This window comes from Vibrio sp. SCSIO 43140 (assembly GCF_023716585.1).
GTDB classification, from domain to species: domain Bacteria; phylum Pseudomonadota; class Gammaproteobacteria; order Enterobacterales; family Vibrionaceae; genus Vibrio; species Vibrio maritimus_B.
In genome coordinates this window covers 1,150,045-1,207,715 of sequence record NZ_CP071850.1, presented here as the reverse complement: position 1 = coordinate 1,207,715, position 57,671 = coordinate 1,150,045, and the positions used below count along the sequence as shown (strand labels likewise).

Here is a 57,671-nt window from a genome sequence, read left to right as displayed (position 1 = left end):
TTATTCTTTTGGTGGCGCGGGTGCCAGTACTTCGCGGTTACCATTGTGACCAGGGGCACTCACAATACCTTGTGCTTCTAGCTGTTCGACAATGCGAGCTGCGCGGTTATATCCAATTTTGAATCGACGCTGAACTCCAGAAACCGAGCCACGGCGAGACTGCACTACATGTTCGACAACTTGATCGAACAATGGGTCCATTTCTTCATCGCCTTCCATCTTTTCACCTGGTAGCAATGTCTCTGGAGACTGCTCACCATTGGTAATTTCTTCAATATAGTTTGGCTTGCCGCGCGCTTTCCAGTTATTCACAACAGCATGCACGTCATCATCAGACGCAAACGCACCGTGTACACGAATGGTATGACTCGAGCCTGGAGGGAGATACAACATATCACCCATACCCAGTAGTGACTCAGCACCGCCTTGGTCAAGAATGGTGCGCGAGTCTGTCTTGGTCGAAACGGTGAACGCCACACGCGTTGGGATGTTCGCTTTAATCAGACCTGTGATTACATCAACCGATGGACGTTGAGTTGCTAGGATCAAGTGAATACCCGCAGCACGTGCTTTTTGCGCCAAGCGAGCAATCAGCTCTTCGACCTTCTTACCAACTACCATCATCAAGTCGGCAAACTCATCAACCACCACAACAATGTATGGCAGTTTCTCTAGTAGCGGCGGTTCTGGATCCATACTGTCGCCCTCTTGCCATAGAGGATCGTGAATAGGATGTCCCGCTTCTGCAGCCATCTTCAGCTTGTCGTTGAATCCTTTGATATTACGAACGCCAAGTGCTGACATTAGCTTGTAACGACGCTCCATCTCACCCACACACCAACGAAGTGCGTTCGAGGCATCTTTCATGTCAGTAACGACTTCCGACAACAGATGAGGAATACCTTCGTAGATGGACAGCTCCAACATTTTCGGGTCGATCATGATAAAGCGCACGTCATCGGGTGTTGCTTTGTAAAGCATACTCAAGATCATGACGTTAACGCCAACCGACTTACCAGAGCCTGTTGTACCAGCAACCAGTACGTGCGGCATTTTCGATAGATCCGCGACCACCGCTTCACCGGCAATATCCTGACCTAGCACAACCGTTGTTGGTGATTTTGAATCGATGAACGCTTGGCTGCCAACCACATCAGAGAAGAATACCGTCTGACGGGTCATATTTGGCAGCTCTAGACCCACATATGGCTTACCTGGGATAACTTCTACGACACGAACTGCCATTGCAGAGAGTGAACGAGCGAGGTCCATAGATAGACCCGAGATTCGACTCACCTTAACACCTGGTGCAAGGTCAAGTTCGAAACGAGTAATGACAGGGCCAGGGAAAATGTCCACCACTTCCGCTTTGATCTTGTAGTCCGCTAACTTGGATTCAACCAATCGTGCGATGTTTTCCAGTGCTTCACGGTCGATAAAGTTCTCACGTTTCTCTGGGTGATAAAGCAGCTCTAAGGTTGGCATTGGCTCAGCAGGTTTTGGCAGGTTCGCCTCTTGCTGTATCAAGAACGGATTCATCTTCGCCACTTGTGCTTTTTGAGCGTCCGCAACCATGTTTTGGAACGCTTCAACATCCTGATCGACAGATGCTGGCGTTTCAACCACTTCTTTGTCAGCATCGACTTCCAACGCTGCGAAATCTACGGTCGGTTCAATATGAGTGGTTTCAGGTTCAACCTCTAATTCGCTATTGTCTATCCAAGGAGGAGTTATGTCCTCTACCTCTTCAAACACCTCAACTTTCTGCTGTGGTCGCTCTGGCGTGTTTTCTGCAGCAAAAGTGGCTGGTTCTACGCTGTTAATCGGCTCTGACTCAGCGCTAAATGTTGGCTCAGAAAAAGTGGGTTCGATAACTGGCTCTTCGCTCGCAGTCATCGAGGCCGTACCTGTGGTAACTGGCACTTCGGGTTCATTTTCCTGATTTGCATAGTCATCGCTAAAGCGAGCCGCATTTTCAAGCTCTTCAATCGTCGCACCAAGCTGACGGGTGCGTTCAATTTGAGGCTCTTCAGGTTGCACTGATTTTTGTGGCTGTATAGAAGTTGGAGCGACAGGCTCGACTTCCGTCTGTATTGGTGCCTGATGTGGCGCTTCTTCAACATATTGAAGCTCTGAATACGGCGCTTCCTCTTCAGGTCGCGCAAACAAAGGATCGTACGCATCATTATTTTCAAATGAATGGCCTTCAACTGAGTGTTCTGCGACTGAAGCGCCTGGCACTGACTCAGGCACATGAATGTTGTACTGCTTCTTAGCTCTAGGCTGTGTTTCTTCTACTACACTGTCTGCGCTAAAGCGTGGCAGTTCGTCTGCATCATCCGCTTCTTGATCCACTAGAACAGGTTCGTAGACCTCTTCTTTAGTGCCTCGAACCTTATTGACGATCGCAGCACTCAATGACAGAACACTATCACCGATCCACTCAACGATACGTAACCACGAAATACCGGTGAGCAAAGTAAATCCTGCTCCCCAAAGAAATAACAAGACTAAAGTCGTGCCAAGGACATTGAGCGTGGGTAAAGACAAGCTCGTTAACACGTCACCAATCACACCGCCTGACGAGAAATACCAAATATCATCAAAGTTGATATCGGCGAGACCGCAACTGGTAAGAATAAGAACCGTTAGCCCAAGCAGACGCGTGCCCCAGATCATCAAATCTATCTGATCATCTTCATCGCGATTGCGAAAGAACACCCAAGCGCTAAAGGCAGTAATAAAAGGAATTGGGTATGCCAAAGAGCCAAAAACAAAAAATAGGGTATCCGCTAGCCAGGCTCCAACAAAGCCACCAGCGTTTTGGATGTCACCGCCCCAGGATGTTTGTGACCAAGATGGGTCCGCTGGGCTAAAGGTGAATAAGGCGACAGCCAAAAGAATAGAGGTAAGGACAGCTAAGATGAAACAACACTCTCTTAGCCGTTGAAATCCATTTAGGCGATTTGCCTGAGGCTCTTCGCTCGTCTTTATAATTGTTTCGACTCTTTTTTTGTTCTGTTTGAACATAACCAACATCTATTTATTGAAAACAGTCCGAGCGGCATAAGCCGCTCGGTGTATTCATTGATTTAACCACAATGAGGATTAAAACCCAATCTGACTGGAGAATAAAGCATGCTTTATCATAACTTTAGTCAACTTCTTGTCAGACTTGGAAGCACCGTCTCTAGCGCGTTTTAATCACAAGCTGGTTAGTTTGCTTCACTTCTTCCATTACCACGTAGGTACGGGTGTCATTCACACCAGGAAGACGAAGCAAAGTATCCCCTAAGAGTTTACGATACGCACTCATATCCGACACCCTTGTTTTCAAAAGATAGTCGAAATCACCTGATACAAGGTGACATTCTTGAATGTCGTCTAGCTTTTGTACCGCTGTATTGAACTGTTCAAATACATCTGGCGCTCCACGGTTCAATGTAATCTCTACGAATACAAGTAGCGAAGCATCTAAGTACTGCGGATTTAAGAGTGCGGTGTAGCCCGTAATATAACCCTGTCTCTCCAAACGACGCACACGCTCTAGACACGGTGTAGGCGATAGTCCTACGCGTTTCGAGAGTTCGACGTTTGAAATACGACCATCTTTTTGCAACTCATTGAGGATGTTGCGATCAATACGGTCTAGTTCCTTGGACGGCTTCTTATAGTTGTCTGCCATTTTTTATTCCACCTTGTTACTTCCTTGCAAAAAAATATACTACAACTCTGTAATATACAGTATCAAATTTTGTTCATTAGCTTCTATACTAGATATTAATTCGACAATAACACCCTACAAACAGTTAATACAACCACATTATAATGAGGAGTCAGGATGATAATTGGCGTACCTAAAGAGATCAAAAACCATGAGTACCGTGTTGGTATGGTCCCGGCAAGCGTTAGAGAGTTAATCTCACACGGCCATGAAGTTTACGTTGAAACTAACGCTGGCACAGGTATCGGTTTTTCAGACGATGATTACATCGCTGTAGGCGCATCCATTCTTCCTACCGCTGCAGACGTCTTCGCGAAAGCAGAGATGATTGTAAAGGTCAAAGAACCCCAAGCTGTCGAGCGTGCTATGCTACGTGAAGGACAAATTTTATTCACGTATCTCCATCTAGCACCAGATTTTCCACAAACTGAAGAGCTAATCAAAAGCAAAGCTGTCTGCATTGCCTATGAGACTGTAACAGATAATATGGGTCGTTTGCCACTACTAGCACCAATGTCAGAGGTCGCTGGGCGAATGTCTATACAGGCTGGTGCACAAACACTCGAAAAGTCCAATGGTGGACGCGGTCTACTACTAGGTGGTGTACCTGGTGTTGAACCGGCGAAAGTTGTCGTCGTTGGTGGCGGTGTAGTTGGCTCTAACGCTGCTCGCATGGCTGTTGGTATGCGTGCAGACGTCACAATCCTCGACCGCAATATTGATACATTACGCGTTTTGGACGAAGAATTCCAGGGTCGCGCAAAAGTCGTTTATTCTACAGAAGATGCACTTGAGAAGCATGTTCTAGAAGCAGATCTTGTTATTGGTGCTGTTTTAGTCCCAGGTGCTGCTGCACCTAAACTAGTGACGAAAGAGCATATTGCTAAGATGAAGCCAGGTGCTGCAGTGGTTGACGTTGCCATCGACCAAGGCGGTTGCTTCGAAACGTCTCACGCGACAACGCACGCAGAACCAACCTACATTGTTGATGATGTGGTTCACTACTGTGTTGCCAACATGCCAGGTGCGGTTGCTCGCACTTCAACATTTGCACTAAACAACGCGACGCTACCTTATATTATCAAGCTAGCGAACAAAGGCTACCAACAAGCTCTGACTGAAGATAAAGGCTTCTTGGATGGTCTGAACGTTATCCACGGTAAGGTGACGTGTAAAGAAGTGGCTGAAAGCTTCGATCTTGAATACGTTGAACCCGCGACAGCTATCGCTATGTTTAACTAGTTAAATCGAACATCCATATTAAAAAACGGGCTTTAGGCCCGTTTTTTGTTAGCTGTTATTTCAGGCTGCTACTTCTGGTTATTGCTTCTAGCCGCATGGATCAGTATGTTCCTTGGGGTGGTTTCCACCTCGCAAAACGTTGATAGAGTAACCTGATAGCCTTTTGACTCTAGATAGAGTGCTTTATCCATAGCGAGCCAAACCTCGAGCGGTCTTCTGAAGACACCTTGCACCAGACTCAATGCCTCCATAGCCCAAAACCTCTCTTCCCCAATCTTTTCAAATCTCTCAAAATCCACCTCAGGAATAGTAAAAGACTTCTTCTCGCCCGCCCACAAACAAAAGGCTTTGAATCCTGACGCTAACTGCGATTTTTTGATACTTGGGACAGGCAGATACTCAACTGAGAGTCCGAGCTCTTTACACAGAGCGTCAAACCCTAATCGGTAACTCATCTCTTGCTCTCGATGACGTTTGACACGCTCGCCACCCGTCACCGTTTCCTGAAGTGGGATTCTTAACTCATGTTTGCTGAGTGCGAGCCCTGCCCGTTTACCTTCATCGGACAATGGAGAGTAATGCTCCCCTCTCACTAAGTGATAGCAACACGGTGATAATGTCACTGCCGGGAGATGCTGCTCAACGGCATGCTCGATTAAGGTAACGTGTAAGTCCCCACATGCGTGAAGCGCAACAGCATGCTGTTTATCATTAAATACTTCGGCGGCGGCTTCATCAAAGGCGTCACCTTGTACAAATTCCATGGGCAAGCCAAGCTTATCGGCGTCGAGCTGTCCGGATTCACACAATGAGTGCTGAAATTCGAAACTGGTGACATGCTGATTGGATTGAGACGAAAGTAGCCTGCCTAAAAAGCCCTTTCCCGAGCACCATTCAAGCCACTCACTGCCCTGATGACCATGAAGACACGCTTTGGTCATCTGTTGTATTTGGGTGAGCTTGCGACCCGGTATACCCGCATCAAGTCCTCGCGGTAACTCTAAATCATCGCCTGACTCTAACGGCATCAAAGTAATGGATTGGTGAGTGGCCTCTAAACCCGGGAAAAAGCACTCAAGTTCTTTAAGGCAAAGCTCAAGCGAAGATTTGTATTCAAGTGTTTGCTTTGAAGAAAGCTGTTGTATCCACTGCTCCAATTCTGGATTAAGCGCGGACCACGAGATCTCACCGGAGGTGACTTGAAGGAAGGGATCGTGGCGCCAGTACCCCTGATACTGACATAAGAATGATGTGAGATGCGCAAACTGCTGACGCATACCTTCCCCCTAATTGATGGTGCGTGTAATGACTCGCCCCGATTCTAGAAGGAAGTATGCGATAACGAAAGCAATTTGTACTAACGTACTGGCAGGTCAATGTCCTTGAACATTTCTTCTATTTCTACATTCGATTTCAAAGAAATCGCTTGTTCGACGACTGGCCTGGTTAAATGCGGTGCGAAACGTTCCATGAAGTCATACATGTAAGAGCGCAAGAAGGTTCCCTTTCTGAAACCAATACTGGTTGTACTCGCACCAAAGATGTGGCTTGCATCAATCGCAACAAGGTCCGTATCTTGAGCATCATCCATTGCCATACTAGCAATGACACCCACACCAATGCCCATACGAACGTAGGTTTTGATGACATCCGCATCTGTCGCAGTGAAAACCACTTTTGGCGTCAGCCCAACCTTATTAAAGGCAGTATCCAATTCTGAACGACCTGTAAAGCCGAACACGTAGGTAACCAAAGAATACGCGGCTAGGTCTTCTATAGTAACCTCTGCCTTGCGTGCCAGTGGGTGATCTTTTGGCACGACAATAGAGCGGTTCCAGTGATAACAAGGCAGCATGATGGCATCTTGGTACAAATGCAGTGCCTCGGTTGCAATCGCAAAGTTCGCCGTCCCCTTGGCAATCGCTTCAGACATCTGCGACGGTGTGCCTTGGTGCATGTGCAGCGACACTTTTGGATAACGAGCAGTAAAGCCTTTGATGACCTCTGGCAAGGCATAACGCGCTTGCGTATGCGTTGTCGAGATATTTAGCGTGCCCATCTCAGGATGAGTATGCTCGCCTGCAACCGCCTTAATACTTTCGACACGTGATAAGATCTCTTGAGAGATGCGAACAATGTCTTCACCGGCAGAAGTAACCTGTGTAAGATGTTTCCCGCTTCGCTCGAAAATTTGGATGCCCAACTCATCTTCCAGTAAACGCACTTGCTTACTGATACCAGGTTGAGACGTGTAGAGGCTTTCAGCAGTGGCCGACACATTTAGATTGTGGTTCACTACTTCGACAATGTATTTTAACTGCTGTAACTTCATCTGCTTCTAATCATCCCTGTTTAAATCTCGCTAAGCTCATAACGCAACTGGTGTCTTACCCAAGAGCCCAACACAAGCATATAATTATTAGTTATAACGAATTCCTAGAAAGATTAACAGTTTTTTCGCGCAGGAATTGCTCAACCTCTCACTCCAATAGAGAAAGATGTCCCAATTTAATTAGATAATGACCAATTCAACAACTTTGCAGTGTTGATACCGTTACCTTTGGTGTATCCTGATTTATCGAATTGTAGGGAAACTCATTGTAGATACAAAACGTTATGAATATCGGTTTAATTATTGCGCTTGTAGCACTTCTGTTGGTCCTTATCTTGGGCTACAACATTATGCTGCAATACAAGCTCAAAGCTGAAGCAACACGGCGCCAAGAGTCTGCTCGTTATGTGGCATTGATCGACGCAACAGAAGAGCTGATCAGTGGAGCAAGCTACTTGCCGTACAGTAAAGAACTCATGCTATGCCTGCACAATCGTATCCTTGATTCGGTGGTCAACATGCATGAACTCGACCCTAAAAATAAGCATCTAGCCCAACGCGTGGAGGCGGCAAAGACGCAGATTCAGCAACTCCAAGAGAACTACGAAGGCAACGAAGCGACGTCATTTAAGGTCCCTACCAGCGACAAGCAAGCGATCATCATGTTGAAACTGGTTAAACGCCTGCGTGATACCGTTCGTACCGAACATAACAAAGGTCGCATGGATACTCAGTCATACATGGTTGAGAATGGGCGGTTAGAGACTATCCAGATCCGAATCAATATCGAGAACGTCGTAAAACGCGCCCACGACTCGATGGCAAAAGGACAGCCGGGTACAGCAGCACAGCTTCTAAAGAAAGGTATTGATGCGTTAAGTTCTAAAAATGACAACTACTCGATACAAGCCAAAGAGAAACTGACCGAAATGCTCGACAAGCTGCAAAACTCTCGTCAAGCGAAAGCAGAAGAGAAACAACAGCAAGCAAACAGTGAGCGGGATGAAGATATCAATGCCCTGTTTGGCGAAAAGAAAAAGTGGTAAAATTTTTAAGGGTCGCAGTTGCGACCCTTTTTAATTAGCAAAATGAAAACAAACCTCATGATCAGTCAGTCTCAAATCGACGCTATCTTAGCGCCTATCAACAGCTTTCTTCAGTGCTCAACCCCTGATGAGTGGGTTGAAGAAGCCAAACGTCCAGAAAACCTACCCGTTATTCTTATCGACCACTTATTGTGTGAGCTTAAAGCGGGTCAATCCGCCATGTATTTGATTCGCAAGTACGCCGTAGATAAAGAGAGCGCATCTACGCTCTTTGAGTGGTTTACGCCTTATGAAAATTTTGCGTACCGTCGCATTGGTAATATGGATAGCCTGAAAGGTAAAAGCAACATCTCGAAATCGATCATTGCTAAGTCAGACTCACCGTACAGCCAAGATCTGATCGATAAGATGGTTCTTTTGATCAAAGAAGAACTGCACCATTTTTATCAAGTCCTTGAGATTATGGAAAAGAAAGGCGTTCCGTACGAGCCTATCCCCGCAGGACGCTATGCAAAAGGGCTACTTTCCCATATGAAAACCTACGAGCCCAACACACTTATAGATAAACTGATTATCGGCGCCTACATAGAAGCGCGCTCATGTGAGCGTTTCGCAAAACTGGCGCCTTTTATGGACGATGATATCTCTAAGTTCTACGTCTCTCTGCTGCGCTCTGAGGCGCGTCACTATCAAGACTACCTCACACTCGCGGAGCAAGTTGCGGGAGGCGATATCAGCGAGCGAGTGGCGTTTTTCGGAAAAGTTGAAGCGGAGTTAATCTCTTCGCGAGATGACGACTTTAAGTTCCATAGCGGGATACCAGCATGATCAAAAAAGCCAGTGTCAGAAACACTGGCTTTCTACATCCAAGAAGGCTTAGTTCAACGACGCATTAATGTCTGCCAACACTTGAGCAGGATCTGCCGCTTGAGTGATTGGACGACCAATAACAAGGTAATCAGAGCCCGCTTTGATTGCCATATCTGGTGTCATAATACGTTTTTGGTCACCAACCGCTGCACCTGCCGGACGAATACCCGGTGTTACCAACTTAAACTCTTGACCAAGATCCGCTTTTAACATGCTCGACTCTTGAGCAGAACAAACAACACCATCTAGACCTGAGTTTTTCGTCAGGTTCGCAAGACGCAGTACCTGCTCTTGTGGTGCGACATCAATACCAATACCCGCTAGGTCTGATTGTTCCATACTGGTTAAAACGGTCACGCCGATTAGTAGTGGACGATCTTTACCGTAAGGCTCGAGGATCTCGCGAGACGCAGTCATCATACGCTCACCGCCACCTGCGTGTACGTTTACCATCCAAACACCCATCTCTGCCGCTGCGCGAACTGCTTTTGAACATGTGTTCGGAATATCATGAAACTTTAGATCTAGAAACACAGAGAAACCACGTTTGTGTAGTTCTCGAACGAACTCAGGACCAAATAGTGTGAACATCTCTTTGCCCACTTTTAGTCGGCAAGAGCTTGGGTCAATTCTATCGACAAAAGCTAATGCATCGGCTTGGTTATCATAGTCCAGTGCAACAATCACTTTTTGGTCAATCATTTTCGCTCCTCGTTTTGCTTAAAAAAAGCAGCACTAAAAGTGCTGCATTAGAATTCTTTGCGGACAGAGACCATTACTCTCCGTCTAGTCCTCGAATGGGCTTGATCGTACCCCATCCTTTGCATGAAGGACAATGCCAATATAGTGAATGGGTCGAAAAACCACATTTACGGCATCGATAATGCGGCTTGGTTTTAAGTTGCTCGCCCACTAGAGACTGAAGTGTGGTCAAACTGTCTTTAGCTCGCCCCTCTTCGGCATTGGCCAAATGATAATCCATCAGGCGGTAAAAGCCCTTCATTGTCGGGCTTCGGACTAACTGCCTCGTGAGTAACGCCTGAGCGGCCTCTGTACCCTCGTGTTGTGCGACAAGCTGTGCCAGCATGAGCTCTGCTGATACACCCGCACCTTTCTCTATACTCGCTTTAAGAAACTCAACCAACCCCTGCTCTTGACCCAAATGATGATAACACTCGGCTAGGGTTGGTAGCACTTCACTAATGAAGTCTTTATCTTGTTCCAACACCGACTCTAAGTAGGTTACGGTTTTCGCGTAATCTTCGTCTTCAAGACAGAGTTTGCCCAGGGAAATACTTGCTCTAGTACATCGAGGGTCGACAGACAATGCTTTCTTGAAGTGCTGCACGGCTTTATTGGTATTACCGTCCGCTTTCTCGATCATGGCTAGCTCACACCAAAAATGCGCAATGCTGTTTTTGATGCGCTTCTTTCCCATTTTCAATAGAGCGTTCGCGACTTCAATGGCTTTGTTCCATTCACTCGTCTGCTGATAGATAGCTAATAGCTGAGTCAGAGCGGCTTCTCTGTGCTCAGGTTCATCAACGAGTTGGACAAAGATTTTTTCCGCTCGGTCTAAAAAGCCAGAGACCATATAGTCCTTTGCGAGCTGCTGCAAAGCTAAGTTCTTCTGTTCGATTGTCAAACCAGAGCGCGAAATGAGGTTTTGGTGGATGCGGATGGCTCGGTCAACTTCGCCACGAGACCGGAACAAGTTACCGAGTGCAAGGTGGGTATCAATCGTTTCATCATCGACTTGAAGAAGTTCGATGAAATGATCAACCGCTTTATCTGATTGGTCTGAAAGCAATAGGTTAAGGCCCGTCATGTACTGACGAGAAATCTGATGCGATTGCTCTTGTCGATCATGCTTTACGCTTCGCTGGCCCATGTACCATCCATAGGCTGCAGCAATTGGCAAAAGCAAGAATAGTAGCTCAAGCATTGATTATATAGACCTTAATCCTTTTCTCTTGTTAGCTGTTAGTCGTTGTGACTTCTTTTGATTCAGTTGGTGTTTGCTTAGCCAACTGTTTTTTCAGCTTACGTACCGTCAATTGAGATTTTAGGTGCAAACTGCCGAATATTAACCAAGCAATGACGAAGCCGACAACAAAAACACTGCCAAGCAACGTTGATAGATGGAAATCGCCTTGCGCAAGAAGGTAATTAAAGTTTACTACTTCTTGGTTTTGAGAGCCTAGTGCCAACGTCACCAGGAATAAAGCGATGAGTAGGATTATTTTTATGATTTTCATATGCTCTTGCCATAGTTATTGGATAGGTCGATTATGCAGGAATTTGCCTCTGCGCACCATGGTCTCTGGCAATAATCTTGAGAAACCATGACAATTTTAGAGTATCTAGACTAACCTCAAAGCACTTCGCCTGAGTTGTAATCAACTTCCCTATTACCTGCTACTCAAACGCAAAACGGCACACTAAAAAAGTATGCCGTTTCATTCAGATAAGAGTATCTACAGACTTTCGTTCACTCTCTCGCGCAATTCTTTACCAGGCTTGAAGTGAGGAACGTACTTTCCATCCAACTCAACCTTATCGCCCGTTTTTGGATTACGACCAACACGAGGCTCACGGTAGTGAAGTGAGAAACTACCAAAACCACGGATCTCAATACGGTCGCCACCTTCCAGTGTTGACGCCATATGTTCTAGAATATCTTTTACCGCATCTTCAATTTCCTTTGCGGATAAGTGAGTTTGCTCCGCGCAGAGTCTTTCTATCAGTTCAGACTTAGTCATAGGTAGGTACCCTCGTTACTCTTTATCTTTATTGTCTCTATCTTCGGTGTCTCGTACTTCAGCGGACAGCGGCTTATTAACATTTTACATCAACAGTGCACTAACTGCCTGTATAAATTGATAATAGTCCAAAATTCCAAAAGATAAAAACAAAAAAAAGGAGCCTTACGGCTCCTTTTTCACTAATGGCGTAAATTATTCGCCTTTAGCAGCTTTGAATGCGTCAGCCATAGCATTACCGAACGCGCCTTCTTCTTGCTTGTTCAGTGAAGCCATTGCTTCTTGCTCTTCAGCTTCGTCCTTAGCTTTAACAGATAGGTTGATTACGCGGTTCTTACGGTCAACACCTGTGAACTTCGCTTCAACGCTGTCGCCAACGCTTAGGATTAGAGACGCATCTTCAACGCGGTCACGTGATACTTCAGAAGCACGGATGTAGCCTTCTACACCTTCTTCTAGTTCGATAGTAGCACCTTTAGCGTCAACTGCAGTAACAGTACCGTTTACTAGAGCACCTTTCTTAGTGTCTGCAACGTAAGCATTGAATGGGTCATTTTCCATTTGCTTAACGCCTAGAGAGATACGCTCACGCTCAGCGTCTACAGCTAGAACAACTGCAGAGATCTCGTCACCTTTCTTGTACTCACGAACTGCTTCTTCACCAGCAACATTCCAAGAAATGTCAGATAGGTGAACTAGACCGTCGATGCCGCCTTCTAGACCGATGAAGATACCAAAGTCAGTGATAGACTTGATCTTACCAGTAACTTTGTCGCCCTTAGCTTGCATTTCTGCGAATGACTGCCATGGGTTAGCTTTACACTGTTTCAGACCTAGAGAGATACGACGACGTTCTTCGTCGATATCAAGAACCATAACCTCAACTTCGTCGCCAACATTAACAACTTTAGATGGGTGGATGTTCTTGTTAGTCCAATCCATTTCAGAAACGTGTACTAGACCTTCAACGCCTTCTTCGATTTCAACGAAGCAGCCGTAGTCAGTTAGGTTAGTTACGCGACCAGTTAGCTTGTGACCTTCTGGGTAACGCTTAGCGATTGCTACCCATGGATCTTCACCTAGCTGCTTAAGACCTAGTGATACGCGAGTACGCTCACGGTCGAACTTAAGAACTTTAACTAGGATTTCGTCACCAACGTTAACGATCTCAGATGGGTGCTTAACGCGCTTCCACGCCATGTCAGTGATGTGTAGAAGACCATCAACACCGCCAAGGTCAACGAATGCACCGTAGTCAGTAAGGTTCTTAACGATACCTTTAACTTCAGTACCTTCTTGTAGAGTCTCAAGAAGTTCGTCACGCTCAACACTGTTTTCAGATTCGATAACAGCACGACGAGAAACAACTACGTTGTTACGCTTCTGGTCTAGCTTGATAACTTTGAACTCTAGCTCTTTGTTTTCTAGGTGAGCAGTGTCACGGATAGGACGTACGTCAACAAGAGAACCAGGAAGGAAAGCACGGATACCGTTTAGTTCAACAGTGAAACCGCCTTTAACTTTACCGTTGATGATACCAACAACAGTTTCAGCTTCTTCGTAAGCTTTCTCAAGAACGATCCAAGCTTCGTGACGCTTCGCTTTCTCACGAGAAAGTTGAGTCTCACCGAAACCGTCTTCAACAGCGTCTAGAGCAACGTCTACTTCAGCGCCGATTTCAACTTCAAGTTCGCCAGCAGCGTTCTTGAACTGTTCAGCAGGGATAGCAGATTCAGACTTAAGACCAGCGTCAACAAGAACGAAACCGTTCTCGATAGCTACTACAGTACCTTTAACGATGCTGCCTTGTTGGAATTCTGTTTCGTTTAGAAACTCTTCAAAGAGTTGAGCAAAAGATTCAGTCATTATTTAATCTTCAATAAGTAAACGTCCATGGGTATCCTACCTCATGGGGTTGATAATTTAGTCGGTCATCATCCTTGCGACCAACGGTTCAAAGCCCACCAAGCGTTGCCTATTAAAGGCTACTTAGTGAGTTTAGATTCGATATATTGTAGCGCTTTTTCCAACACTTGCTCGATGTTTAGCGAGGTTGAATCTAGCACTAGAGCGTCATCAGCAGGACGGAGAGGTGCAACCGCTCGGTTACGATCTCGGTAGTCTCGCTCTTCGATCTCGCTCAAAAGGTCGTCAAATCTAACATCTAAACCCTTTAGTTGCAACTGCTTAAAGCGCCTTTGCGCTCTTTCTTCTGCACTTGCATCTAAGAAGATTTTTACTGGTGCTTCAGGGAACACGACGGTACCCATATCACGACCATCGGCAACCAATCCTGGTTCGATGTTAAACGCACGTTGACGACGCAATAACGCTTCTCTTACGCGTGGCAGAGCCGCGATTTTTGATGCTGCATTACCTGTCTCTTCTTTACGAAGTTCACCAGATACATCTTCGCCTTCTAGAATAACCTTAACAAGATCACCCTCGGCAACAAACTGAACGTCTAAATGCATAGCCAAAGGAACAAGTGCATCCTCCGACTCTAAATCAACACCATGGTGAATAGCAGCTAACGCCAAAACGCGGTAAATAGCCCCAGAATCCAGCAAGTGAAAGCCTAATTTGTCAGCCAACAACATACACAGTGTGCCTTTGCCTGCACCACTTGGTCCATCCACAGTAATCACTGGTGAGTTTAAGGACATGTTCTACTCCACGTTGTTACAAGCCGAATTTTTAACAACCGACTTATTATTGTTCTTAATTTTACGGCGCAGAATTATATACCCAATAGCGTAAAGTTACCATTTTCTTTGGGGTCGGTTTTTTCGAGGCGAACAAGATGGAGCAAAATGAACTGTTGGCTCAATCACAAATTAAACCTCACTTTCGTCGTTTAAACACTCAAATAACGATTATTCCGTCTAGGTCACAATATTGTAATACAATATTATAGTAGCATCGTTATCACTGCCTATTAATGATTGCTTACTGAAGGAATACACAATGAAAGCATTTCACTTTACGTTACTTGCTGCCAGCATTGTTGCCGGTTCTGCTGTTGCAGCGACAGGTTCTGAGCTTGCTACCCAATACAAATTAGACCCAAGCAAAGCACCTGCACAAAACTTCGACATGACCAACTGGAAGATCAATCTGCCGGTTTTGACGACAGAAGGACCACGTAAGGGTAAAACACTCGAGATTGCAAAAGAGCAGCTTGGCGATACGAAGACGCCTTATGTTCATCCAGAATGGTTCTACACCGATAAAGAGTCTGGTGCGGTGGTTTTTGTGGCACCAAACGATGCACCTACAACTCCTAACAGTAAAAACACTCGAAGCGAACTGCGTGCGATGCTTGGTACGGATTACGGTGCGCCAAGCAATAACTTCGTTATTGCATCTCACCCAAATGCCTCTGAATACGGTGCGATTGGTGGCGAGCTAAAGGCGACGCTTTCTGTCGATCAAGTCAGCGAAAGCGGCAAATACAGCCATAATGGGGCATTTGGTGTCGTTATCGGTCAAATCCATGCTGCAAAAAATGAACCACTTAAAATCGTTTATCGTAAGCTTCCTGAACATGAGTACGGTTCATTAGTTTGGAACTATGAGCTGAACCCAACCAAAGATCTTCAAAACGCAAAAGATGAAAACGGTAAAAAGCTGAGAAAAGACATTCGCCACAACGTTTTTGGTGAATACAACCTACGCCAAGGTTCTGAAGATCCAAAAGATGGCATCAAACTAGGTGAAATCTTTTCATACAGTGTCAATGTCGAAGGCGATATGATGCACCTTACATTCACTAAGAATCCTGGTACGGATAACGAAGTCGTTAAGACTTTCGACGTTGACCTTAAAGCTGGTAACTATCAAGGACATGAGGTTGATCAGGGCTACGGAAATACTTGGATGTATTTCAAAGCTGGCGCATATAACCAGTGTAATACGAAAAAGAGCAGCGCTTCTTGTGAGTGGCGCGGTATGGAAGCTGGAGATTACGTTAAGGCAAGCTTCTACCAGTTAGAGCTAAATCAATAAACACCGATATCGAGAACGTCTACCTCGAAGAATAACAAAGGGAACTCAATAACCTATTGAGCTCCCTTTCTTTTATCTTCTATATATAAGAGGCAAGTATCCCTTAGAAGCTGTATCGAACACCGATACCTGCACCAATGCCAAGTTTCAAATCACTATTATCAAACATCAAATTTGGTGTTAGCTGGGCGTAACCGTCCCAGTTTTTGGCAAATGGGAGTTCAACGCCCAGAGCAACTCGCGGTCCAAACTTATCTGAGCGCTGGATTTGACCACCGACACCTGCGTACCAGTTAAACGGTACATCACCACTAAAGCTTCCGCGGCTAAAGATGTAATCAGCGGCAATACCGTCGTTGCCGATTGCAAAGTTCACTGTATTGTTTATTTGACCAACAATACTCAGACCTTGATCCAGACCCATACCAATTTTAAACCCAGAATTTGAGCTACTACGGGAAGACGAACGAGAAGCCGGTTTCGAGCTAGAAGTTTGCTTCGGTGCCGCTTGATTGCTGCTCGTCGACGTTGATGCTGTCGTTGATGAACTGTTTTGGTCTTCTTCAACTATCTGCCACTGTTCCTCACCGCCTGCAGTTGTATTCGCTAGCGCAAAGGTAGAAGTCAAAGTAAACATTGCTAACGTCGCAATGTGACGGATTCTATTTTTCATATCATCGCTTTCTTGTGTTTGCTGCTCTCGAATATCAATACGGAGCATTGTCATAGTTGGCCGCGCATTTTATGAACTGTATCAGTCGCAATGTCATCACAGAGCAAAAACTGGGCAAAATTGATATTAGATGTAACGTAATAAGGGTGGCAATGAACCACCCTATATAAAGACGAAGAAATGAAAGAATGATACAGGCTTGATCTAAATAGAAGAGTTTGTATTACTTTTGTTGAAAATTAACGACACTGAGTTCACACAGAAACGCTGTCCTGTTGTCTGTGGTCCGTCCTCAAATACATGCCCTAAGTGGCTATCACATGCGCTACATCGTATTTCTACACGCATCATACCGTGACTTGTATCATCCAAATAACGAATGGCAGACTCGTTGATAGGCGCATCGAAGCTAGGCCACCCGCAGCCAGAGTCGTACTTGTTGTCTGAGTTAAATAGTGGTACCTCACAGCATGTGCAGTGGTACAGTCCAGTGTCTTTGTTGTGGAGCAATGTACCAGTGAAAGGGGCTTCTGTGCCTTGCTGTCGACATACTCGGTATTGCTCTTCTGTTAGGGTCTCACGCCAGTATTCATCTGGCTTGGCTCTATTTTTGTTTTCCCCAGTCATCTCCTTTACACCCTCTTTTTTATTGTCTACATTTTAATCAGCGCACACTTAATACGTGTAATAAACTTGGTTGTAGCACATTGTTGTCAATTACCCACTCAAGTGTGTCTAACATGTTAACTCACCTTGTCCTCAAGGTTAAATACATAAAGCAAATCATTACAGAGTCACGACCTAAGTTCAAAAAAACGTCATTTAATACCGAATGTTAAGAAAAGCGACACTTTTTTTTGACTTTAGACAAATTAATTCCGATTATCTATTGAAGTTAGTGACTGGATTCTGTAATTTTACTACCAGTTATCTTTAAACAGAAATTAAGTTGTGGAGCAACTATAATGACTATCAAAGTAGGTATTAACGGTTTTGGCCGTATCGGTCGTTTCGTATTTCGTGCAGCGCAAGAGCGCAACGACATCGAAGTAGTAGGTATTAACGATCTAATCGACGTTGAGTACATGGCATACATGCTTAAGTACGATTCAACTCACGGCCGTTTCAACGGTACTGTTGAAGTTGAAGGCGGTAACCTAATCGTTAACGGCAAAACTGTACGTGTAACTGCAGAGCGCAACCCAGAAGACCTAAAATGGGACGCAATCGACGTTGACGTTGTTGCTGAAGCAACTGGTCTTTTCCTAACTGACGAGACTGCACGTAAGCACATCACTGCTGGCGCGAAGAAAGTTGTACTAACTGGTCCTTCTAAAGATGCTACTCCAATGTTCGTAATGGGCGTTAACCAAGACACTTACGCTGGTCAAGACATCGTTTCTAACGCTTCTTGTACTACTAACTGTCTAGCGCCTATCGCTAAAGTTCTTAACGACGAGTTCGGTATCGAATCTGGTCTTATGACTACAGTTCACGCTACTACAGCTACTCAAAAAACTGTAGACGGTCCTTCTGCTAAAGACTGGCGCGGTGGTCGTGGTGCTTCTCAGAACATCATCCCATCTTCAACTGGTGCTGCTAAAGCTGTAGGCGTTGTTCTTCCAGAACTAAACGGCAAACTAACTGGTATGGCTTTCCGCGTACCAACTGCTAACGTTTCTGTAGTTGACCTAACTGTTAACCTTAAGAACGGTGCATCTTACGAAGCTATCTGTGCAGCTATGAAAGCAGCATCTGAAGGCGCTCTTAAAGGTGTTCTAGGTTACACTGAAGACCAAGTTGTTTCTCAAGACTTCATCGGTGAAGTTCAAACTTCAGTATTCGATGCTAAAGCTGGTATCGCTCTAACTGACAACTTCGTTAAAGTTGTATCTTGGTACGACAACGAAATCGGTTACTCAAACAAAGTTCTAGACCTAATCGCTCACATCTCTAAGTAATGTAAGCTTTTAGCTGAATATTTGTAATAAAGGCGACTCTTGGGGTCGCCTTTTTAGTATCTGTTTCTGGGTCCAATCGACACCTGGGAGCTATCCCCTCTCCCTAGGAACCAGAGACTTAACCTAGGAAGTTACACTATGGATTTGTCTGTTTTACCTACCCTGACCGTTCTCTCTGACTATGTCACTATCACTCAACTTGGTGACAATAAGGTGGTTCGCGTTCTTCATCCTAAAGCGTCAGCTGCCATCTCTCTTCACGGCGGCCATGTGATTTCATTCAAGCCAGAAGGCCAAGAAGATCTGATTTGGATGAGCAAAGACGCCATCTTCGATAACAAAGCGGCGCTTCGCGGCGGTATTCCTATTTGTTGGCCTTGGTTTGGCCGAGTAGCAGCGCCAGCTCACGGTTTTGCGCGCAACAGTACTTGGGAACTCATTGAGCACCGCGAAAATGAACAGGGTGTGATTGTTAGCCTTGGGCTCACCGACAGTGACGCTACCCGTAGTATCTGGCCACATAAATTCCAGTTAGTCTTGAACGTTGAAGTAAGCGATTCATTAAATGTGTCTCTAAACATCACCAACACGGACACTGCTCCATGGCGTTTCTCTGGCGCTCTCCACACCTACCTCAACCTAGGTGAAATCGAGAAGATGGAAGTCACGGGCATGGGCTCTAGCTACATTGATAGCCTACTTGATGGCAAAGTGTGTGAAGGCCAAGAAGTGCTTACCCTAACCGATACCATCGACCGCGTTTACACCGCACCGTCTGATGAAATCGTGCTGCATGACAATGCATTCAATCGCAAACTGGCAGTTTGTAATAGCGGCCACAACTCAGCAGTACTTTGGAACCCTTGGAAACAAGGAGCAGAGTCTATGGGTGACATGAACAATGATGGCTACCTCAGCATGTTCTGTATTGAGTCTACGCTTCATGCGGACTCTCTGGAAGCTGGCAAAGAGCTTGCACCGGGTGAAAGCCACGAGTTGGCGACACAGATTTTCGTCAAGTAATCTGCCAACCTAAAGGAATTCAGACGACTGAATTGCTTCCCTTCCTTGATATGGTTAGACTTACGAAAATTTTCGTCGAGTCTAACCTATGTCATATCAATGTCCTCTCTGTCAGCAACCGCTCACTCTTGACGATAGAAGCTATCGCTGCAGCAACAATCACCAGTTCGACAAAGCAAAAGAAGGCTACGTCAATCTGATGCCAGTCCAACACAAGCGCTCGAAAGATCCAGGTGATAACAAGGAGATGATGCAGGCAAGGCGTACCTTTTTGGCGCATGATTTTTACGCACCGATGCGCGATAAGGTGACGGACACTCTGAAATCGACTCTTAACGCTAACAAAGGCACAGTACTCGATATCGGTTGTGGCGAAGGGTATTACACTAGCTATTTTGCCGATGTACTAGGCGAAGACCTAAGCTTTTATGGTCTAGATATCTCTAAGGTCGCCATTCGGTATGGTGCTAAGCGCTACAACAAGGTTAACTTTTGTGTTGCTTCTAGCCACAAGCTACCGTTTTCTGACGCTAGCTTAGCCGCCGTTATTCGAATCTATGCACCCTGTAAGCACGAAGAGCTTCAACGCTGTATCGAGACTGGCGGTATTATGTTGACTGTGACTCCGGGTAGCCACCACCTGTATGAGTTGCGGGAACTCATCTACTCTGACGTGCGCCTACACGACGAATCTGCTGAAGAGATCGAAGGATTTGAATTAGTATCGGAAAACAAACTAGACTACAACATGAACCTTAGTGGCCAACAAGCGTATGATTTGTTACAGATGACGCCATTTGCATGGAAAGCGAATCAAGAACTTAGAGAGAGTCTCAGCAAAGCCGATCATTTCGACTGTCGAGCAGACTTCATGGTACGAGCATACCGCAAAATGTAATGATATTAGTTATCAATTGCATTGAGGTAAAGCGTAATCTCCATTACCATATCAGTTCCAAGATAGCCTTCCTATGAAGGCTATTTTTCTTTATAGAGAACGATTATGAAAGCTTACCCTCTTGCCCTTGTACTGACTTTGCTCGTTGGGTGTACCTCATCAAATGCGCCTCAGCAATCAGCGTCTCAACCCTCTTTTTCCGAGGGCTCCTCAATAGAACAGAATGCCCCTCTGAGGTCGTTTTACGACTATCAACTTTATACACCATCCGGCGAAGCGCTGAACCTCGATAGTCTGCCTTCAGAGCTTTTAGAAGCGGACGTAATTCTGGTTGGCGAGTGGCATACTCACAGCGGTATTCACCGTTTCCAAACTGACTTACTAAAAGCACTGGCACTTGAAAACGAGAGTCTTGCTCTCTCTATGGAGCAGTTCACCCGAGATAATCAAAACGTTGTCGACGAGTACTTAGCCTCTGAAATAGGCGAACAGACGCTCATTAAACAAGGTGGTGGTTGGCCAAACTACGAAAGTGATTATCGCCCGCTTGTAGAACTCGCTAAACAAGCCAACCTACCTATTATTGCAAGTAACGCTCCTAAGCCCATTGTCCGTTGTATTGGCAGACAAGGCTTGGACTACCTCGACAAGCTTGATGACGAAAAGCGAGCTTTGGTGGCCGCACAGATAGACACGTCATCCTCACCTTACAAGGACAAGTTTATGGCCTCCATGCACCATGGTGATAAAGCGCAGACAGAAAAACAGTATGCAGCGCAGCTAACGTGGGATGCAACAATGGCAGAGAGTATCGTCAATTACCTAAACCAACATAACAACAGCCAAGTACTCCATGTAGCGGGCAAGTTTCATATTGAACAAGGGCTGGGTACTGCCGCTCAGATCCAGTTGCTAAACCCTGAACTCAACGTCGTTGTCATCTCACCGGTAACCAGCGTGTCAAATGATTCAACCGATTATCAGCTCCATGTCCTTGAGCCACCAGTGCGTTTTGTAAAACAAGAAAACCGTATGAAGGCATATCAAGGATTACACAAACGCAACGACACACTAACGTGTGACTAAGCCCAGTTTTGTGTTTTTAGATAAACAAGCCATTCAATTGGCTTGTTTATTGCTTGACTAACTTTCATTAACCAGTTCTATGTCTCACACAGAGAAATTTTTATAAAGTTTTTGCCATCAATGACGACATAGTAATTGATAACGCTAATGGAGATAGCTATGCAAAGCGTCAATTCTAACCTGCCAACTCAGACTCAGTCGCTCGGTAATAAAGCGTTGACGTCTAACCTTGTAACTGCAGAAACAAGTGGCAACACTTTGCCGGTGAAACAAGGCGACAGTGTATCCATCTCTCCTCAGGCAAAGGCGCTTTTAGAACAAGAAGCAAAAGCTGAACAAAAAACGGCATCGAATGAGAAAGCGAACGCGAAAGAAGAGGAAGGTATGGGTAAATCCGTTCAATCCTTTGCTCACGGAGCTTTAGGCATGGATCATCCCGATGACCTAAAAGAGCAAGAAGATACCTCATACTCACTTGGGCAATACGCTTCCGCTGCCGTTACCATCGGTGCATTAATCCTCGCACTCGCTTAACTACCCTTTGTCCTGACGACAAATAACGAGATTTGAGCGATCACTTCGAGTCAAAAGATAATAAGCTTTCTTTAACTCGAATGTGATCCTATGGACCGTTACTTTAAACTCATCGATAAGCCCACTTTCTTCGGTGCTATCGCATTATTACTTACTGTCATCATTCCGCTGATAGTCTTTCCTGAACAAGGCGCACACCTTATTGCGCAAGCCAAACTGATCATGACCGATAAGTTTGGGTTCCTATATTTGGCACTTGGTCTCGCTGCTCTCTTCTTTATGGTATTCATCATTTTTAGCGACATCGGCCAAATCAAACTGGGAGACCCAGACGAGGCACCGGAATTCAAAACCTCTTCTTGGGCTGCAATGTTATTTTGCGGCGGCATTGGTGCTAGCATTTTGTACTGGGGCTGTATTGAATGGGCATACTATTACCAATCGCCTCCATTTCAATTAGAACCAGGCAGTGAGGAAGCCATTCGCTGGGCTGCGACCTACGGCATTTTCCACTGGGGGCCTATCGCTTGGGCTATCTACCTTATCCCTGCATTACCGATTGCCTACTTCTTTTATGTCCGCAAGCAGCCAGCGCTTAAGGTTTCGAGTGCCCTAATCCCAGTGATTGGTGAGAAACACACGTTTGGCGCTGTGGGCAAGCTCATCGATGTGCTGTTTATCTTTGGTCTTCTTGGTGGTGCAGCAACAACACTAGGTTTAGCAGCACCACTGATTAGTGAAGGGTTGAGCGTTCTGTTTGGCTTACCTCAAAACACTTATACTCAAATCGGTGTTCTCGCTGTATGTACAGCTATCTTTGCTTACTCGTCGTTCGCAGGAATGGAAAAAGGCATCAAGATCCTCAGTAACATCAACTTCTGGGGCGCGATGCTATTACTTGCCATTGTCTTGCTGCTTGGTCCAACAATCTTCATTTTGGAGACAGGCTTAGATTCAATCGGTCGAATGATGTCGAACTTCTTTGTTATGGCGACATGGGCTGAACCATTTGGCGGCTACGGCAGCTTCGACGATACTCACTTCCCACAAGATTGGACTATTTTCTATTGGGCGTGGTGGCTCGTATTTGCACCAAGTATGGGGCTATTCGTTGCTCGCATCTCGCGAGGCAGAACCATCAAACAAATGGTCGCAGGTTCGCTGTTCTTTGGATCAAGCGGCTGCTTCCTATTCTTTATCATCTTAGGTAACTACGGCTTATCGCTCCAGCTATCAGGGCAGCTTGATATCGTCGGTATCCTAAATGAACATGGCGCGACAAAGGCCATCTTCTCAATGTTGTCAGAACTGCCGTTCTCATGGTTCATCATTTTATTGTTTACCATGCTATGTATCATCTTTACTGCGACTACTTTCGACTCTATTTCTTACATCTTAGCGTCCGTAGTACAAAAGGATGTTACCCAAGAGCCTATGCGCTGGAACCGTTTGTTCTGGGCGTTCACGCTCAGCTTTATGCCCGCTGTGTTGATGTTCTTAGGTGGGCTAAGCACACTGCAAACTGCTGCTATCGTTGGTGGTCTGCCGCTACTTGGTATTGCTGTTATGCTGATGATCTCGGCAGTGAAAGCAACCACGCTCGATATTCGTCACCAAGAAGACTATGTCGAGCCCACCATCAACATCGAAGATCTACCGGAGTTCGACCCTTGGTCACATGAAGGGGTAGCGCTCGCAAACTTTGAAAAGTGCCGCGACATTGCTCAAATGGCAGCTGATGCGGAGAGAGAAGCTATGCAAGCCCTGTTCAAGGTGAAAAAGCGAATTCGTGCGTATGCGTTAGAGCACTCTACAGACGAGAGCAAAGCGATTCCTGATCACCTACAACAAGAGCTTGAAGCTGCATTGCAGGCACTCAGCGAAGCCCAAGACCAAAAAGAGCAATCTTCATTGGCCGCGCAAGAGGCTCGCTCCCGCTTTACCGAGGTATGTGCCGAAGCCTAAGCACGGTTGTCTGATAACAAAAAAGCAGGTCTATTGAGACCTGCTTTTTTAACTTCTTGGGAAACTAACGCGAAGGATGGTTGATGATATGCAAGAATTAATTTTTGTTTTTATGAATCATGAGAGAGACCAGCAATACCAATGGGTTCATGAGTTTCTCAACAAAAAGCCCTTTCCCTAAGCAAAACCTGAGAAAATCACCCCGAAATTCTCAACTATACCATCAAATCGAACAAAACAATTCTCGACATTTTGTTGCTATCCAGCGCTCTGCGATACAAGCAAGCAATCCTCCGTTGCTTCATATATGCCTCTCATGCAACCACAACTCCGCGTAAGAAACTTTTGGACATTTCTGTTTTAGTGAGTGTGCTAATTTAGAATTTCACGGATTATTTCAAGTATCGCAAATATCAAATCGAAGTGAGGGGGTTGAACTCTAAATCAAAGTGAAGGGCATGAATTTCTGCTTTATAAATACTTTCTTTTAAGTTTTTAAATTTTGCCAATCGTGCGGTGTCACTCAAAATCGACTCAACTTGTTCATCCTTCATCTTAGCGCCGAGGTACAGTCCTGTAACGCATTCTGGATTAATGTCCACAAACTGCAAGTATTCCGTACGCACAGGAAAACCATCAAGACAAAATATATCTAAGTGCGGCTCACATTCCTTGTTTTTGGCATTTTTCCTAAGAATGTGCTCTGGTGGTACAACAATATAGTTCGCACCTCCAACAGAAACAGACTCAAGAGATACGTCAAATAGCTTCATTCTTTCTCTTGAATATTCGTTATCCGGAATGTATGTCTTATTGCAGTAGTTCATGTCAACCAAAAATCGGTGCTCTTCTTCGTACATCCAGTCCTTGGACTTAATAAACCCCAGTTGGTCAACTATCTGCTCCCACAACTTATAGCCACATCCGTTAATCAAAGACAGATCTATACTTCGGCTCTTTCGGTATCTAACCAAACCATATTGATAGTTATTATCTGCAAGTTCTCGAAACAAACCACGCTGGACAAGAGTCCTTGCATGACTTTTACTATCTAAATCAAATGTAAACTCAACGACGCCACCTCTGTGCTCATCTGCATAATGTGACCACATTAGCAGATTGTCGTGACACTCACTCAACGCAACAATCCCTTTGTTGTAAGAAAGCTTGAACTCTGCAAAGCCTTGACTACCACCAAGCCAACTCAATGCAATTTCTGATGGTGCTTCATTGGTGACGAACGATTCAATCAGCTCTTGATTTGGTTTTAGTTCAAAAGGGTCATTCAGATCATTCGTTCTGGTTGCCCTCAACATTGGAGTATTCAAGAAACTCTCAATATGAGGTGTGTACTTATACAATTTTATTTTCATAAACTCGCAACACTAAAAAGCTATTTGTTTGGTTAAAAATTTGGGGTATCTACTTTTTACTTTGGCCATCAGTTATACCTAATCTCATGGCTGTCAGAGTCATATGGACTCAAATTTTAATGCACTGCTAAGTTAAGTCTAACATCGGTAATGGTTTGAATGTGCTAGCTAGCCACTTGCTAAAAAACTATGCGTCGTGACCTAGTGTTTCGAGCTTAGCCGTCTTTGCTAACAACTCTGGTACTTTCGCTATACCCATACTCCAGTGCCGCCTAGAATCCTCGATTTTCCCCATGAGTTCATCATGTAGCCTATTAAAGTCGCTAATCAGCTTCTCACTACCAAGGGGATTGGCTCTCTCAACTTTATGAAGTTTGCCGTACTCGTTGATATGCTGGCGCATATCAAATCGTGAAGTGGCTTGCTGTGCATCTTTTTCAGCACAGTAGTCTAGGAAGTCGGACAATTGAGTCTCTGCTTGATTACATACATCAAGCATACTCTCAAAGGAAGTTATGCAGCAGAAGTGTGCGTGTTCTATCGAAATTTGATCATTTAAGGCTTCATAAACCCTGTTTTCAAACTCATCTCCCAAATACTCTACTAGCTTCATGGCGCTACCCATGTAAAAATCTTGGTGTGTGATTATTAGAGAGTATCTCTTGTTTTTTTCAGGTAGACTATCGTACCCGTTTTCTTCAAGTATTTCCGAGCACTTCCCTGTTTGGTTCATAGCATGAATAATCGTTCCTTTGAGTCTATCTTTCACCATTCTGGGGCTATCAGTAACTAGGATACGCTCATTCGGCTCAATCGCTTTTGCATCAACAAAGATGCATTTGTCTCCTTCTTGTATTAAAAAATCAGCCACCTTAGCATTATTGTTGACACCTTTTAATCGGTAAAACTCTTTCAAAGTAGCTTCACGGACGATATTTTTGTCGTATGCGGCAAGTAGTTCTGAAATGTAGTCCTCAAAAGCAGATCCGAATTTTTTCTTGAAACCCTGAGCGTCTGCTCTCTTAAGAGTTCGAAGAACAAACTCGCTGACACCTATGGTTGCTATGTATGAGTGGACAGCAGATACTCCGTTTTGAAGTAGTAGCAATGGGCGAGAGATCAGCATTGGTTCAGAAAAGTACTCTACTGCACGAAGCTCTCCTCTTTCCGCACGTTTTTCTTGAGCTATTTGCCTCATGTCTAGCGGATTTGCGCCCAGCGTTTTTAACATCTTACGTATGGAGTCGATATCAAACGCAGGATTTAACCTGCAGACAAGGTCAGAATACGAAATAAAGCTAGAGGGTCTCTCCAAAAACATAGCGGCAAAGTGCAGTGAGAACACAAAGAAGTCTTGTAACTCGACCCCAACTTCTTGTTTAAAGTTATCTTTGAACGACGCGCTTGCTCCTTCAGAGCACATAATCGTGTAAAGGCGCGTGAAAAAGTAAAGGTGTAAACGTTGATCCTGCTGAAAAAGCATCTGAGGCAGTATAAATGCCCTGAGTGAGAGCCAAATGTTGTCCGCTCCATCTAGGTTAGAAGCGACTGACTGCAACGACCATAGCCTGTCGAGAATCTTGCTAACATCTTCCTTTGAAGCTTCAGATGCATAACCCTCTGGTTCTAGTTCGAGAGTCCAGTCTAAAGCCAGACATGTAACCCAAGGAGCGGAACGAGCCTGATCTATACCTTTGCCGAAGTCTGTGTGAAGACGGGACAATAGGTGTTGAACTACAGATTCGGTTGTGTAGCTTTTAATGGAGCGGCGTACTCTATATGCTTCTTTATCAAATGTCATGATTACTAAGTCTCTTCGCAGCACAGTGGCAAGTAAATTCGTCTACTTTAGAGCAGCCAACAAATCAGTTGGCTTAGAATGACCTAATGCCTAGTAAACTAGGCACATATTGATTCATTACCAAAATTTGGGCAAGTAACGAATTAATCCGACATGACAAAAGTGACTCTAAATCACTTTGGGGCAAAACTGAGTTACGGTTATCGCCTCGTTACAGCCATTGTTAGCAATTGCCAGGAGTCATTCACTATCAATAACCGTATCAACGCTCACTCCATCGAGTCAGCTCCGAGGCACTTTGGTGTATCCGCGTGTTTGAACACAAGCATTGTATAACTCAACACTGTTAGTAAGCGATAGATTACCCTATTTAATTGAGTCAAATTTGCTTAACACGAGCTTACGACCGGGAGTATCTACACCTTTAGGATCTTTAACCATGCCACGATCTCCTACAGTTCTTGTATATTCTGGGTGCTGCTACCTATCACTTAACGTAATATTCTCCATTGGCGAGACACGAAACAGAGAAAAAGAATGATGATTTACGTAGTCAATCACACATCACTCCGTGATATTACCAAACAATACCGATAAGAACTGTAATACGGAAGTAGTGTGTCTTTTCTTGTTTTAAGGTGGGGTATCACGTGCAGAATAAGCCAGTTAACTAGTCAGTATCATTCGCACTTTTTAAGGCTTTTCCTACAAATAAAAAACTAGCGAATATATAGACTGAAGTTATCAAATAAAGAGTATCTCAGCGCAAAACCAACAATATATGCGTATATGACGAACTCAAGTTCAAAGGTGTGATGGTATTTAAGCGAACTGGTTGTGAACCATAGGTCTAATGATAATAACTGGCTGCCGCGCAATTTATAACACCGCACAATCAAACTAGGTGTATTTATATGAAAAATATGATTTTATCAGTTTTAGCGTTAGCGATCCTTGCAGGTTGTGGTGGCGGTAATGGTTCCAATTCATCGAATGAAGTTGTGGCTATTCCGCCAAGAAAAGCGCCCGCCGTCCAAACACCTGAAGTTACTTCGCCTTCAGAATCGATTCCAATATTGACGATGACACCAGCTAAGCCTGAACAGTTCGTGCCCGATACGCCGATAATTCCAGAGCCAGAATTGGTTGTGCAGCGCACACCATCTCCTATAATTTCTTACGAGGAACCAAAGGTTGATCCCGAGAACTGCAGTTATGCGAATACTGTGTATGCCAAATACACCACGTCTATCGACCGCGATGGAGCACATGAGAATTGGGACTATGAGTATGCATCTCACGAAGAGTGCTTTGGTATAATGCATGCTATGTTTACATCGACCACTGCGTTAGATGGAAGCAGGCAGTTGATGGCTTTGGTTGATACTGAAAATGAAGGAGTATTCACCACATTCAGGCTCCAGAACTTTGGGCAATCATGGTACCGAACATCGAACCAAAATGAGGGGAAGTTATCAGATACGTACCTCAGTGATGCTAGAGTATCACAAAATCGCTACGTTAACGGTATACAAGTTGGTTGGTTTGATTATGCGGCGGGTAGTACTGACCCCGTGATGGCAAATAAATACAATGTCCAAGCCAAAAAGTTTAAGGTCCACAATAAGATGTTCGATCAGTTCATGACGTCAATTAAATATGCAACGATCGAGCCCAAGCATGAGCAGGATGAGTCCACAGTGCCAGACCGCGCTCCGGACTTTATTCAAGAGCTTATAGACGCAACACAGCGTATTCCACAGTAACGAACCAATAAAGTCTTACAGCAATGAATGCGGCGTGAATCGAAAGGGTTTTGAAGTTAAAATTCGGAGATCTTACTTGTAAGTATTCAAAACTCAAATTAGATTCGCGTTGTCCGAAGTAATTCGGACCAAATCAATAATTATCTTAGTTCTCTGAAGGAAAGAAATTCATATATCTAAGCAATGGAGAGAAGCACTAAGTTAATATTGTAATGTAGAGCTGTATAAAAATTTACATGACTTGCTAAAATTATCACTATATGGATTATTAAATAACGGAAGCAGTTCAACTTGGTGTCACATTCTTGCTAATAGCTCCAAAGTAAATAAGCTGACGGACAATAAAGAAGCCCCGCAATAGCGAGGCTTAATTGTGTTTATTTGTAGTACTGGTAGCGTCTTCTCGAATTATGCTTCCAGCACTTCGCAACGTGGTATACGTACACAGGATAATCACCCCACGGATCAGCTAGTGCTTTCCCTCTAGCTACTCGCAGTTTGATTGGATATCCACGATACTCAACTTTGTGTAGGAAAAAGTAGCTTTTCTCCTGCTTAGTTGAAAAGGGCTTATGTGTTCCGCTACGCACACTCGGGTACACATCCCATAGATAAGTGCCATGCACCTTGATATGGCTTCGGTACTGTTGCTTGAGTTTTTTCATTTACCCTCCAGGTTTAGATTACCTAGAAGGGGTCCTTTGCAAAATAGTTCATCTCAGAGCCCGTCAAATTCGTCGCGGTAGACTGCTTCAGTGTACCTTTCTCACTACATAAAATACACGACAGCACTTGGATTAGTTGAAGTACGGAAAATCCAATTTACCAACTGAGTGGAAGAGGTTGTAGCTAGCAAAGTTTGGGGCAGAACTGAGCTAGCCAGACGTAGCTAGCTCGAATCTAGACAGAAGTGATTTCTTCACGAAAATGACTTCAAAGGCGGGTCAACTTTCTAACTGAAATCACCATATTTAAGGCTATTTAATAACTGCGTTAGCTGATCATGATCTAAGTCGCTTGGTTTGCATCCTGACAGAGCTGGAATGGGTTTTTGCAACCATTCTTCAGCCAACGAGTCACTTCCAAAAACTTCAAGTGCTAACGTTCGAATGTCGCTATTTTCAGACGAGAGTGTTTTGCACATGCTGGCTTACCTCAACAAATAACTATGATTCAAAAGTATACCTGATAGATAAAGTTCTGACACAATTGAAGCTGAGGAGAGTCAGTAAATCACACTCTAACTTGCTCCAGAGTGGGCGAAGGCTGATACCAAAGGTATCCAACATTAGACTGTTTGAAACGCTGAAATAATACGCTGCTTGAACCCACCAAACTGAACCTCGTCAGGAAGGCTAATGACGCCAGTTACCGTGCGACCACGCTCAGCGACACCATCCCATCTCAGATCAGTATTGCTACTTGCTGAATCGGCATTACAGCCGTTAGCAGCCACCTTTCGCTCTGAATCACTTGCTGTAAATATTTCGGGAGTGTCCGCTCTAACAAATATACAAGACTCTGGAATATCTTGTTCTATCCGCTCAGCAAAATCTATCAAACTCTGCTCTGCGAAAGTGAACAACCAAGCCTGTTGGTTCAAGGCATGATTCACTCGTAGAATCCGTCCTAGAACTTGCCTAAAGTAGAGCTCTGTCTTAACCGAGCTCATATGACAACAGACTTGCAGCCTAGGAATGTCAGTACCCTCACTAATCATCCCAATGCTGACTATCCACTGAGTACTATCCTTCCGGTATCGTTCAATCTCAGCTAAGGGCTCTTCGTGACGATAGGTCACTATAGAGACTGTTTGTTGATACTTTTCCAAAAGTATCCTTTTTATCTCTTGAGCGTGTTGAACAGAAGAGGCAACGACTAGTCCTCCTGCATCCTGATTTTGAGTACGTATCTCTGCAAGCTTTCGACATCCAAGCCCCAGCAGGTATTCCATTGCCTCTTGATTGTGTATTACGCTCTGATAAGAGGCCTTAGTTTGCTTTAGCATCTCTAGAATCGATGAGAACGACTCTGCTTTTCCATCCTTAGTTACCGACAAGTGCTCATTGTCTGCGAGTACTATTCGTGGTGCTCTACAAACATGGTCAGCGACTGCTTGCTTGAGAGTGTATTGATAGTCGACCAAGATCTGCCCTTCAGGGTTGCTATACTGCGCCATCACTATCGGTAATGCGTCTGAACGCCAAGGTGTACCAGAAAGCGCTAGGCTGAAGGTAGCCAGTCCCTGAATCTTGGTTAGGATCTGTTGCCCCCAAACATTCGCTTTTTCATACTCAGAACCAGAGCAATGATGTATCTCATCGAACACTACAAACACTCTATAGTTACGTAGTGTCTGCCAAAACTCTTCGCTGAGAAACTGAATGGATTGGTAGGTTAGCGACTGTCCAATCGAGCCTAAACCACCATTAAAAGTGCAATTGAGAACTTTTGAAAAGGTTCTTTTTATCCCATCTGATACCGTTAACGACGGTGAAAAACACAAAACAAGGTCAACCATATCATCCTCCAACAACCTGGAGGCAATAGTTGCTGCCAATACCGTTTTCCCTGCCCCTGGAGTAGCTTGGCAAAAAAAGTGGTACTGCCCGTTCTTGTAGTTTTGTATCGCTCTTTCAGAGCATTCTTGCTGCCATGTTCTCAACATTCGGTGACATCCGAAGAGATGGAGTTAATCACGTTGGTGAGCACGTTCACTTTACCAAATAGATGTGCAGAGCGATCTCTCGCTTGTTGCAACATAGGGTTGAGCCTTGATTCCAGTTCAGGGAAACGACGATTAAGCGATTGGTATTCATCGATCTCACCCAGAACAATCTCTAACTCAGCTTTGTACTGGTTTCGCTCATGGCGCAATATTGAGTAATCTGAAGAGGGCTGCACTGGAGAGGTGACAATCTCACCTCCTACTTTGGGCTTCACATTAAGAGAGCGGAACAGTTCCGTTTGAAAGTATCTTTTATCTCGCCCTTCTCCTTCACTTTGAAGCCAACCGTTTCTCACAAAGCGAAGGATCTGTCTGTAGAGTCTTTTTCTTGCCTCATCAGGCTCCTTCCTAAGATCACTTACAGAAAGCGAGGCGTCGCGTAGTTCAATAACCGAAAAACCATCCATGCCTTTTTCAATCAATAACTTGTGCATAATCGCACTGATTTTCGTCGAACGTTTCATTTACAACTCATGCAAAACCAAAAAACTAAGGATTGCTTAGTATACAGAAATCGACAAAACTAAGAAAATCTTAGTTACCGTAGGTTTTCACACATGAACCGAAAATGTCATTTACTAGCCCAATCCCGTCGCGACTTAAAGAAGCACGCAAAAAAGCCAAACTCTCCCAGAAAGCCTTGGGGGTGCAGATAGGTATGGATGAAGGCTCGGCAAGTGCCAGAATGAATCAGTATGAGAAAGGTAAACACACTCCTGATATACAGACTCTAAAACTCATTGCTGACGAGCTTGGTGTTCCTTTGAACTATTTCTTTTGTGAGGAAGAAAGCTCCGCCAAGTTAGCTTGCTTGATTGCGAAATTGAGCGAAGAGGAGAGGCAAGAGCTTATCAATAAGTTGAGCGGTTCCGAGTATAGTTAGGTGTAGTACCTCACACTCGATCATACACTTCCGCTTGCTAGTCACGACTAGATCGTACAAGTCAACCTGTTGGTATTGTCAACCTGTTGGTATCGCAACTCACAATTGGACAAAAATAATTTCAAGTATCGCTAATGTAGCAAAGATTAAATTAGTACAAGTATGGCAAAACTCGCTTAAGTCGGTGTGCAGTCTTACAGGAAAATACCATATCGAAAAGATGCTGAGACACAATAGTGGCGGTCTTTCTCGAGCGACACTAGCTTACTATGTATTAAGGTATCAGAGTTGCTTCAATCATCTTAGATGACTCTAAGTCACTTCATTTGAAAGGGTGTAAATACAGAATTTATCAGCAATAGGGTCGGGGTGTAGAACTTGAGAGACAAAGCAATATTAATCGCTTTGCCTCTGCTTTCAGTCATCACGTTTGCAACACACCAATCAACTATTTAATTCTCTCGGCAGTTCAATTCCTTAATTGATAGTGGAACGGAATTTCTACTTTTGTTTTCAAGCTGGTTAATGTCGGGCCATCTGTTATATGCTTGCTCTTTAATCGTTCCGTCATTACTTCAGGTGAGTATACTTCAATATACTCTAATTTACTCTCAAGCCACATGAAAGAAGGTCTATAAACAAAGTCACTTCTATAGTCGCTGTTCAGATAACCCATTGGGAAGTCATCAGGAAGATAACTATACAAAACAACATACTTTTTTGATTGAGGATTTCTTAAAGGTACAAAATTAGAGTTATCATCAATTGTCCGTACTTCCGGTGTGTGGTTAAATGAATATGGTTCTGTTAATGCGTAACAATTCCCACCATAGACATAACCGCGTTTTTTAAGATAATTTTCTAACTCTACGCCCTGTTTTCTACATAACTTAGATCCTATGCCAGTGTCTTGAAAAGCAGGGATTACGAATAGGGTCCCGTCAAACTCGGCACTATCAACGAATTCTTTTTTCTGAGGAGAAAAGAACTTAACGTCTGTTCCTTCCTCTAGATATGCAGAAGCAATATTGCTAGCCATTTCTTTTCTGTGATTTTCTATTAAGCCATTCAACTCAATCGGGGAAATGTTGTCTTGTAAAGAAACGTAACGTATATAAAGGTTCTGTGTATATCCATCATATATACTCTTTTTATAACTAGTACCAAACCCGAAACTTAAAACATCAGCCGTAGCAGCTCCAGAGAAAAGTAACCCTACAGTCCCACCAAGACTCATAACGTCCTTAAATGAACTGCCTTCTTTTATGTATGGCTGGTCTAAATTATTCTTGTAATCAACCTCGTATTGTGAAAAATCATACATAATTTTCATTGCATCAGAAAACTGCTCATTAGGTTCAGCAGCCTCTAACGACGTTTCAGAAGTTAGACGCTGATTATCAAGTGCATATTGGCCAGCGTTGTATGGTTTTGCTGCGCACCCAACGAGAATGATACACGCCGCAATAGCCGATAGTTTGACATTGTTAGACATTATAGTTTTCCTTAACAAAATTAGTTAATAGTTATTTTTGATGAGCTGATGATAACACCAACGGCACAAAAATAAATGTTCTCAATAAATGAAATTAGTAAAGCCCCATTTTCAGTAAGTATTGTTTTCTCCATTTCATCGCGCTAGTCATAGACATTAAAGAAACTAAGTCATGTGACGCATATCAGAAGACAGGCTTAATAGACTTTGGCACACAACAGGGCAAAGGCGTGTTTACCATCGCCGGCACACATAACCTCTGCCAAGTGGACTAATAGAGGAAAAGTGACAAACTTTATTGTAAATGATCAATCTTTATTGGAATCGATCAAAATATATTGTCTTCCGACAGTTTTTCCTTGGTCGATTAACTTTGATGATATTCAAAGCGTCGATTTTAGTGTTGACTCTAGGTACTGAATGAGGGCTAGTTAAATAGCGCCCCCACTGCTCGTACAATCGAACCAAGAGCGGGTAATACTAAGAGAAGAACTGCTACGATCGCTAAAAAGATTATTCTTCTCCACGATTTTGCAGCTTCCTGCGCAAAACGTACTTCAAACAGAGAGCCAGATGCATTAAGCATTGCATCTTCTTCTGAGCGATTTCGCTGGCCTTTCTCATATAAACCCATAAACCCACTCCGCATGACCGATGCGCATGTATCACCCTACTAATAGGCGTTACTGATTAACACTAATTAGATAAAAGCTGTCAGTTCTTCACCTTATCTACGTAATCAATTAATGATTATGCAATCAAGTTTATACTGGGTAGTTTTTTGAATCAATTGAAATTACTGGTGTTAAGCTGTGGAAACTCGATTGAGGGATCTAAAATACGGATTAGATTAATTTGGCCTATTGATGAGCTTGTAGCGTCGCCAGTTCGCTGGGGCTGAGAAAGATTGGGGCAAAGGTGTGTTTCGCATCAACGAAGCACACCTCTGGACAATTTCAATGTACGTTTAACCAATTTTAGTAAAGCTTTAGTTAACTGAAATATGGCAACGTGTTTAGGTAGGTCACAGCAACATTGGTGTAGGTCGTTTTTTCAAGTGGCTATAAAGTAATGTGCCTCTACTTGCCTTCTCAAAAACATAGATTTACCGATAAGTCGCGTTTTTAGTAGCAGTCTCTATCAATCCCCGCAAAGTTGAATAGTTGTAAGTATTAACTAGATATGCATATCTGGACCCAGGTTGTCCTTCACAATGAAGTTCATTGGTTCTTCTGTATCGGTAACACTGGCTATTGTCTTCATAGGTATAGTAATCTTGTCGGGTTGTATCAAAAAGCACATGGCTTGGTAGATCAAGGATATCTTTATTGAAAAATTGAGCCTTCACTCCACCTTCTACAATGTGATAGTAGTGATCATCCTTAAACTCATACTGAGTGATATCGTTGCAGTAGTTCGGGCTTATTCGAAACGAGTTACCAGTTTGGCGCACTTCGTTATCATCAGAACAATGTGGTGTATCATCACGGTTGCTCGAACCATTTGAGTTACAGCCAATCAAGGTAATGCCAAGTAATAGAAAAAGTAGTTTCATACTGTCAAAAGCAAAAAGCATCAATCGCGAGATCGTACCACATACGTGAAATCGACATTTTCCGAAAGAGTAACTAAAAATGACGAACAACGGATTGAGGGTTATCTTGCCATCTGTTACGCAAGTGTCATCACCTAACTAAAGATTTGGTGTCAACCGACTCGCCGAGCACTACAGGAACATTCCCTATTTGTCAGATTACATACTCAGTAAGTCTGTGTAGTTTTTATCAGGTAAACCAAATCAACAGCATCTAACATTAGAAAATGTTGGTCAAGATGAACTCACTCACTTAGTGAAGAGCTTCTAGTCTAAGTAACTTTGGGGCAGAAACGAGTTACGATCCTAGCCCTATTACACTTTGAGCGTAGGAGCACACTACTTGATTGGTGTCACAACTGAATTTTCACTTAATAATTCTTGCTGTAGGTCAAACACCCTGAAACGTAATCGAGCATTTTCTGCCTCTAACTGTTTTCGAGCCTCAACAGCATTGTTTCGTTGCACTCTGTATTTGTCTTTAAGCTCATTGGCTTTTTTCAATTCGTGTTTGAGCCTATCAAGTTCAGACAAAGGAACGTCCAGCTCAATATCTAAGCCAGTTGTCATTGCCTTGTCGCGGTTGAGGTTATATTCATCGATCACTGGTTTAGCGTATGCCACGAACTCTTTGAACTTATGAACATAGCTGTTACCAAACTGAGCTTCATTATTGATTCGGTTTAACGTGAGCTTGCCAGTCGCCTTAACATGAAGCGGCTTACCATCTAATAAGCGCTGAAACGCATTGACCAGTAATCCTTCAGCCTTGCTTGTTGCCTTATATTCTACTTTCATGACCATACCGCCTTAATATCATCATCGAAGCTATCAAATGGGATGCTGTGTTTGACCAATGTTGGTTCAATAGATTGGATCTTCTTTTTTCTAGCATCCAGAATCAATTCATTGGCATAATCGCCCATCTCATTGATTATCCGAAATGAAGCGATTAGGTTGTCGCGCTCCCTTGAAAGCCTTTTGGCTGCCTTATCGGTGAAAATCTTATGCTCACAAGGGGCTTCAACAATATCCATCAGAGAGCAAAGGCGCTCACAGTTACGGTTGGTGCAGTACCCCCCTGTAGGAAGCAACACAATGGCTTTGTCACCAGACTTTATCAATGCCTCTAATTCACTTCGAGACATCACCACTTCTCCCCCTTGTGCTAGCCGCTCTGCTTTGTTCTGGGCAATACGCTCACCTTCTGCACCACTTAAGGTATCGGATACATTGTAAATTTCATCCCACGCATCAACTGCTGAACGTTCAATGGCCTCATCAAACTCACTCATTAACTGAGAGTCCATCAACAGTTGGTTGGTTCGCACTAGTTCGGAATAATTAGCATACCAGTTCGACATGTTTATATTACGGTGCTTAAGCTGGTACTTGACGGTGAGTGCGTTGCCCAGCCTGTTTTTAACCATAAAGACCACAAAACTTCGCCGTAAATCATGCGGACTAAGCTTTGGTAAGCCCCCTCCGACTTTTAAGCTCCCTGCGCGGTCTGGGTTTAACAGGTCAAATTCTTCAACATCTTCTGCGCTCGCAGCGATGCCGAATGCTTTCATATTCAACCCATCACCAACCCTATCAATTGTGTATTTTAGCGATGTTTTATTTATGAACGTTTGAGTGTCATAAGGAATGTCAGGAGAAATAAAGGCACTCTCAAGGTCTTGTTTCTTTGCATGGTATTGGTCTTGCGTTAACAGACCATTTTGATTAGCGTTATCCAGTCGTTGTGAGCTGTATTTTCTCGTGGCTTGCGTTGCGTCATAAGCTAACTCCAGTGCCAGCTTTGCAATAGGAGCGGTATTCCACGTCGTATAGATCCTTTCGCCCTTATTTCCTTTGGTAGAAAACCCAGAAACCTTGGGTACAGCAGCCAGTATATCATCATAGCTCTCTTTATTCATGGAAAGCAGCTCTTCCTTTCGGGCGGCAGAGAACAAGCCAACACAGAGAAAACACATTCTGAGTAATGTTCCGAGCCAATTTCCACGCCTGTAAAAGGAAAAGTTAGGAATAGTTTGTCGCTCAGGCCACTGGCGTGTTTGGCGAGACATCCTTACAGCGAGTGTTTTCATTTGCCGCTCGTTAAGGGCGTTCACTCCTAGCGCTTTAAGCTCATTGCTGAACATTTCATCTTGATAGGTGTAAAGCTTTTCCATTGCCTCTGAAATTTGGTGGCGATAAGGGTGATAGGTTTCCACAAACTCAACAACCGTCTTTAGAATACTGACATGAATCGCTTCAGGAAGTGCAATAGCTTGCCCATATTCACCATCAGAGACAACCCACTTGATGTACTCTCGTTTATGGACATAACGGTTGGTAAGTCCTGCTTTATGCAGCGCATTAATTATCGACGCAATATGTCTGCAAGTGCCTTCTCCGCCAAGCCCTTGCAATGTTTTTGTGCAGTTTTTCCATTCCCGCTCGCCCGAAAGTAATCTGAAGTCACTGTTACCCCAACGAGTTGCAATAACTTTTAAGGTGTTCCTGTATCTTTTCAACGAGTTAACAGAGGCATGAGAGTCAGAGTTTGAATGTTTCTTTTGGTGTTGAATAAGCGCATAGAGGTAAGATTGGATGTCGCGGCGGTACTTATCTTCAATATGCTCAAAAGAGATGATTTTTATATTTTGGTTCAGGGCGTGAAAATCCCACACCAAATCAAAGACGCGTGACATTCCTTTATCGTCAGAGTCAAACGTCACATATGGATTTTCAGCAAGTTCTTGGTGAAGCTGTATAAGTTGTTCAGACATACATTATCCCTTAAAGAATTGGCTTGCACTGGCTCGGTCTTGGTAAAGCGGGTGATAATCGCCGTTATCCACTTTTTGCTCTGCTAGAGCGTAGTTTTTTGGCGCTTTTCGTTTCAGCCTGAGGAGGATTTTTTTCAACATACCTTCCACCATGAAATACTCATCTCTGGGTGCAGAATTACTCGCCACCATCTCTTTGAGGTCTTCGATTTGTTCTAAAAATGACTGCATTAACCAGATGTCGTTTTCTGATGCCACCAATCTATGTTGGTCGCAATCAAAGCAACCAAGAAAGTCCGTACAGCGCCCCGTGTCTTTTGAAAAATCAATGCCTAATTGCTTCATGCGCCTCGCCTCAGCAACAAGTTTCTCCGGGGTTGGCCCCGCACATTTGATGCCACTTGGCGTGGTCATTAATGGCTGCTCTTTGCTTTCACGGCTGCGCAATGCCTTATAATCATAATCTGACAAAATATCGCTGTGCATCGCCTTGGCATCCTCAACAGCTTTGCGAATGTCTTTACCTTTAGCAGCCGCACTCATCGCGCTAACCGTGGCATTGATGTTATTGTCATGGTTTGCTTGAACGCCGCTAGAGTAGCGTTTGGCGACTACATTCACATCATTATTCAGACCCTGCGACACAAGGAAGATATCTTCTGTCACTCGCATCAATACATCTGATTTGGTTGCCCTGAATCGACTGTTGGAAACTGTTAAACCCGTTATTTTCTCGAGCTGAGTATTGATGTAGCTGATATTTGAACCATTATAATTGAATGTCCAAACCTCACCATTTGAACCAAAGAAGGGGCAGAGCGGCAGCTCATTTGAGAGTGGGATACCCAATGATTGGTACATCACTTTAGACGTATTAATCCATCGAGTGATCAACTCTTTGGTTCGCAGACTAAAGCCTGCGCTATTATCTAAATCCTTATAACTAGCTCTAAACTTTTCCCCGTCAAAAACAAACCGTCCGCTACCGATACTTTTAAATGAAACATCGCCATGTTGCACATTAGCAAGCACAGATTTGTTCATGCCTGTCAGCATTGAGAATACGAAAAACCAATTGCGCGATGCATGGTTATAAAATACTTGCCGATTAAGTTGCTCAAGTGAAACCGGGTTATCCTTTATTGCCATGGGCGTAGGTTTCAGGCATCTCTTAAAGCCGTTTTTCTTATTTACACTTTGCCTTAACGTCCAGCCATTACGCTTTACCTGTTCGTCAAACCGCTCTTCATCAAAGAATGGATGAATATCTAGCAACTCATCTATCTCAATCGCCTCCTGAAAGGCATGTGCGCCTTTAACCAATATCTTAGATAATGGCTTCATCTCTGTTTCTATATGAAATGCTTTATCTTTAGCAACAGGGGGAGCAGCAACCTCTGGTAATATCTTGAGGTCAGACTCTCTGCCCCATGCCCTTAGTAGAAAAGATAAGCTGATTTTAATTTGATAAGATTTCGATGTCTGCTCGCCTTTTTCACGTAATCTATTAAAGTGCTTTAGGCAATCAATCATGACAGCATTAGCAAAAGGGTCACCTTGATAACCAGTATCGTCAAGGTATTGGAAATAAATCACAAGTCCTGAAAAATAACACTGCTTTGACTGGTTTTCAGGCAAGGGGGTTAACTGTTGGTGAATACCCCTAACAATATCATCTCGATTTGCTAACACGACATTTCCTGAGTCAATCTGTTTCACGGTCGGGACATTACGGTAGCGTAGCCTATAAGTGTAGGCTTTATTATTATTTCCACAGTCTAAAACCATTTCATCAAAGCGTAGAGGAATTACAGGAGCACTGGTTTTCTTTATCGCAATTTTGGTACGCTTTCGGCCCTGAATCATAATGCACCCTCTAAATCTTCAAAAGCGCCAATGTAGTCGAGCACGTCTTCATAAATTTCATCAGCAGATGGCAAATCCTGTGCGATTTTTAGGTATTCTAGTGTCGTTGCTCGGTCTTCATGACCTAGCAGTGCTGAGACCCTATCTAGTGCTTCATCGGGGGGGATTGACGGGTTGCCATACTCATCCTTTTTCGTTAAAAGATGGCGGAAGATATTCACAGCAAAGGTTGAGCGTAAATTATGTATGGAGCCGACAATAGGGTGGTTAAAACCTTGGGTTAGGTTTGCTGTGTTACGTATTTCAACCCAGCGTCCGGTAAAGTCTTGTAACCGCGTAAACATCGGCTTTCCTGACTGGGTGATAAACAGATATTCCAGCTCGGGGTTAATCGCATCATCTCCCTCAAAGAAATGCGTATTTCCTTCTTGTTTCTGCTCTTTGCACCATGCTTTGAATTTCTCAAGGCGTTTTTGATATCGGTCAGACTGCGAGTAATCGTAAAGCATCTTCATCAATGTAGCGGGGATAATGGTGACACGGCTTTTATTCTTTTCTGCATATCCATCAGATGTTTTGGTTAGTGACTGGTATTTATCCCCAACACCTAAATCCATCACAGGCTTTTTAAACACCTCTTTGCCGTCCTTAATCATGGTTTCGGGATTCACTATCTGTCCCAAATGAAGGCTTGCGGCTTCCTCACGACGTAAGCCAGTGTTGCGACAAATCATTGGGTGCAGACAAAACTCAATGGGCAGTGAATGCAGTTTGTTATTATTGCCATGACGGATCACCCTGCGGGACTTCATCAATATGGTTTGCAGAATGTTCCATTCGTTATTAGTAAACGGTTTAAGGTCGCGGCGTAGGTTACTGAGGTTTGTTCCGCCGCTGCGAGATGACTTAGCAAACTTAATCCGCATATCCGTCGTTTGTATTTGCTTACGTTGGTAAGCTTTCATGCTGGATGCCGACGCTTCAAAATGGATATTCACGGTTTCAAACTGGAAAGGAGGGTTATTGAACCTAATACCTTGGCGAAGACAGTGTTTATAGAAACCAACGACACTGCTCATATATTGCCTAGCCGTTGTTTTAGCTAATACACCATCAATAGCGAGTTGCTTGATCCCATCACGATATTGATAGGTTAAACGCTCTTGTTTGTTACGAGGAAAGGTATTCCATTCTGGGCGAGGATCATCATAGAGAGGGTCAAAGTCCCCTTCATCGTATTCAGCGTCCCACGCGACTTGTTTATCCAATATAAAGCTAAAGTAATGGGCAAGTCCTTGCGCATCGGTTCCTAGTTCGAGTACACCATCATCGATTGCTTTCGACAATAAGAACTCGTTAGCCATATCGATTGGCTGGTAGCTGATTAGGTTATCTTTGTTGTCATACCCAACGATATTGAGTAAGGGAAGTTTCTTAATCGGGAGCTTGTTACCATTAGCACGATAGGTAACTTGAGGTTCGCCATTTTCATCAATGAATACTAATGGCTTTTCGTAGACGAAGTTAAGAAGAGATGAAATTTCAACTTGGTAGTAGGTATCCATACCATGCCTCACTGAGCAATAACAAACTACAGTGAAGCTTAGTATTGATTCTCAACTTTAAAAGTTAATTAACTCTTTTTAGCCCATTCAGGTAAGTTTTGGATGTGGTCTTCCCAATCCACTACATCTATCTCGTACACCACTTTATTGCGAACGCTCTCACCGGCAGCGTGCATCGCTGACTTAGAACCAGTAATTAGCGGATGCCACTCTGGGATGGGTTTTCCTTCCGAGAGCAAGCGGTAAGAGCAAGTCTCTGGCAGCCAGTTGAACTCGCTAATTTTATCGCGAGTTAGCTTGAGGCACTCTTCACCCGATTGAAAACGATTTGGGTAATCTTTGCATGAGCAGGTTTTACTGTTTAGCCAACTACAAGCAACGTTGGTGTAATACACTTCATCACTGTCTTCATCCATGAGTTTATGCAGGCAACATTTGCCGCAGCCATCACAGAGAGATTCCCATTGTGATTCGCTCATTTCTTCAAGTGGCGTGGTTTCCCAAAACGCATTGCTCATTCGTGTTACCCTTTTCTTCGTTGGAGGCGTGTTATACCTCTAGAGGCTAAAAACTGCAAGTATTGATGCATGATTCACATATGTACAATTCTAGCGCATCTGGTAAACTCGCCGCCTTCAAGATAGAGGGTGTAATGATGGATTGTCGTTTAGGTTGTGGGGCATGTTGTATTGCTCCAAGTATTTCTTCGCCTATACCTGGTATGCCAAATGGCAAACCAAGCGGAGTACGTTGCATTCAGCTAGATGACCGAAATTTGTGTAAGTTATTTGGAAAACCAGAGCGCCCGAAAGTCTGTCACAACTTCAAAGCCTGCCCTGACGTTTGTGCCGATAATAACGCCAAAGCGTTGGAAAACATCCTCGAGCTAGAACGCCTAACCTAACCAGTGCACCGACCAAGGGTTATATAAGTACTTACTAACTCGGTACAATTTCATCTCAAACACTAGCGCTTCTGCTTATATGAACTATTGTCATGTTAACCACGTTGACAAATAAGGTGTCTGATATGAATAAATATTTGGCGGAGTTGTTTGGTACGTTTTGGCTTGTTTTAGGTGGCTGTGGGTCAGCTGTCTTGGCCGCAGCATTTCCCGATGTTGGCATCGGATTGCTCGGAGTATCCTTCGCATTTGGCTTAACCGTGCTCACTATGGCTTTCGCCATTGGTCATATTTCTGGGTGTCACCTCAATCCAGCAGTTAGTATTGGCTTGTGGGCGGGAGGGCGATTTGAAGCTAAAGAATTGGTTCCCTATATTATTGCTCAAGTGATCGGCGGCGTACTTGCTGGCGGCATCCTTTACGTTATCGCTTCTGGTCAAGCTGGATTTGATGCTGCTAGCTCAGGTTTTGCATCCAATGGCTATGGTGACCATTCTCCCGGTCAGTATTCATTAACTGCAGCTCTAGTGACAGAGGTTGTAATGACAGCCATGTTCCTAATCGTCATTATGGGCTCAACAGATAAACGCGCACCAGAAGGCTTCGCGCCTATTGCTATCGGGCTTTGCTTGACACTTATCCATTTAATCAGTATCCCTGTCACCAACACATCCGTTAACCCTGCAAGAAGTACTGGCGTAGCACTTTATGTTGGCGACTGGGCAGTCGCTCAGTTATGGCTATTCTGGGTCGCGCCTATTATTGGTGCTGTTATCGGAGCTTGGATATATAAGTCGCTGATTGGTAGCAATAGCGAATAAGGTTTGTCGCTTAAGAGAACGATCAAAAAAGGCGCGATGTTATCGCGCCTTTTAACTTATTTCGTTAGATAGCAAAGTCTGCTGTCGAAAGACCAACATCAGATTTTTTGACGCCCCATCAATGAATGCGACAAGGTCGTTCCATCGACTAACTCAAGCTCACCACCTACAGGAACACCGTGCGCGATACGGCTCGCTGACACCTGGTGCTCGTGGCAAAGCTCTGCAATATAGTGCGCCGTTGCTTCACCTTCAACGGTTGGGTTTGTCGCCAAAATAACCTCGCCGATATCGCCTTGTCTGAGTCTGTAATCGAGAACATCAAGACCAATATCGCTTGGGCCTATACCATCTAGCGGAGACAAGTGCCCCATTAAAACAAAGTAACGACCAGAAAATTGACCGGTTGCTTCCACTGCTGCGATATCCGCTGGACTTTCAACAACGCACAACTGACCGTTCTCTTTACGCTTGGGATTACTGCAAATGTGGCAGATTTCTTCTTCGGTAAACGTACGGCACTGTTGGCAGTGACCGATTTCAGTCATTGCGTTAGAAAGTGCATCCGCGAGCTGAAGGCCGCCTTTTCGGTCTCGCTGTAACAAATGAAAGGCCATGCGTTGTGCTGACTTAGGACCAACCCCAGGTAAGCATCGCAAGGCCTCCATCAAATGCTCCAGCATATGGCTAGTTCGCATTAATTATGTCTCTAATCTTCCAATTAGAACGGCATTTTCATGCCCGGTGGAAGTTGCATACCACCAGTTACTGACGCCATTTTTTCCTTTTGAGTTTCCTCAACACGACGAGCTGCATCGTTGAACGCAGCTGCGATCAAATCTTCTAGCATCTCTTTGTCGTCTTCCATCAAGCTCTCATCGATCTCAACACGACGCGTGCTGTGGCTACCAGTGATAGTCACCTTAACAAGGCCAGCACCAGACTCGCCAGTTACTTCCATGTTCGCGATTTCTTCTTGAAGCTTTTGCATGCGATCTTGCATCTGCTGGGCTTGCTTCATCAGGTTGCCCATACCACCTTTACCAAACATAGGTTTCTCTCGGTTTATTCATAGTTCAATTGATAACATGGGGTCGCATTCATCGATTACAACCCCGCCCTTCCTTAAGCATACATCTAAGCCTAAGAAAGTGAGTGACTTATAAAGGTCTTATACTCTCTTCATCTAACTGCGCAGCAAAACGAGTTAGCATAAACTGTACGTTAGGATCCGTTTGTAGGCTTTGCGCCGCCTCTGTCAGTTTCATCTGGTACAGATTTTCTCGAAGCTCGAGTGGCGTAGTCCCTTGTTCTGACACCTCTATAGAAAGGTGACACTCTTCTCCTAGTAAGACATTTAAGCCAGCGAGTAGTTCGGACTGGTTTTTGTCAGAGTTTAGGTGTGCATGAGTTGGTCTCAATCCTAATTGAATTGACGTGCCATCTTTCTGATAGACAGAGTTCAGAGCGAGCTGCTGAACCAACTTGCCAATATCGAGTTTCTCAATCATATCCGCCCAAGCATCTTGCGCGGCGGCTTCCGTCGTTAAACGCTGCGCCATTTCTGGCGTTTTCTCGTGCTCAAGCGCTTTTTTCAGCGTGGATGGTTTAATCGTCGGCTTACTTTGCTGCTGTGCGGCATTACTCGATGGGCGCCATTGGTATGGCTCATTCGCGTTAGCCTGCTCTGTTTTGGTCTCCGCGACATCTGACACGCTGGCCGGGCTTACACCTCGACCTTGAGTACGCATAGCTACTCGCTCCAAGACTGAGCTTGGTTCAGATGACGCCTTAGGCTTTTTTCCTGGGTTCGTCCCCGAGGGTTGCGTATTTTGTCCTGCAGACTGCCTACGAGATCGCAACTGATGACGCAAACCGCCGGCCGCTCTAGCTGGCGCACTCTCTTGAGGCGCAGCGGGTGCCACGGGTTGCGACGGTGCTGCTGCATTCACATCTGGTTGCATCTGTGGCTGAGGTGCTCGTTGCGGAGTTCCTTGCATTGGTGCCGGTGGCGGCATCTGCGAGGTATCAATATAAGGCTCTGGTCCATCTTCATATTGTGAAATAGACCCTGCGTATTGAGGCGCGCTCTGCGTATGAGCCATTGGCTGCGTTGACATCGTCTGTGAAGGTGCGGTGTGCACTGGTGCTGTCGGTGCTGGCGCAGTTTGCGCCGCTGGAACCGTTTGAGGCTGACTCGGCGCTGCATTTATCTCACTAGCTGCTACTTGACTGACAGGTCTGAAAGCCAGCATCCTCAGTAACGTCATTTCTACAGCAACACGCTGGGAAGGCGAAAACGGTAAGTCTTGTCGTCCCTTCAGCGCAATCTGATAATAGAGTTGCACATCGGTAGCTTGCAGTGCTCCCGCAAGGTGTCGAATTTTATCACCATCGGCTACAGCGTTATCCACACTGGTTGGTAGTGCTTGAGCTAATGCGATGCGATGTAACTGCGTCGCCAATTCAGACAGTAATACATCCCAATCGACACCATTGTCTGCCAGGCTATTCAGTCTCGCCATCACTTGCTCTGCGTCACCCGTAGAAATAGCCTCGAGTAACTGCAATGCTTGAGCAGTGTCCAAAGTGCCCAGCATCTGGCTAACGATATCCGTAGAAACATTACCACTACCTAGGGCGATAGCTTGATCGGTCAAGCTCAGTGCATCTCGCATACTGCCATCAGCTGCATGCGCAAGCAGCGCTAGGGCTCGACGTTCTTGAGAGACTTGCTCCTCAGTAAGAACGTACTCTAGTTGCTGCTGAATATTGTCGACAGTGATCGGCTTGAGATGGAACTGAAGGCAACGAGACAAAATCGTCATTGGAAGCTTTTGCGGATCCGTAGTGGCGAGCAAAAACTTCACGTACTCTGGTGGCTCTTCTAACGTTTTCAACAACGCATTGAAGCTATGGCGCGATAGCATATGAACTTCGTCAATAAGGTAGACCTTAAAGCGAGAGCGAGCAGGTTTGTACTGGACGTTGTCCAGCAATTCTCTGGTATCTTCGACCTTAGTTCGCGACGCCGCATCGATCTCTAACAGATCAACACTGCGCCCCTCATCGATCTCTTTACACGTCGAGCATTGACCACATGGTGTCGCAGTGATCCCTGTTTCACAGTTCAGCCCTTTTGCAAACAATCGACCTATTGTCGTTTTGCCCACACCTCGAGTACCGCTAAATAGGTACGCATGGTGCAGTCTGTTTTGGTCAAGCGCATTCTCCAGTGCCGTTAGCACGTGAGCTTGCCCCACCACTTCCGAGAATTTCTTTGGTCGCCATTTTCTAGCTAGCGCGAGATAACTCATGAGGTGTCCTAATTAATGGCCTTCAAATTCACACAAGCTATAGACTTCAATGCCTAGAGCTTCAAGGCGCTTATCGCCACCGATTTCCGGTAGGTTGATAACAAATGCGGCGTGCTGTACGTCACCACCAAGCTTGCGAATAAGTTTAGTCGTGGCTTCAATCGTACCACCAGTCGCTAGAAGGTCGTCGACCATCAGTACTTTATCGCCTTCTACAATAGCGTCTGTGTGGATCTCTAGAGTATCCGTGCCGTATTCAAGTTCATACGATTGTGCCACCGTTTCACGTGGCAGTTTACCTGGCTTACGCACAGGCACGAAACCCAGACCGAGCTCTAGAGCAAGCGGAGCGCCAAATAGGAAACCGCGCGCTTCAGTGCCCACAATCTTAGTGAAGCCTTGATCTTTGTATTTCTCTACCAGCAGCTCAATTGTCGCTTGGTATGCCGCAGCATCTTCCATCAAACTTGTTACATCGCGGAACAAAATACCTGGCTTTGGGTAGTCCGGAATGCTTTTGATGCTTGCTTTGATAAGGGAAATTTTGTCGATTGTCATAGTATTGATCTCTGGAAAGGTCTTTGAATGCCTGACGTTCAGAGTACGGGTCCAGCGTGTTTATGCACCGTAGCAACTACGCCACTCGCTAGATACGTTCATTCTGTAGGTATAAATAAAACGCCCACATTATCGGTGGGCACACAACCCTCTAATGTTAGTGATTTTCGTGTTGATCAGCAACGGGCGGTTTCACAGGAATCCGCAAAAAGAAGGTAAAAATGAGTAAGAACAGAGTGAACAGCATAACTTTTAACCAAACGCCATTCACTACGAAGATAGAGAGAGAAAAGCTGAGTACGATAAACACCGCACCTTTCTGTTTCACCGATTTTGTCACGCGCCTCTCCTGCTCCCAATCAGTAATAATCGGGCCCAATTTAGGATGAGTCTGTAGCCAGTGATGAAAAGCCGGACTGCCGCGAAAAAAGCAGGCGCTCGCTAAAAGAAGGAATGGTGTTGTCGGTAATAAAGGAAGGACTATACCGACCACACCTAAAACTACTGAAATGATACCAACTGTGTTCCAAAGAAGTCGTTTTACAGTGGTGAGATTGTCTCTGGTCAAAAACCCGCGTATCCGTTCATTACTCTAATCCAAGTGAGAGTAGCGGGAAGCGTAGGGATAAGCAATGCTGCGATGAAACCTAAAAAGTAAAAAATATTGTATGGTTCTTTGAATTCTGAATCTGACATGACTTTGCTCTTGGGTATAGTTGTAATAAAAAGGGAGGCAATCGCCTCCCAATGCTGTAACATTTTCACTATATACCAATTACATTTCGTCAAAAACGGATGAAAAGTAGGGTTATTCTCAATCGCAATTTGATTTAACCAAACTAAACCAAACGAATATCCCAGCTGAAGCTGCTCGTGCCAACCTGACTCAATGTCAGCTTGCCTGCGTCGTTAAGCGCCAAATCTTTGGTCATAAAATTACCCAAGCAGTTTTCGCCTAACTTTTTACCTCCAGCCACGTTGAAATGAGCCTGCCCGTTCTCCCATCGACAGTTCAAGCCTGCAGGGAGAATAGATAAAGATCCATCATTAAGGTCGATACTGCCAAACAGCGCATTCACAGGCCCGGTTCCATTTGCACAGGTCATCCCTTTCTCGATATCACGAGCCAACCCTTTCAGATCAACGCTATTGTGTTGAAGTCGACGGACGTAATCATCAAACAAGGTTCTGACTAGCAAGGTACTCGCCACACCGCCATCTTCGGCAGAATCGGCGTCGACTAGATAAAACGCCAGTTGACCACTCATTAACCACGTGTAGTCGAATACCAAGGGTAAACTGTTCGCGGACTGAAGTAGCCGGTAACTGCTACGCCAAGCTCCGAGCGCAGAATCTTTCTCTGGCAGCAAGGCGGTTAACAACTCTCTCGCCGCGTTGGGGTTCTGTTGAAGATACTCCAAATGCCAGTGAAGCTCCTTTTCCTCGTCTGTGCCGCCTGGTTCACCATCTTCAAGATGGAACCATCGACTAACAAAGTCAGATTGCTCACCCACGCTAGAATTCTCTTCGATCACTACATCGATAGCCTCGGCCAGATAACGGTAGTCGCTAAGCGGCTTGGTGAGGAAGTCTTTTACGCCCATCCTCAGTGCTTTCGCAACATCCCCCATGTCACCAGTCGCCGAAATGACGATGACTGGCAAAGATGGATATTCCACCCTTACCTCTTCGGTAAACTCCATACCAGTAAGCAGTGGCATGGCTAAATCACAGAGGACCAAATCAGGCTGAACCTCTCCTAACATCTTTAGTGCTTCTAGACCATCGCCCGCTTCGACGACCTGATGACCAATTGCTTCTAAGAACTTTCTGGTCACACTTCGGAAGATGGGGTCATCGTCGACGACCATAACCCTAGCACTATGCTGTTGCTGTATAGCAACGGCGACTTGACTGTCGGTTTTAGACATAAAAATACGCCTCACAAAAATCTATTGAGCGTTTAATTGTTATTATTTTTGGTTTACATCAAACGTCGTATCGTAAGGAAACGCTACAATGATGCAATTAATTGACTATTGAACTCAGCATACAATCCTCTCCTGAGTACTTTAACTGTAGGCAGAAATCCACTTTTATACAAATGCCCCCATTTGTGGCATTATCTTGTGTTCTAGGTTTTGTTATAAAGGCGCTCAAATCGCTGATTTCCCCGTACTTTAAAAACAAAAACGCGATTTGTCTTGTGAAGGTAAGTCTTGGATAAAGGGTTACTTTTTCAGGATTTGGGCTATATTAAAAACCAATAATTACAAATAGTTGAATATATGAAACTCGATGACTTAAATCTGTTCCGGCTTGTTGTAGAAAATGGGAGTTATACGGCAACTTCTCGTAAAACCATGATCCCTGTTGCAACAATTACTCGACGCATTCAAGCTCTTGAAGATTCACTGAACCTTCGTTTGCTGAACCGTCACGCGCGAAAGCTATCGCTCACCGAAGCAGGCGAACGTTTTTATAATGAATGCTCTCCCCTTCTTCAACGTCTAACATCGACAACAGAAGAAATCACGGACGAGTGTAAAGGCGCATCGGGTAAACTGAAGATTTCCTCTCCTTCAAATCTCACAAAGCGCATGATGATGCCAATGTTCAATGACTTTATGAGTCAATATCCTGACATCAGCCTCGATCTCACTATGAGTAATCACGCCGATCAGCTTGATCCAACAGAGTGGGATGTGATCTTCCGTGTTGGCCCTCAGCGCGACTCGAGCCTCATCGCTCGTAAACTCAGCACAGTGAAAGACATCTTGGTCGCACACCCAGACTATCTCGCTAAACATGGCGAGCCTAAACATGCGGAAGAGCTTTCTTCACATAGGCTCTTAAAAGGCGCGCCACTTATCAAATGGCAGCTAAAAAATGTCAGCGGTGAGTCGATCATTGAAAACTCTAAAGGGCGCTTCGAAGCAAATAGCTTGAACGTGGTGCGTCGCGCTTGTTCTGCAGGCCTAGGCATTACATTAATGCCTGACGTCATGCTGCAAGAACACATCGACAATGGCGATTTGGTACGCGTACTCCCTGAGTGGAGCGCAAACCCACGTGACATCTATATGCTGTATAACCATAAAGACCACCTACCTGAAAAAGTGCGCCTATTTATCGATTTCGTTATCGATTACTCATTGCATTGATCGTTTGGTAGAACACCCCGCCTCGACTTGACGAGCATAAAAAAACCAGAACGTTCGTTCTGGTTTTTTCGTTAAACTCTATCCGAGCCGATTAGATACCTTCGTTGTGAAGCTCTAAGTTCGCCAGATCTTGTTGGATATCACGCTGCACTTTCGCATCGTCATTACGCAGAGAATCTAGATAGTCTAAGTACGACTGGTCGATATCACCTGTTACGTATTCACCGTTGAATACCGATGCTTCAAACAGCTTAACATCTGGGTTACCCAAGCCAACTGCTTCGATAAGGTCAGGGATAGTCTGGTAAATCAGTGCATCTGCGCCAATTTGCTTACAGATAGCATCGTTATCGCGACCGTGGGCGATAAGCTCGTTCGCACTTGGCATATCAATACCATAAACGTTCGGGAAGCGAACTTCTGGCGCAGCTGACACCATGTACACTTTGTTTGCACCAGAGTCACGAGCCATCTCGATGATCTGTTCTGATGTTGTACCACGAACGATAGAGTCATCAACAAGCAGTACATTCTTGCCTTTGAACTCTGAACGAATCGCGTTTAGCTTGCGACGTACAGATTTCTTACGTTGCTGCTGACCTGGCATGATAAAGGTACGGCCCACATAACGGTTTTTCACAAAACCTTGGCGGTATGGCTTATCAATAGCTTGTGCAATTTGCAGTGCAATGTCACAAGAAGTCTCAGGGATCGGAATAACGACATCGATATCAAGGTCTGCGAACTCATCTTTGATGCGTTCACCAAGCTTTTTACCCATCTCAACGCGTGCGCTGTATACCGAGATCTTATCAATAAATGAATCTGGACGAGCAAAATAAACGAACTCGAAGATACATGGGTTCAATGTAGGGTTGTCAGCACATTGACGAGTGAATAGCTCACCATCAAATGTTGCGTAAATCGCTTCACCTGGCGCAACATCGCGTACAAAGTCAAAGCCCACTGCATCAAGTGCAACCGACTCAGACGCTACCATGTACTCCGTTTTGCCTTCGACTTCACGCTTACCAAGGCAAAGAGGACGGATACCGTTTGGATCGCGAAACGCAATCATACCATGACCGATGATCATCGCAGCGACCGCATAAGCACCTTTGATAGCGCGATGCACATTCGTTACGGCACGGAACACATCGTCAGAGGTCACATTGCCTTTAACAGTATCAATTTCGTGTGCAAGTACGTTAAGAAGAACCTCAGAGTCAGAGGTAGTGTTAACGTGACGACGATCTTTCTCAAACAGCTTTTCACGAACTTCGTGAGCATTTGTTAGGTTACCGTTGTGTGCCAGGGTAATACCAAACGGAGAGTTTACGTAGAACGGCTGAGCTTCAGAGGCGCTAGAACTGCCTGCTGTCGGGTAACGAACATGTCCAATACCTACGTTACCTTGGAGGCGCTGCATATGCTTCGCTTCAAAAACGTCTTTTACTAGACCATTCGCCTTACGCAGACGAAAACGATTGCTTTCTATGGTAACAATACCAGCGGCATCTTGGCCACGATGCTGTAAAACGGTCAAAGCGTCATAGATAGACTGATTCACAGGCGTAGAGCCAACGATTCCAACAATACCACACATGTCCTAATCCTCGATTTGCGACATTAGCTGACGCCATTAGGCGCCAGACAGGAAACTAGAAGTTGCTTCGATATGTTCAAAAAACGGTTCGATGATTAACTTAAAGTGCGGAATCAATTGAGATGAATCCCACCACTCACTGTTATTCAGCGTGGTAAACGTGTCGACAAAGAAGAGCACTGCCGAAACAATCAGCACACCTCGAAGAGCACCGAACACGATTCCCAGTACCCTATCGGTACCAGAGAGTCCCGTTTTTTGTACTAACTGCCCCAACACATAATTAATAAGCGCTCCAACAATTAGAGTCGCAACAAACAGGGCAGCGATTGCGGCGCCATTTCGAAACATGTCATCTTCGATATTGGTAAAGTACACCGCTAGTTTAGCGTAGTACTGGCTAGCGATAAAAAACGCGCCGAACCATATCACCAACGACATTGCCTCTTTGGCAAATCCGCGAACTAAACTGATTAAAGCTGAAAGCCCAATCACACCCAAAATGACAAAATCTAACCAATTCATGAATTCTTCATCTCAAGTTGGCGCGCATTTTAACAGAAAAACGCGCGACGCAAACGTTTTCTTATGGATTTAGTGGTTTAAATTTGAGCAATTGACCTCGAGAACCGGTAATTTCCTCCAATTCAATCAATTGCTTCTCCAATTTACTTTTTGAAACATCTGGACCGATAATGACGCGAGTAAATGTCGCTTCTTGTTTCACATGAGCTTGATAGCCACGCTTTTGCAGATCCTCTACTAATGCACGTGCATTATCGGCATTTTTTAGCGCCATCAGTTGAATGATCCAAGCACTGTCTGCGTAATCGTTGCGCTCTGGAACCTCTTGTACCGCAACGTCGACGATATCAGCTGGCGGACTTTGCTCCTCTACCACTTCTTCACCAACAGTCGCTTGTACTGGCGATTCCGGAAGGACAGAGATGTCCTCTTCTGGCTCCAGAACTTCAAAGCTCTCTACATCCGCATTGATCTCTGGCTTAAGAGGAATGCTGGCAAACTCTTCTTTGTAATGCAGTTTCTTACCATCAAGTAAGTCAGGCAGAATGATCACCCCTACAGCGACCAATACTATGGTCCCAACTAAACGGCTTTGGAATTTACTCGCCATCGTTTCTCCTAGATTAGTCTTCGTCCTGGCTACTCGTACCGCCGCAATGCGCGAGAACCTCACCAACGGTATGGAACGACCCTACGACCAGAATCAAATCCTCTGGCTGCGCATCCGCTTTGGCTGCATCAAAGGCCGTAACTGGTGAATCGTATCGAGTTAGTGTCTCATTGGACTCTAGATGTGAGCACAACTCATCCGCAGAGGCGGCGCGAGGCCCACTTAAAGAAGCAGGATACCAGTGCTCTGTCAGAGGATTCAAAACTCGAATGGTCTCCTCGATATCTTTGTCGTGAAGCATACCAATAACCACTTTGAATCGAGTCTCAGGATAGAGTCGACCTAATTGTGCTACTAAATACTCTGCTGAATGCGGGTTGTGTGCAACGTCAAGAATTGTCGTCGGTGAGCCCGCTAACACCTGCATGCGACCCGCTAAGCGTGCTTGCTTTAACCCATTAACAATATTGATATCCGTGATATCAAGGTTAGCAGCACCGAGCGCCATCAGCGCCGTATTGGCATTCATTAATGGCAAAACAGGGATTGGAAGGTCTTCTAGCGTGAACGTGCCATGATGCCATGTCCATGTCGAATCCGAGGTCTGAGCATAATCGAACTGAATACCCGTTTGGTAGAACTCCGCGCTTATATCGTCAGCATGAGCGGGAACCGTTGCAGGTGGCTTAGGTTGTCCGCAAATCGCAGGCTTGCCAGAGCGGAAAATACCCGCCTTTTCAAAACCGATGACATTGATATCATCACCCAACCAATCTACGTGGTCCACGGCCAGACTGGTAATTACTGACACATCATGATCAACCACGTTGGTCGCATCAAGTCGGCCACCTAGTCCAACTTCGAGCAGAACCACATCAACGTTCTGCTCTTGAAACTGCTTCAGCGCGGCAAGTGTCGCATACTCAAAGAAGCTTAAACTCACATCACCACGAAGCTGTTCAATATAGGCGAATGCCTTGGTATGAAATTCGTCGGGAAGTTCGCTGCCATTGATACGAACGCGTTCGTTGTAGCGAATTAAGTGTGGTGAGCTGTAAACACCAACCGAATAACCTGCATCGAGCAAGATGGCTTCCATCAAAGCACACGTTGATCCCTTGCCATTGGTGCCGGCAACGGTAATAACTTTAGGAGCAGGTTTGGTGAGTTGACCTTTTTGCGCCACGACTGACACACGGTCTAGGCCAAGATCTATGGCACTGGTATGAATACTGGTTAAGTAATCAAGCCACATCTGTAGTGAAGATGTGGCTTGAGGAATGGATTGTGAACTCATTTAGCCGTCAATATCTTAACGTTTGATAACTTAGTGAGTACTTTACCCTTTTTCGTCCGCTTCTGGTACTTCATATGATGGTTCTTCTGGAGAATCTTCTACAGAGACCACAAGAGGAGACGCTTGATTTGTCATTTTCGCTAGCAAGCTGCCCACACGCTGACGCATTTCACGACGATCAACAATCATGTCGATCGCACCATGCTCTAGCAGGAACTCACTGCGTTGGAAGCCTTCTGGCAGGTCTTCACGTACCGTCTGCTCGATAACACGACGACCCGCAAAGCCGATAAGCGCTTTAGGCTCACCAATGTTGATATCACCTAACATCGCCAAACTTGCTGATACACCACCCATTGTTGGGTCAGTCATGACAGAAACGAATGGCAGACCTTTTTGAGATAGACGCTCAAGTGCAGCGCTGGTTTTCGCCATCTGCATCAGAGACATCAATGCCTCTTGCATACGTGCGCCGCCACTTGCAGAGAAACAGACCAGACCACAGTTGTTTTCCATAGCCGCTTCTACTGCACGTACAAAACGAGCACCCACAACAGAGCCCATAGAACCACCCATGAACGAGAATTCAAAGGCACAAGCGACCACTGGTTGACCTAGCAACTCACCTTGCATAACAACAAGTGCATCTTTCTCACCACTGTTTTTCTGAGCAGCAGAAATACGCTCTTTGTAGCGCTTAGAGTCTTTGAACTTAAGTTTGTCTTGAGGCTCAAGTTCAGCAGCAAGTTCAACACGGTTACCTTCATCTAGGAAAGTCTCTAGACGACGGCGCGCTTTCATGCGCATGTGATGATTACATTTAGGGCAAACTTCTAGGTTACGCTCTAGTTCAGCGTGATATAGAACTTGCTCGCACGACGTACACTTAGTCCAGATACCTTCTGGGATTGACGCTTTGCGCGAGCTAACAATGTTATTACTTTTTTCTAAAATCTTTTCAAGCCAACTCATGGAAGACCTTATCTCTTGTTACCCCCGCCAAAATGGCGAAAGTGTTAAATTCTAATTAATGCCGTTGGATTAAACCATATTACAGACAAACTGTAGATAAAAAACTGGTTGTACCTATCCTTGTGACCAAGCCGTAACTCTTTATTAATGCAACTATTCACTCATCAATATGAGCGAAATTACCAGCCAGAGTTCAAATCATTTGGCAAAAATAGTGGACCAATTGGCATTTCTGGGAGCTGGTACTCATCAGGATAATCAACGTCAACCAAGTACAAGCCCTCCGCTTTAGCGGTCGCTCCTGCCAGTTTGCGATCTTTCTGCGCCAGCAGCCATTCAAACCACTCTGGTGGCTGCTCGCCTTTACCAACGACAATCAAGCTGCCAGTGATGTTGCGAACCATATGATGTACGAAGGCATTGGCTTTAATGTCGATCACAACATACGGGCCATGACGAGACACATTTAAATGCATGATATTACGCCACGGACTGCGAGACTGACACTGTACCGCTCTAAACGAAGTAAAGTCATTTTCACCTAGCAAGTACTGACCAGCTTGATGCATTTTTTCAACATCAAGCTCTCCATGATAATGGCTGATACCAGAAGATAAAATGCCAGGACGCAAATCATGATTGAAGATCACATAACGGTAACGTCGTGCTGTCGCGGAGAAACGCGCGTGGAAGGCTTCTGGCACTTCTTTAGCCCAACGTACGGCGATATCTTTGGGAAGGTTTGCATTGACGCCCATCGTCCATGCTACGGGCTTACGGATTGCAGAAGTTTCAAAGTGCACCACTTGCCCTGTACCGTGGACACCAGCGTCAGTTCGCCCAGCACACTGTACTTCGATAGGTTCATTGGCGACAACGGAGAGTGCTTTCTCTAGCTCTTCTTGAACGCTATTAACTTCACGCTGTCTCTGCCAGCCGAAGTATTTTGCACCGTTATACTCAATACCTAATGCTACTTTCATCGTTAACTCTGCATCTGTGAATTTTCAAAGGGGGCAAAGTATATACGCAAGTGTCGTTTGTATAAAGTCACAGCCTGTGAATGCAAGGTCATTTATCTGTTTGGATGTGGTCATTCGCTACTTTTGCTAATAAGCAAAAAAGGAAAAACGGTGGTCAGCCACCGTTTTTCCTTTACTTAGAGTTGGGTTATCAAAGGTTATTGATACTCAGATAACTTACTCAGCAGCCGTTTGGCTTCGTCTTCAATCTGCCCTGCCCCCTCAAGCAACACTTTTTCGAGTAGCTTAATCGCCCCCTCATAATCGTTCATCTCAATATAGATTTTCGCCATATCAAGATTACCCGCTGCTTCGGAGTCGCTATCGACATCGACATCGGATATTTGACCGATAACATCAGGGAACTCATCTAAGCCCACATCAAGCTTTAGCTCTTCTTCATCTTTGTCGGACTCTTCACCATCTTGCACCTGAGCCATAAGCTCATCAATGGTCATGAACTGACTATCTGTAGCATCAAAGTCGGAGTCAGGGTCTTGAGAAGACCAGTCTTCATCCGCTGCTTTCGCTAACGAGCCAGCATCATTGTCATTCCAAATCGCTTGTTCTTCTGCAGGAATATCACTGTTGATCGCCGCACGTTGATCGTCGGTCAGCGTAAAGCCGTTCCAGTCTTCCCCCGCATCCGATGTTGGTGCATCTTGCAGCATCGCTTCAATGTCCAAACCGGCACTATCCGCTGTCGTTTGATCGACGGGAGAAATATTTGAGAAGGCTGCATTATCACCATCTTTTAGTAGCTCATTTAAGTTGCCTTCTTGCTCAATAGCTGACATGTCAACCATATTAAAGGCATCAGCAAGCGCGTCGATTTCGGAGTGATCTAAGGTTTCCCCAACCATCTCCTGAGGCGCGAAAGACGGCTCTGAAATGTCTGAGCCT

The 57,671-nt window shown here is 44.8% G+C and carries 53 protein-coding genes (1 of these 53 running past the window's edge); 15 read left to right on the top strand and 38 right to left on the bottom strand.

Going from position 1 to position 57,671, the window contains the following annotated elements; translation table 11 throughout:
* Positions 1-3,030 carry a DNA translocase FtsK 4TM domain-containing protein gene (locus J4N45_RS05705; protein ID WP_252014029.1) on the bottom strand — a complete coding sequence of 1,010 codons (3,030 nt, stop codon included), beginning with the start codon at positions 3,028-3,030 and terminating at the stop codon, positions 1-3.
* A gap of 160 nt (positions 3,031-3,190) precedes the next feature.
* Positions 3,191-3,685 carry a leucine-responsive transcriptional regulator Lrp gene (gene lrp, locus J4N45_RS05700; protein ID WP_042474348.1) on the bottom strand — a complete coding sequence of 165 codons (495 nt, stop codon included), beginning with the start codon at positions 3,683-3,685 and terminating at the stop codon, positions 3,191-3,193.
* A gap of 156 nt (positions 3,686-3,841) precedes the next feature.
* On the opposite strand from lrp, the gene ald reads away from it, so the two are divergent.
* On the top strand, positions 3,842-4,966 hold the full coding sequence (ald, locus tag J4N45_RS05695; protein WP_042474344.1) for an alanine dehydrogenase: 1,125 nt from the start codon (positions 3,842-3,844) through the stop codon (positions 4,964-4,966).
* Positions 4,967-5,034: 68 nt separating this feature from the next.
* Here the strand turns inward: ald and J4N45_RS05690 are convergent, their stop codons facing one another.
* Positions 5,035-6,243 (bottom strand): methyltransferase, encoded by a 1,209-nt coding sequence (locus J4N45_RS05690; protein WP_252014028.1) that lies wholly within the window; start codon positions 6,241-6,243, stop codon positions 5,035-5,037.
* Between the two features lie 80 nt (positions 6,244-6,323).
* Entirely contained in the window at positions 6,324-7,298 is a 975-nt protein-coding gene (cysB, locus tag J4N45_RS05685) for an HTH-type transcriptional regulator CysB (RefSeq protein WP_042474341.1), read from the bottom strand.
* A gap of 284 nt (positions 7,299-7,582) precedes the next feature.
* Between cysB and J4N45_RS05680 the strand changes: the two genes are divergently transcribed.
* Both J4N45_RS05680 and miaE read left to right on the top strand, forming a co-directional pair.
* A complete protein-coding gene (locus tag J4N45_RS05680) occupies positions 7,583-8,344 on the top strand; it encodes a DNA repair protein (protein WP_252014027.1) in 762 nt (253 codons plus the stop codon).
* Positions 8,345-8,401: 57 nt separating this feature from the next.
* Entirely contained in the window at positions 8,402-9,172 is a 771-nt protein-coding gene (gene miaE / locus J4N45_RS05675; protein WP_252014656.1) for a tRNA isopentenyl-2-thiomethyl-A-37 hydroxylase MiaE, read from the top strand.
* 48 nt (positions 9,173-9,220) lie between these two features.
* On the opposite strand, the gene pyrF is transcribed toward miaE, so the two are convergent.
* From pyrF to cmk, 6 genes are all read right to left on the bottom strand, one after another.
* Positions 9,221-9,916 carry an orotidine-5'-phosphate decarboxylase gene (gene pyrF, locus J4N45_RS05670; RefSeq protein ID WP_128649861.1) on the bottom strand — a complete coding sequence of 232 codons (696 nt, stop codon included), beginning with the start codon at positions 9,914-9,916 and terminating at the stop codon, positions 9,221-9,223.
* Between the two features lie 73 nt (positions 9,917-9,989).
* Positions 9,990-11,159, bottom strand: a complete 1,170-nt coding sequence (lapB, locus tag J4N45_RS05665) for a lipopolysaccharide assembly protein LapB (RefSeq protein WP_252014024.1) — start codon at positions 11,157-11,159, stop codon at positions 9,990-9,992.
* Positions 11,160-11,190: 31 nt separating this feature from the next.
* A complete protein-coding gene (locus J4N45_RS05660; protein WP_042474333.1) occupies positions 11,191-11,472 on the bottom strand; it encodes a LapA family protein in 282 nt (93 codons plus the stop codon).
* Positions 11,473-11,691: 219 nt separating this feature from the next.
* Positions 11,692-11,976 carry an integration host factor subunit beta gene (ihfB, locus tag J4N45_RS05655; RefSeq protein WP_042474330.1) on the bottom strand — a complete coding sequence of 95 codons (285 nt, stop codon included), beginning with the start codon at positions 11,974-11,976 and terminating at the stop codon, positions 11,692-11,694.
* Positions 11,977-12,171: 195 nt separating this feature from the next.
* Positions 12,172-13,842 (bottom strand): 30S ribosomal protein S1, encoded by a 1,671-nt coding sequence (gene rpsA / locus J4N45_RS05650; protein ID WP_234494116.1) that lies wholly within the window; start codon positions 13,840-13,842, stop codon positions 12,172-12,174.
* Between the two features lie 119 nt (positions 13,843-13,961).
* Positions 13,962-14,642: a (d)CMP kinase gene (gene cmk / locus J4N45_RS05645; protein WP_042474328.1), complete on the bottom strand. Its 681-nt coding sequence runs from the start codon at positions 14,640-14,642 to the stop codon at positions 13,962-13,964.
* A 301-nt stretch (positions 14,643-14,943) separates the two neighbouring features.
* Here cmk and J4N45_RS05640 point away from each other — a divergent pair, with 301 nt between their 5' ends.
* Positions 14,944-15,984, top strand: coding sequence for a polysaccharide lyase family 7 protein (locus tag J4N45_RS05640; RefSeq protein ID WP_252014022.1), 1,041 nt, complete (start codon positions 14,944-14,946; stop codon positions 15,982-15,984).
* A 103-nt stretch (positions 15,985-16,087) separates the two neighbouring features.
* Here J4N45_RS05640 and J4N45_RS05635 read toward each other — a convergent pair whose 3' ends face one another.
* Together J4N45_RS05635 and msrB are read right to left on the bottom strand one after the other, a co-directional pair.
* Positions 16,088-16,657, bottom strand: a complete 570-nt coding sequence (locus tag J4N45_RS05635; RefSeq protein ID WP_234494118.1) for a hypothetical protein — start codon at positions 16,655-16,657, stop codon at positions 16,088-16,090.
* Between the two features lie 204 nt (positions 16,658-16,861).
* The gene (msrB, locus tag J4N45_RS05630) at positions 16,862-17,284 is read right to left on the bottom strand and encodes a peptide-methionine (R)-S-oxide reductase MsrB (protein ID WP_252014021.1); all 423 of its coding nucleotides are present in this window, start codon (positions 17,282-17,284) and stop codon (positions 16,862-16,864) included.
* A gap of 338 nt (positions 17,285-17,622) precedes the next feature.
* On the opposite strand from msrB, the gene gap reads away from it, so the two are divergent.
* The 6 genes from gap to J4N45_RS05600 all read left to right on the top strand — a co-directional run bounded on the left by gap (position 17,623) and on the right by J4N45_RS05600 (position 24,124).
* On the top strand, positions 17,623-18,618 hold the full coding sequence (gap, locus tag J4N45_RS05625; protein ID WP_004748683.1) for a type I glyceraldehyde-3-phosphate dehydrogenase: 996 nt from the start codon (positions 17,623-17,625) through the stop codon (positions 18,616-18,618).
* Positions 18,619-18,756: 138 nt separating this feature from the next.
* Positions 18,757-19,641 carry a D-hexose-6-phosphate mutarotase gene (locus J4N45_RS05620; protein ID WP_252014019.1) on the top strand — a complete coding sequence of 295 codons (885 nt, stop codon included), beginning with the start codon at positions 18,757-18,759 and terminating at the stop codon, positions 19,639-19,641.
* Positions 19,642-19,729: 88 nt separating this feature from the next.
* The gene (gene rlmA, locus J4N45_RS05615) at positions 19,730-20,539 is read left to right on the top strand and encodes a 23S rRNA (guanine(745)-N(1))-methyltransferase (RefSeq protein WP_252014017.1); all 810 of its coding nucleotides are present in this window, start codon (positions 19,730-19,732) and stop codon (positions 20,537-20,539) included.
* Between the two features lie 105 nt (positions 20,540-20,644).
* Complete coding sequence (locus tag J4N45_RS05610) at positions 20,645-21,625, top strand: ChaN family lipoprotein (protein WP_252014015.1); 981 nt, start codon at positions 20,645-20,647, stop codon at positions 21,623-21,625.
* 159 nt (positions 21,626-21,784) lie between these two features.
* The gene (locus J4N45_RS05605; RefSeq protein ID WP_234494122.1) at positions 21,785-22,159 is read left to right on the top strand and encodes a hypothetical protein; all 375 of its coding nucleotides are present in this window, start codon (positions 21,785-21,787) and stop codon (positions 22,157-22,159) included.
* A gap of 90 nt (positions 22,160-22,249) precedes the next feature.
* Positions 22,250-24,124 (top strand): BCCT family transporter, encoded by a 1,875-nt coding sequence (locus J4N45_RS05600; protein ID WP_252014013.1) that lies wholly within the window; start codon positions 22,250-22,252, stop codon positions 24,122-24,124.
* A gap of 413 nt (positions 24,125-24,537) precedes the next feature.
* Here J4N45_RS05600 and J4N45_RS05595 read toward each other — a convergent pair whose 3' ends face one another.
* Positions 24,538-25,452, bottom strand: coding sequence for a DUF2971 domain-containing protein (locus tag J4N45_RS05595; RefSeq protein WP_252014011.1), 915 nt, complete (start codon positions 25,450-25,452; stop codon positions 24,538-24,540).
* A 232-nt stretch (positions 25,453-25,684) separates the two neighbouring features.
* On the bottom strand, positions 25,685-27,298 hold the full coding sequence (gene gapS1, locus J4N45_RS05590; protein ID WP_252014010.1) for a GapS1 family protein: 1,614 nt from the start codon (positions 27,296-27,298) through the stop codon (positions 25,685-25,687).
* A 923-nt stretch (positions 27,299-28,221) separates the two neighbouring features.
* Here gapS1 and J4N45_RS05585 point away from each other — a divergent pair.
* Positions 28,222-29,064, top strand: coding sequence for a hypothetical protein (locus J4N45_RS05585; RefSeq protein WP_252014009.1), 843 nt, complete (start codon positions 28,222-28,224; stop codon positions 29,062-29,064).
* Between the two features lie 377 nt (positions 29,065-29,441).
* On the opposite strand, the gene J4N45_RS05580 is transcribed toward J4N45_RS05585, so the two are convergent.
* The 4 genes from J4N45_RS05580 to J4N45_RS05570 all read right to left on the bottom strand — a co-directional run bounded on the left by J4N45_RS05580 (position 29,442) and on the right by J4N45_RS05570 (position 32,256).
* Positions 29,442-29,729, bottom strand: a complete 288-nt coding sequence (locus tag J4N45_RS05580; protein WP_252014008.1) for a hypothetical protein — start codon at positions 29,727-29,729, stop codon at positions 29,442-29,444.
* A gap of 287 nt (positions 29,730-30,016) precedes the next feature.
* On the bottom strand, positions 30,017-30,208 hold the full coding sequence (locus J4N45_RS27245) for an MbcA/ParS/Xre antitoxin family protein (protein ID WP_353505878.1): 192 nt from the start codon (positions 30,206-30,208) through the stop codon (positions 30,017-30,019).
* A gap of 144 nt (positions 30,209-30,352) precedes the next feature.
* Positions 30,353-31,732, bottom strand: a complete 1,380-nt coding sequence (locus J4N45_RS05575; RefSeq protein WP_252014007.1) for a DEAD/DEAH box helicase — start codon at positions 31,730-31,732, stop codon at positions 30,353-30,355.
* Positions 31,726-32,256: a VspR family transcription factor gene (locus tag J4N45_RS05570; protein WP_252014006.1), complete on the bottom strand. Its 531-nt coding sequence runs from the start codon at positions 32,254-32,256 to the stop codon at positions 31,726-31,728. The genes J4N45_RS05575 and J4N45_RS05570 overlap by 7 nt, the downstream gene beginning before the upstream one ends.
* 104 nt (positions 32,257-32,360) lie before the next feature.
* Between J4N45_RS05570 and J4N45_RS05565 the strand changes: the two genes are divergently transcribed.
* A complete protein-coding gene (locus J4N45_RS05565; protein ID WP_252014005.1) occupies positions 32,361-32,675 on the top strand; it encodes a helix-turn-helix domain-containing protein in 315 nt (104 codons plus the stop codon).
* A gap of 469 nt (positions 32,676-33,144) precedes the next feature.
* On the opposite strand, the gene J4N45_RS05560 is transcribed toward J4N45_RS05565, so the two are convergent.
* The 7 genes from J4N45_RS05560 to J4N45_RS05530 all read right to left on the bottom strand — a co-directional run bounded on the left by J4N45_RS05560 (position 33,145) and on the right by J4N45_RS05530 (position 42,490).
* Positions 33,145-34,170 carry a hypothetical protein gene (locus J4N45_RS05560; protein ID WP_252014003.1) on the bottom strand — a complete coding sequence of 342 codons (1,026 nt, stop codon included), beginning with the start codon at positions 34,168-34,170 and terminating at the stop codon, positions 33,145-33,147.
* Positions 34,171-34,597: 427 nt separating this feature from the next.
* Positions 34,598-34,804, bottom strand: coding sequence for a hypothetical protein (locus J4N45_RS05555; protein WP_252014002.1), 207 nt, complete (start codon positions 34,802-34,804; stop codon positions 34,598-34,600).
* A gap of 1,299 nt (positions 34,805-36,103) precedes the next feature.
* Entirely contained in the window at positions 36,104-36,562 is a 459-nt protein-coding gene (locus tag J4N45_RS05550; protein ID WP_252014000.1) for a hypothetical protein, read from the bottom strand.
* On the bottom strand, positions 36,559-38,541 hold the full coding sequence (locus J4N45_RS05545) for a site-specific integrase (protein ID WP_252013998.1): 1,983 nt from the start codon (positions 38,539-38,541) through the stop codon (positions 36,559-36,561). The genes J4N45_RS05550 and J4N45_RS05545 overlap by 4 nt, the downstream gene beginning before the upstream one ends.
* Positions 38,542-38,544: 3 nt before the next feature.
* Positions 38,545-40,407 (bottom strand): hypothetical protein, encoded by a 1,863-nt coding sequence (locus J4N45_RS05540; protein ID WP_252013997.1) that lies wholly within the window; start codon positions 40,405-40,407, stop codon positions 38,545-38,547.
* Positions 40,404-41,972: a site-specific integrase gene (locus tag J4N45_RS05535; protein WP_252013996.1), complete on the bottom strand. Its 1,569-nt coding sequence runs from the start codon at positions 41,970-41,972 to the stop codon at positions 40,404-40,406. The genes J4N45_RS05540 and J4N45_RS05535 overlap by 4 nt, the downstream gene beginning before the upstream one ends.
* A gap of 68 nt (positions 41,973-42,040) precedes the next feature.
* On the bottom strand, positions 42,041-42,490 hold the full coding sequence (locus J4N45_RS05530; RefSeq protein WP_252013995.1) for a YcgN family cysteine cluster protein: 450 nt from the start codon (positions 42,488-42,490) through the stop codon (positions 42,041-42,043).
* A gap of 137 nt (positions 42,491-42,627) precedes the next feature.
* Between J4N45_RS05530 and J4N45_RS05525 the strand changes: the two genes are divergently transcribed.
* On the top strand, positions 42,628-42,876 hold the full coding sequence (locus tag J4N45_RS05525) for a YkgJ family cysteine cluster protein (RefSeq protein ID WP_234496103.1): 249 nt from the start codon (positions 42,628-42,630) through the stop codon (positions 42,874-42,876).
* A gap of 125 nt (positions 42,877-43,001) precedes the next feature.
* Positions 43,002-43,697: an aquaporin Z gene (gene aqpZ / locus J4N45_RS05520; RefSeq protein WP_252013994.1), complete on the top strand. Its 696-nt coding sequence runs from the start codon at positions 43,002-43,004 to the stop codon at positions 43,695-43,697.
* A 98-nt stretch (positions 43,698-43,795) separates the two neighbouring features.
* Here the strand turns inward: aqpZ and recR are convergent, their stop codons facing one another.
* The 6 genes from recR to J4N45_RS05490 all read right to left on the bottom strand — a co-directional run bounded on the left by recR (position 43,796) and on the right by J4N45_RS05490 (position 49,503).
* A complete protein-coding gene (gene recR, locus J4N45_RS05515; protein ID WP_234494125.1) occupies positions 43,796-44,395 on the bottom strand; it encodes a recombination mediator RecR in 600 nt (199 codons plus the stop codon).
* 23 nt (positions 44,396-44,418) lie between these two features.
* Positions 44,419-44,748, bottom strand: a complete 330-nt coding sequence (locus tag J4N45_RS05510) for a YbaB/EbfC family nucleoid-associated protein (protein ID WP_042474318.1) — start codon at positions 44,746-44,748, stop codon at positions 44,419-44,421.
* Positions 44,749-44,857: 109 nt separating this feature from the next.
* Positions 44,858-47,014 (bottom strand): DNA polymerase III subunit gamma/tau, encoded by a 2,157-nt coding sequence (gene dnaX / locus J4N45_RS05505; RefSeq protein WP_252013993.1) that lies wholly within the window; start codon positions 47,012-47,014, stop codon positions 44,858-44,860.
* 12 nt (positions 47,015-47,026) lie between these two features.
* Complete coding sequence (gene apt, locus J4N45_RS05500) at positions 47,027-47,572, bottom strand: adenine phosphoribosyltransferase (RefSeq protein ID WP_128648192.1); 546 nt, start codon at positions 47,570-47,572, stop codon at positions 47,027-47,029.
* 157 nt (positions 47,573-47,729) lie between these two features.
* Positions 47,730-48,140: a YbaN family protein gene (locus J4N45_RS05495; protein WP_286036899.1), complete on the bottom strand. Its 411-nt coding sequence runs from the start codon at positions 48,138-48,140 to the stop codon at positions 47,730-47,732.
* A gap of 271 nt (positions 48,141-48,411) precedes the next feature.
* Positions 48,412-49,503, bottom strand: a complete 1,092-nt coding sequence (locus tag J4N45_RS05490) for a response regulator (protein WP_252013992.1) — start codon at positions 49,501-49,503, stop codon at positions 48,412-48,414.
* Between the two features lie 357 nt (positions 49,504-49,860).
* Here J4N45_RS05490 and J4N45_RS05485 point away from each other — a divergent pair, with 357 nt between their 5' ends.
* The gene (locus J4N45_RS05485) at positions 49,861-50,736 is read left to right on the top strand and encodes a LysR family transcriptional regulator (RefSeq protein WP_234494129.1); all 876 of its coding nucleotides are present in this window, start codon (positions 49,861-49,863) and stop codon (positions 50,734-50,736) included.
* 91 nt (positions 50,737-50,827) lie between these two features.
* Here J4N45_RS05485 and purF read toward each other — a convergent pair whose 3' ends face one another.
* From purF to J4N45_RS05450, 7 genes are all read right to left on the bottom strand, one after another.
* Complete coding sequence (purF, locus tag J4N45_RS05480) at positions 50,828-52,342, bottom strand: amidophosphoribosyltransferase (protein ID WP_252013991.1); 1,515 nt, start codon at positions 52,340-52,342, stop codon at positions 50,828-50,830.
* A 36-nt stretch (positions 52,343-52,378) separates the two neighbouring features.
* On the bottom strand, positions 52,379-52,867 hold the full coding sequence (locus J4N45_RS05475; protein WP_128648195.1) for a CvpA family protein: 489 nt from the start codon (positions 52,865-52,867) through the stop codon (positions 52,379-52,381).
* Positions 52,868-52,928: 61 nt separating this feature from the next.
* Positions 52,929-53,477 (bottom strand): SPOR domain-containing protein, encoded by a 549-nt coding sequence (locus J4N45_RS05470; RefSeq protein ID WP_234494131.1) that lies wholly within the window; start codon positions 53,475-53,477, stop codon positions 52,929-52,931.
* Positions 53,478-53,490: 13 nt separating this feature from the next.
* Positions 53,491-54,774, bottom strand: a complete 1,284-nt coding sequence (gene folC / locus J4N45_RS05465) for a bifunctional tetrahydrofolate synthase/dihydrofolate synthase (RefSeq protein ID WP_252013990.1) — start codon at positions 54,772-54,774, stop codon at positions 53,491-53,493.
* A gap of 42 nt (positions 54,775-54,816) precedes the next feature.
* Positions 54,817-55,746 (bottom strand): acetyl-CoA carboxylase, carboxyltransferase subunit beta, encoded by a 930-nt coding sequence (accD, locus tag J4N45_RS05460; protein WP_042474304.1) that lies wholly within the window; start codon positions 55,744-55,746, stop codon positions 54,817-54,819.
* 179 nt (positions 55,747-55,925) lie between these two features.
* Positions 55,926-56,729 carry a tRNA pseudouridine(38-40) synthase TruA gene (truA, locus tag J4N45_RS05455; protein ID WP_234494133.1) on the bottom strand — a complete coding sequence of 268 codons (804 nt, stop codon included), beginning with the start codon at positions 56,727-56,729 and terminating at the stop codon, positions 55,926-55,928.
* 197 nt (positions 56,730-56,926) lie between these two features.
* A protein-coding gene (locus J4N45_RS05450) for a FimV/HubP family polar landmark protein (protein ID WP_252013988.1) crosses the window boundary here: on the bottom strand, positions 56,927-57,671 show its final stretch. 3,509 nt of this gene lie beyond the right edge of the window; 745 of the gene's 4,254 nt are visible here — the last part of the coding sequence; the start codon falls outside the window, past its right edge; its stop codon occupies positions 56,927-56,929.

Coding starts and splice junctions, on each gene's coding strand:
- J4N45_RS05705 (WP_252014029.1), bottom strand. CDS start 3,030: ATGTTCAAACAGAACAAAAAAAGAGTCGAAACAATTATAAAGACGAGC.
- lrp (WP_042474348.1), bottom strand. CDS start 3,685: ATGGCAGACAACTATAAGAAGCCGTCCAAGGAACTAGACCGTATTGAT.
- ald (WP_042474344.1), top strand. CDS start 3,842: ATGATAATTGGCGTACCTAAAGAGATCAAAAACCATGAGTACCGTGTT.
- J4N45_RS05690 (WP_252014028.1), bottom strand. CDS start 6,243: ATGCGTCAGCAGTTTGCGCATCTCACATCATTCTTATGTCAGTATCAG.
- cysB (WP_042474341.1), bottom strand. CDS start 7,298: ATGAAGTTACAGCAGTTAAAATACATTGTCGAAGTAGTGAACCACAAT.
- J4N45_RS05680 (WP_252014027.1), top strand. CDS start 7,583: ATGAATATCGGTTTAATTATTGCGCTTGTAGCACTTCTGTTGGTCCTT.
- miaE (WP_252014656.1), top strand. CDS start 8,402: ATGATCAGTCAGTCTCAAATCGACGCTATCTTAGCGCCTATCAACAGC.
- pyrF (WP_128649861.1), bottom strand. CDS start 9,916: ATGATTGACCAAAAAGTGATTGTTGCACTGGACTATGATAACCAAGCC.
- lapB (WP_252014024.1), bottom strand. CDS start 11,159: ATGCTTGAGCTACTATTCTTGCTTTTGCCAATTGCTGCAGCCTATGGA.
- J4N45_RS05660 (WP_042474333.1), bottom strand. CDS start 11,472: ATGAAAATCATAAAAATAATCCTACTCATCGCTTTATTCCTGGTGACG.
- ihfB (WP_042474330.1), bottom strand. CDS start 11,976: ATGACTAAGTCTGAACTGATAGAAAGACTCTGCGCGGAGCAAACTCAC.
- rpsA (WP_234494116.1), bottom strand. CDS start 13,842: ATGACTGAATCTTTTGCTCAACTCTTTGAAGAGTTTCTAAACGAAACA.
- cmk (WP_042474328.1), bottom strand. CDS start 14,642: ATGTCCTTAAACTCACCAGTGATTACTGTGGATGGACCAAGTGGTGCA.
- J4N45_RS05640 (WP_252014022.1), top strand. CDS start 14,944: ATGAAAGCATTTCACTTTACGTTACTTGCTGCCAGCATTGTTGCCGGT.
- J4N45_RS05635 (WP_234494118.1), bottom strand. CDS start 16,657: ATGAAAAATAGAATCCGTCACATTGCGACGTTAGCAATGTTTACTTTG.
- msrB (WP_252014021.1), bottom strand. CDS start 17,284: ATGACTGGGGAAAACAAAAATAGAGCCAAGCCAGATGAATACTGGCGT.
- gap (WP_004748683.1), top strand. CDS start 17,623: ATGACTATCAAAGTAGGTATTAACGGTTTTGGCCGTATCGGTCGTTTC.
- J4N45_RS05620 (WP_252014019.1), top strand. CDS start 18,757: ATGGATTTGTCTGTTTTACCTACCCTGACCGTTCTCTCTGACTATGTC.
- rlmA (WP_252014017.1), top strand. CDS start 19,730: ATGTCATATCAATGTCCTCTCTGTCAGCAACCGCTCACTCTTGACGAT.
- J4N45_RS05610 (WP_252014015.1), top strand. CDS start 20,645: ATGAAAGCTTACCCTCTTGCCCTTGTACTGACTTTGCTCGTTGGGTGT.
- J4N45_RS05605 (WP_234494122.1), top strand. CDS start 21,785: ATGCAAAGCGTCAATTCTAACCTGCCAACTCAGACTCAGTCGCTCGGT.
- J4N45_RS05600 (WP_252014013.1), top strand. CDS start 22,250: ATGGACCGTTACTTTAAACTCATCGATAAGCCCACTTTCTTCGGTGCT.
- gapS1 (WP_252014010.1), bottom strand. CDS start 27,298: ATGACATTTGATAAAGAAGCATATAGAGTACGCCGCTCCATTAAAAGC.
- J4N45_RS05585 (WP_252014009.1), top strand. CDS start 28,222: ATGATTTTATCAGTTTTAGCGTTAGCGATCCTTGCAGGTTGTGGTGGC.
- J4N45_RS05580 (WP_252014008.1), bottom strand. CDS start 29,729: ATGAAAAAACTCAAGCAACAGTACCGAAGCCATATCAAGGTGCATGGC.
- J4N45_RS27245 (WP_353505878.1), bottom strand. CDS start 30,208: ATGTGCAAAACACTCTCGTCTGAAAATAGCGACATTCGAACGTTAGCA.
- J4N45_RS05575 (WP_252014007.1), bottom strand. CDS start 31,732: ATGTTGAGAACATGGCAGCAAGAATGCTCTGAAAGAGCGATACAAAAC.
- J4N45_RS05570 (WP_252014006.1), bottom strand. CDS start 32,256: ATGAAACGTTCGACGAAAATCAGTGCGATTATGCACAAGTTATTGATT.
- J4N45_RS05565 (WP_252014005.1), top strand. CDS start 32,361: ATGTCATTTACTAGCCCAATCCCGTCGCGACTTAAAGAAGCACGCAAA.
- J4N45_RS05560 (WP_252014003.1), bottom strand. CDS start 34,170: ATGTCTAACAATGTCAAACTATCGGCTATTGCGGCGTGTATCATTCTC.
- J4N45_RS05555 (WP_252014002.1), bottom strand. CDS start 34,804: ATGGGTTTATATGAGAAAGGCCAGCGAAATCGCTCAGAAGAAGATGCA.
- J4N45_RS05550 (WP_252014000.1), bottom strand. CDS start 36,562: ATGAAAGTAGAATATAAGGCAACAAGCAAGGCTGAAGGATTACTGGTC.
- J4N45_RS05545 (WP_252013998.1), bottom strand. CDS start 38,541: ATGTCTGAACAACTTATACAGCTTCACCAAGAACTTGCTGAAAATCCA.
- J4N45_RS05540 (WP_252013997.1), bottom strand. CDS start 40,407: ATGATTCAGGGCCGAAAGCGTACCAAAATTGCGATAAAGAAAACCAGT.
- J4N45_RS05535 (WP_252013996.1), bottom strand. CDS start 41,972: ATGGATACCTACTACCAAGTTGAAATTTCATCTCTTCTTAACTTCGTC.
- J4N45_RS05530 (WP_252013995.1), bottom strand. CDS start 42,490: ATGAGCAATGCGTTTTGGGAAACCACGCCACTTGAAGAAATGAGCGAA.
- J4N45_RS05525 (WP_234496103.1), top strand. CDS start 42,628: ATGGATTGTCGTTTAGGTTGTGGGGCATGTTGTATTGCTCCAAGTATT.
- aqpZ (WP_252013994.1), top strand. CDS start 43,002: ATGAATAAATATTTGGCGGAGTTGTTTGGTACGTTTTGGCTTGTTTTA.
- recR (WP_234494125.1), bottom strand. CDS start 44,395: ATGCGAACTAGCCATATGCTGGAGCATTTGATGGAGGCCTTGCGATGC.
- J4N45_RS05510 (WP_042474318.1), bottom strand. CDS start 44,748: ATGTTTGGTAAAGGTGGTATGGGCAACCTGATGAAGCAAGCCCAGCAG.
- dnaX (WP_252013993.1), bottom strand. CDS start 47,014: ATGAGTTATCTCGCGCTAGCTAGAAAATGGCGACCAAAGAAATTCTCG.
- apt (WP_128648192.1), bottom strand. CDS start 47,572: ATGACAATCGACAAAATTTCCCTTATCAAAGCAAGCATCAAAAGCATT.
- J4N45_RS05490 (WP_252013992.1), bottom strand. CDS start 49,503: ATGTCTAAAACCGACAGTCAAGTCGCCGTTGCTATACAGCAACAGCAT.
- J4N45_RS05485 (WP_234494129.1), top strand. CDS start 49,861: ATGAAACTCGATGACTTAAATCTGTTCCGGCTTGTTGTAGAAAATGGG.
- purF (WP_252013991.1), bottom strand. CDS start 52,342: ATGTGTGGTATTGTTGGAATCGTTGGCTCTACGCCTGTGAATCAGTCT.
- J4N45_RS05475 (WP_128648195.1), bottom strand. CDS start 52,867: ATGAATTGGTTAGATTTTGTCATTTTGGGTGTGATTGGGCTTTCAGCT.
- J4N45_RS05470 (WP_234494131.1), bottom strand. CDS start 53,477: ATGGCGAGTAAATTCCAAAGCCGTTTAGTTGGGACCATAGTATTGGTC.
- folC (WP_252013990.1), bottom strand. CDS start 54,774: ATGAGTTCACAATCCATTCCTCAAGCCACATCTTCACTACAGATGTGG.
- accD (WP_042474304.1), bottom strand. CDS start 55,746: ATGAGTTGGCTTGAAAAGATTTTAGAAAAAAGTAATAACATTGTTAGC.
- truA (WP_234494133.1), bottom strand. CDS start 56,729: ATGAAAGTAGCATTAGGTATTGAGTATAACGGTGCAAAATACTTCGGC.